General features: G+C 73.4%; 52 protein-coding genes (1 of these 52 running past the window's edge). 30 read left to right on the forward strand and 22 right to left on the reverse strand.

The genetic code is table 11. The features are described from left to right. Positions 1–160 precede the first annotated feature (160 nt). The 3 genes from L6E12_RS00795 (at position 161) to L6E12_RS00805 (ending at position 5043) form a co-directional block, all read left to right on the forward strand. On the forward strand, positions 161–1942 hold the full coding sequence (locus tag L6E12_RS00795) for an IniB N-terminal domain-containing protein (protein WP_236225911.1): 1782 nt from the start codon (positions 161–163) through the stop codon (positions 1940–1942). A 222-nt stretch (positions 1943–2164) separates the two neighbouring features. After that, complete coding sequence (locus tag L6E12_RS00800; protein WP_240012172.1) at positions 2165–3892, forward strand: dynamin family protein; 1728 nt, start codon at positions 2165–2167, stop codon at positions 3890–3892. Then, entirely contained in the window at positions 3889–5043 is a 1155-nt protein-coding gene (locus tag L6E12_RS00805; RefSeq protein ID WP_236225913.1) for a hypothetical protein, read from the forward strand. Before L6E12_RS00800 ends, L6E12_RS00805 begins: the two co-directional genes overlap by 4 nt. An 8-nt stretch (positions 5044–5051) precedes the next feature. Here the strand turns inward: L6E12_RS00805 and cutA are convergent, their stop codons facing one another. After that, positions 5052–5369, reverse strand: a complete 318-nt coding sequence (gene cutA, locus L6E12_RS00810; RefSeq protein ID WP_236225914.1) for a divalent-cation tolerance protein CutA — start codon at positions 5367–5369, stop codon at positions 5052–5054. A 120-nt stretch (positions 5370–5489) separates the two neighbouring features. On the opposite strand from cutA, the gene L6E12_RS00815 reads away from it, so the two are divergent. Both L6E12_RS00815 and L6E12_RS34980 read left to right on the forward strand, forming a co-directional pair. Then, positions 5490–5867, forward strand: coding sequence for a hypothetical protein (locus L6E12_RS00815; protein ID WP_236225915.1), 378 nt, complete (start codon positions 5490–5492; stop codon positions 5865–5867). Beyond that, on the forward strand, positions 5864–7267 hold the full coding sequence (locus tag L6E12_RS34980) for a DUF2867 domain-containing protein (protein ID WP_304523839.1): 1404 nt from the start codon (positions 5864–5866) through the stop codon (positions 7265–7267). The genes L6E12_RS00815 and L6E12_RS34980 overlap by 4 nt, the downstream gene beginning before the upstream one ends. 12 nt (positions 7268–7279) lie before the next feature. Here the strand turns inward: L6E12_RS34980 and L6E12_RS00835 are convergent, their stop codons facing one another. From L6E12_RS00835 to L6E12_RS00845, 3 genes are read right to left on the reverse strand one after another with little or no spacing between them, the layout of a single operon-like run. Next, complete coding sequence (locus L6E12_RS00835) at positions 7280–8149, reverse strand: sucrase ferredoxin (RefSeq protein ID WP_236225916.1); 870 nt, start codon at positions 8147–8149, stop codon at positions 7280–7282. Continuing rightward, positions 8146–9390: a cupin domain-containing protein gene (locus L6E12_RS00840; RefSeq protein ID WP_236225917.1), complete on the reverse strand. Its 1245-nt coding sequence runs from the start codon at positions 9388–9390 to the stop codon at positions 8146–8148. Before L6E12_RS00840 ends, L6E12_RS00835 begins: the two co-directional genes overlap by 4 nt. 3 nt (positions 9391–9393) lie before the next feature. Beyond that, a complete protein-coding gene (locus L6E12_RS00845) occupies positions 9394–9885 on the reverse strand; it encodes a hypothetical protein (protein ID WP_236225918.1) in 492 nt (163 codons plus the stop codon). Between the two features lie 180 nt (positions 9886–10065). Here L6E12_RS00845 and L6E12_RS00850 point away from each other — a divergent pair, with 180 nt between their 5' ends. The 4 genes from L6E12_RS00850 to treZ all read left to right on the forward strand — a co-directional run bounded on the left by L6E12_RS00850 (position 10066) and on the right by treZ (position 17559). Continuing rightward, entirely contained in the window at positions 10066–11286 is a 1221-nt protein-coding gene (locus L6E12_RS00850; RefSeq protein WP_236225919.1) for a serine/threonine-protein kinase, read from the forward strand. Between the two features lie 175 nt (positions 11287–11461). Beyond that, a complete protein-coding gene (glgX, locus tag L6E12_RS00855) occupies positions 11462–13582 on the forward strand; it encodes a glycogen debranching protein GlgX (RefSeq protein WP_236225920.1) in 2121 nt (706 codons plus the stop codon). A gap of 3 nt (positions 13583–13585) precedes the next feature. Continuing rightward, positions 13586–15838 carry a malto-oligosyltrehalose synthase gene (gene treY / locus L6E12_RS00860; protein ID WP_308073933.1) on the forward strand — a complete coding sequence of 751 codons (2253 nt, stop codon included), beginning with the start codon at positions 13586–13588 and terminating at the stop codon, positions 15836–15838. Next, the gene (gene treZ, locus L6E12_RS00865) at positions 15835–17559 is read left to right on the forward strand and encodes a malto-oligosyltrehalose trehalohydrolase (RefSeq protein WP_236225921.1); all 1725 of its coding nucleotides are present in this window, start codon (positions 15835–15837) and stop codon (positions 17557–17559) included. Before treY ends, treZ begins: the two co-directional genes overlap by 4 nt. Before the next feature lie 55 nt (positions 17560–17614). Here treZ and L6E12_RS00870 read toward each other — a convergent pair whose 3' ends face one another. Further along, entirely contained in the window at positions 17615–18094 is a 480-nt protein-coding gene (locus L6E12_RS00870) for a hypothetical protein (RefSeq protein WP_236225922.1), read from the reverse strand. Between the two features lie 160 nt (positions 18095–18254). Between L6E12_RS00870 and L6E12_RS00875 the strand changes: the two genes are divergently transcribed. Both L6E12_RS00875 and L6E12_RS00880 read left to right on the forward strand, forming a co-directional pair. Continuing rightward, entirely contained in the window at positions 18255–19085 is an 831-nt protein-coding gene (locus L6E12_RS00875; protein WP_236225923.1) for a helix-turn-helix transcriptional regulator, read from the forward strand. Between the two features lie 2 nt (positions 19086–19087). Further along, on the forward strand, positions 19088–19249 hold the full coding sequence (locus L6E12_RS00880) for a DUF397 domain-containing protein (RefSeq protein WP_236225959.1): 162 nt from the start codon (positions 19088–19090) through the stop codon (positions 19247–19249). A gap of 49 nt (positions 19250–19298) precedes the next feature. Here L6E12_RS00880 and L6E12_RS00885 read toward each other — a convergent pair whose 3' ends face one another. After that, positions 19299–19646: a hypothetical protein gene (locus L6E12_RS00885; RefSeq protein WP_236225924.1), complete on the reverse strand. Its 348-nt coding sequence runs from the start codon at positions 19644–19646 to the stop codon at positions 19299–19301. Positions 19647–19838: 192 nt separating this feature from the next. On the opposite strand from L6E12_RS00885, the gene L6E12_RS00890 reads away from it, so the two are divergent. Next, on the forward strand, positions 19839–20003 hold the full coding sequence (locus L6E12_RS00890; protein ID WP_236225960.1) for a DUF397 domain-containing protein: 165 nt from the start codon (positions 19839–19841) through the stop codon (positions 20001–20003). A 48-nt stretch (positions 20004–20051) separates the two neighbouring features. On the opposite strand, the gene L6E12_RS00895 is transcribed toward L6E12_RS00890, so the two are convergent. After that, positions 20052–21050 carry a GlxA family transcriptional regulator gene (locus L6E12_RS00895; protein WP_236225925.1) on the reverse strand — a complete coding sequence of 333 codons (999 nt, stop codon included), beginning with the start codon at positions 21048–21050 and terminating at the stop codon, positions 20052–20054. A gap of 70 nt (positions 21051–21120) precedes the next feature. On the opposite strand from L6E12_RS00895, the gene L6E12_RS00900 reads away from it, so the two are divergent. Both L6E12_RS00900 and L6E12_RS00905 read left to right on the forward strand, forming a co-directional pair. Further along, positions 21121–21762: an HD domain-containing protein gene (locus tag L6E12_RS00900; protein WP_236225926.1), complete on the forward strand. Its 642-nt coding sequence runs from the start codon at positions 21121–21123 to the stop codon at positions 21760–21762. A gap of 16 nt (positions 21763–21778) precedes the next feature. Further along, a complete protein-coding gene (locus L6E12_RS00905; protein WP_236225927.1) occupies positions 21779–22177 on the forward strand; it encodes a VOC family protein in 399 nt (132 codons plus the stop codon). A 325-nt stretch (positions 22178–22502) separates the two neighbouring features. On the opposite strand, the gene L6E12_RS00910 is transcribed toward L6E12_RS00905, so the two are convergent. Continuing rightward, positions 22503–23639 carry a Dyp-type peroxidase gene (locus L6E12_RS00910; RefSeq protein ID WP_236225928.1) on the reverse strand — a complete coding sequence of 379 codons (1137 nt, stop codon included), beginning with the start codon at positions 23637–23639 and terminating at the stop codon, positions 22503–22505. Between the two features lie 62 nt (positions 23640–23701). Between L6E12_RS00910 and L6E12_RS00915 the strand changes: the two genes are divergently transcribed. Next, positions 23702–25033: a nitrous oxide reductase family maturation protein NosD gene (locus tag L6E12_RS00915; RefSeq protein ID WP_236225929.1), complete on the forward strand. Its 1332-nt coding sequence runs from the start codon at positions 23702–23704 to the stop codon at positions 25031–25033. A gap of 243 nt (positions 25034–25276) precedes the next feature. Here L6E12_RS00915 and L6E12_RS00920 read toward each other — a convergent pair whose 3' ends face one another. After that, positions 25277–26041 (reverse strand): hypothetical protein, encoded by a 765-nt coding sequence (locus L6E12_RS00920; RefSeq protein ID WP_236225930.1) that lies wholly within the window; start codon positions 26039–26041, stop codon positions 25277–25279. 252 nt (positions 26042–26293) lie between these two features. Between L6E12_RS00920 and L6E12_RS00925 the strand changes: the two genes are divergently transcribed. Continuing rightward, positions 26294–28786 carry an SdrD B-like domain-containing protein gene (locus L6E12_RS00925; protein ID WP_236225931.1) on the forward strand — a complete coding sequence of 831 codons (2493 nt, stop codon included), beginning with the start codon at positions 26294–26296 and terminating at the stop codon, positions 28784–28786. 64 nt (positions 28787–28850) lie between these two features. On the opposite strand, the gene L6E12_RS00930 is transcribed toward L6E12_RS00925, so the two are convergent. The 3 genes from L6E12_RS00930 to L6E12_RS00940 form a co-directional block, all read right to left on the reverse strand. Then, positions 28851–29291 (reverse strand): SRPBCC family protein, encoded by a 441-nt coding sequence (locus L6E12_RS00930; protein ID WP_236225932.1) that lies wholly within the window; start codon positions 29289–29291, stop codon positions 28851–28853. Between the two features lie 43 nt (positions 29292–29334). Then, entirely contained in the window at positions 29335–29745 is a 411-nt protein-coding gene (locus tag L6E12_RS00935; protein ID WP_236225933.1) for a DUF1707 domain-containing protein, read from the reverse strand. A 105-nt stretch (positions 29746–29850) separates the two neighbouring features. Then, positions 29851–30795 (reverse strand): hypothetical protein, encoded by a 945-nt coding sequence (locus L6E12_RS00940; protein WP_236225934.1) that lies wholly within the window; start codon positions 30793–30795, stop codon positions 29851–29853. A gap of 153 nt (positions 30796–30948) precedes the next feature. Here L6E12_RS00940 and L6E12_RS00945 point away from each other — a divergent pair, with 153 nt between their 5' ends. After that, on the forward strand, positions 30949–32139 hold the full coding sequence (locus L6E12_RS00945; RefSeq protein ID WP_236225935.1) for a cysteine desulfurase-like protein: 1191 nt from the start codon (positions 30949–30951) through the stop codon (positions 32137–32139). A gap of 58 nt (positions 32140–32197) precedes the next feature. Here the strand turns inward: L6E12_RS00945 and L6E12_RS00950 are convergent, their stop codons facing one another. Then, positions 32198–33313: a S1 family peptidase gene (locus L6E12_RS00950; protein ID WP_236225936.1), complete on the reverse strand. Its 1116-nt coding sequence runs from the start codon at positions 33311–33313 to the stop codon at positions 32198–32200. A gap of 306 nt (positions 33314–33619) precedes the next feature. On the opposite strand from L6E12_RS00950, the gene L6E12_RS00955 reads away from it, so the two are divergent. The 6 genes from L6E12_RS00955 (at position 33620) to L6E12_RS00980 (ending at position 40522) form a co-directional block, all read left to right on the forward strand. After that, positions 33620–33841 carry a hypothetical protein gene (locus L6E12_RS00955; protein WP_236225937.1) on the forward strand — a complete coding sequence of 74 codons (222 nt, stop codon included), beginning with the start codon at positions 33620–33622 and terminating at the stop codon, positions 33839–33841. 34 nt (positions 33842–33875) lie between these two features. Further along, positions 33876–34802: an alpha/beta hydrolase gene (locus L6E12_RS00960; protein ID WP_236225938.1), complete on the forward strand. Its 927-nt coding sequence runs from the start codon at positions 33876–33878 to the stop codon at positions 34800–34802. Beyond that, positions 34799–36439: an ABC-F family ATP-binding cassette domain-containing protein gene (locus tag L6E12_RS00965; RefSeq protein ID WP_236225939.1), complete on the forward strand. Its 1641-nt coding sequence runs from the start codon at positions 34799–34801 to the stop codon at positions 36437–36439. Before L6E12_RS00960 ends, L6E12_RS00965 begins: the two co-directional genes overlap by 4 nt. 305 nt (positions 36440–36744) lie before the next feature. Beyond that, the gene (locus L6E12_RS00970) at positions 36745–37554 is read left to right on the forward strand and encodes an ATP-grasp ribosomal peptide maturase (protein WP_236225940.1); all 810 of its coding nucleotides are present in this window, start codon (positions 36745–36747) and stop codon (positions 37552–37554) included. Next, positions 37551–38753 (forward strand): methyltransferase domain-containing protein, encoded by a 1203-nt coding sequence (locus L6E12_RS00975; RefSeq protein WP_236225941.1) that lies wholly within the window; start codon positions 37551–37553, stop codon positions 38751–38753. Before L6E12_RS00970 ends, L6E12_RS00975 begins: the two co-directional genes overlap by 4 nt. A gap of 305 nt (positions 38754–39058) precedes the next feature. Next, a complete protein-coding gene (locus L6E12_RS00980; RefSeq protein WP_236225961.1) occupies positions 39059–40522 on the forward strand; it encodes an AlkA N-terminal domain-containing protein in 1464 nt (487 codons plus the stop codon). A gap of 126 nt (positions 40523–40648) precedes the next feature. Here the strand turns inward: L6E12_RS00980 and L6E12_RS00985 are convergent, their stop codons facing one another. After that, positions 40649–41878 (reverse strand): nucleotide sugar dehydrogenase, encoded by a 1230-nt coding sequence (locus tag L6E12_RS00985; RefSeq protein ID WP_236225942.1) that lies wholly within the window; start codon positions 41876–41878, stop codon positions 40649–40651. Positions 41879–41914: 36 nt separating this feature from the next. Continuing rightward, on the reverse strand, positions 41915–42244 hold the full coding sequence (locus tag L6E12_RS00990; protein ID WP_236225943.1) for a hypothetical protein: 330 nt from the start codon (positions 42242–42244) through the stop codon (positions 41915–41917). Positions 42245–42548: 304 nt separating this feature from the next. On the opposite strand from L6E12_RS00990, the gene L6E12_RS00995 reads away from it, so the two are divergent. Then, positions 42549–43085: an EF-hand domain-containing protein gene (locus L6E12_RS00995; protein WP_236225944.1), complete on the forward strand. Its 537-nt coding sequence runs from the start codon at positions 42549–42551 to the stop codon at positions 43083–43085. Positions 43086–43236: 151 nt separating this feature from the next. Here the strand turns inward: L6E12_RS00995 and L6E12_RS01000 are convergent, their stop codons facing one another. From L6E12_RS01000 to L6E12_RS01015, 4 genes are all read right to left on the reverse strand, one after another. Then, positions 43237–44550 (reverse strand): NAD(P)/FAD-dependent oxidoreductase, encoded by a 1314-nt coding sequence (locus L6E12_RS01000; protein WP_236225945.1) that lies wholly within the window; start codon positions 44548–44550, stop codon positions 43237–43239. A gap of 178 nt (positions 44551–44728) precedes the next feature. Continuing rightward, positions 44729–45766, reverse strand: coding sequence for an Ldh family oxidoreductase (locus L6E12_RS01005; RefSeq protein WP_236225946.1), 1038 nt, complete (start codon positions 45764–45766; stop codon positions 44729–44731). Further along, positions 45763–46440, reverse strand: coding sequence for a sugar phosphate isomerase/epimerase (locus L6E12_RS01010; protein WP_236225947.1), 678 nt, complete (start codon positions 46438–46440; stop codon positions 45763–45765). Before L6E12_RS01010 ends, L6E12_RS01005 begins: the two co-directional genes overlap by 4 nt. Then, complete coding sequence (locus tag L6E12_RS01015) at positions 46437–47438, reverse strand: oxidoreductase (protein WP_236225948.1); 1002 nt, start codon at positions 47436–47438, stop codon at positions 46437–46439. The genes L6E12_RS01010 and L6E12_RS01015 overlap by 4 nt, the downstream gene beginning before the upstream one ends. Positions 47439–47657: 219 nt before the next feature. On the opposite strand from L6E12_RS01015, the gene L6E12_RS01020 reads away from it, so the two are divergent. The 6 genes from L6E12_RS01020 to L6E12_RS01045 are packed head-to-tail and all read left to right on the forward strand — an operon-like array spanning position 47658 to position 54516. Next, entirely contained in the window at positions 47658–48887 is a 1230-nt protein-coding gene (locus L6E12_RS01020) for a DegT/DnrJ/EryC1/StrS family aminotransferase (RefSeq protein WP_308073948.1), read from the forward strand. Continuing rightward, positions 48884–50008 carry a DegT/DnrJ/EryC1/StrS aminotransferase family protein gene (locus tag L6E12_RS01025; RefSeq protein ID WP_236225949.1) on the forward strand — a complete coding sequence of 375 codons (1125 nt, stop codon included), beginning with the start codon at positions 48884–48886 and terminating at the stop codon, positions 50006–50008. Before L6E12_RS01020 ends, L6E12_RS01025 begins: the two co-directional genes overlap by 4 nt. Beyond that, positions 50005–50910 carry a UbiA family prenyltransferase gene (locus tag L6E12_RS01030; protein ID WP_236225950.1) on the forward strand — a complete coding sequence of 302 codons (906 nt, stop codon included), beginning with the start codon at positions 50005–50007 and terminating at the stop codon, positions 50908–50910. The genes L6E12_RS01025 and L6E12_RS01030 overlap by 4 nt, the downstream gene beginning before the upstream one ends. Continuing rightward, a complete protein-coding gene (locus L6E12_RS01035) occupies positions 50907–52181 on the forward strand; it encodes an NAD(P)/FAD-dependent oxidoreductase (protein WP_236225951.1) in 1275 nt (424 codons plus the stop codon). The genes L6E12_RS01030 and L6E12_RS01035 overlap by 4 nt, the downstream gene beginning before the upstream one ends. Further along, complete coding sequence (locus tag L6E12_RS01040; protein ID WP_236225952.1) at positions 52178–52933, forward strand: methyltransferase domain-containing protein; 756 nt, start codon at positions 52178–52180, stop codon at positions 52931–52933. The genes L6E12_RS01035 and L6E12_RS01040 overlap by 4 nt, the downstream gene beginning before the upstream one ends. Further along, a complete protein-coding gene (locus L6E12_RS01045; RefSeq protein WP_236225953.1) occupies positions 52930–54516 on the forward strand; it encodes a class I adenylate-forming enzyme family protein in 1587 nt (528 codons plus the stop codon). The genes L6E12_RS01040 and L6E12_RS01045 overlap by 4 nt, the downstream gene beginning before the upstream one ends. 68 nt (positions 54517–54584) lie before the next feature. On the opposite strand, the gene L6E12_RS01050 is transcribed toward L6E12_RS01045, so the two are convergent. The 3 genes from L6E12_RS01050 to L6E12_RS01060 form a co-directional block, all read right to left on the reverse strand. Next, positions 54585–54770 (reverse strand): hypothetical protein, encoded by a 186-nt coding sequence (locus L6E12_RS01050; RefSeq protein WP_236225954.1) that lies wholly within the window; start codon positions 54768–54770, stop codon positions 54585–54587. A gap of 662 nt (positions 54771–55432) precedes the next feature. After that, positions 55433–56473, reverse strand: a complete 1041-nt coding sequence (locus L6E12_RS01055) for a family 2 encapsulin nanocompartment cargo protein polyprenyl transferase (RefSeq protein ID WP_236225955.1) — start codon at positions 56471–56473, stop codon at positions 55433–55435. A 20-nt stretch (positions 56474–56493) separates the two neighbouring features. After that, positions 56494–57671, reverse strand: partial view of a family 2B encapsulin nanocompartment shell protein gene (locus L6E12_RS01060; RefSeq protein WP_236225956.1) — the 3' portion only. Its footprint extends 217 nt past the window's final position; only the last 1178 of its 1395 coding nucleotides appear in the window; its start codon lies beyond the right edge, outside the window; it ends in the stop codon at positions 56494–56496.

The following is a 57671-nucleotide window of genomic DNA, read 5'->3' on the forward strand; positions in this document are numbered from 1 at the left end:
AGGTGAAATGTTGTCGCTCTTTCGGGTAGGGGGCGCAACAGGGTGTGTTCCCCGATGGCAGGGGACCCCCCGATCCCTAGCGTTGTTGTCGTCAGCCCGGGGTCGATGCCCCCGACCTCGGGCACACCAAGCTTTCTTTGCGTATAGAGGAGATCGTTTCTTGTCTGCCCAGGACCAGACCCTGCACGACTTCGTGCTGAACCTGCTGACCGACGACGCCGCTCGGTCCGCGTTCGCCGCGAACCCGGCCGCCGCGCTGGGCGACGCGGGCCTCGGCGACGTGACCGCGCAGGACGTGCAGGACGTCATCCCGCTGGTCGTCGACTACGCGCCGGTCGGCGACGGCCAGGGCATCGAGCTCGCCATCCCGACCGACGGCGACGACGCCATCGCCCAGCTCCAGGCCGTGGCCGAGGTGGGCGGGGCCGCGTTCGCGGGCCAGGTCGACACCGACGTCGCCACCGCCACCGCGACCGGCGTCCACTCCGACGAGGGCTTCGACGGCAAGTTCGACGTCGACACCGAGCAGGGCGGGGCCACCACCTGGCTGGCCGCGGGCTCCGACGGTGCCGCGCTCGACACCGTGTTCGAGTCCGAGTACGCGCAGGGCCAGGCGGGCGTCGCCGCGGGCACCGACGGCACCGCCGCCGGGTACGTCGACGTGACCACCGAGCAGGCCACCGCGCACGGTGCCTTCGCCGCCTCGACCGAGGGCGCCAGGGGCCACCTCGCGGTCGAGTCCGACCACCTCGCCAGCGGCAGCGCGTTCGCCGCGGGCTTCGAGGGCGTCCAGGCGGGCACCCACGGCGAGACCGACCTCGCCGCCTACGAGACCAAGCTGGACACCACCGACGGTGTGGCCGCGGGTGCGGTGCTCGACACCGACGAGCTGGAGGCGGGCGTCGCCCTGGACGCCCTCACCGAGGACGGCACGCAGGCGGTCGCGGGCGTGGAGACCGACGTGCTGACGGCCGGTGCCGCGCTCGACGCCTCCACCGAGGGCGTGCACGCCACGGCGGGCGCGGAGACCGACGCGCTGTCCGCGGGTGCCTCGCTCGACGCGAGCCGCGACGGCGTCTACACCAGCGCGGGCGTGGAGACCGACGACCTGTCCGCGGGTGCGGCGCTGGGTCTGGACCACGGCGGCCTCCAGGCCGACGCGGGCCTGGAGACCGAGGCCGTCTGGGCGGGCGTGCAGACCGGTGGCGACGCCCTCGCGGCGGGCACCGACCTGGACGCGGGTGTGCTGGGGGTCGAGGGCGGCCTCGACTACGCCGCCGGTGACCTGGCCCTCGGCGCCGAGCTGGACACCCCGCTGGGCGAGGTGGACCTGTCCGACCTGAGCGTCGGCGTGCACGGGGTGTCCACCCCGGAGCCGGCCGACCTGGTGGACCCGGGCAACCTGCTCGACGCGGAGACCCTGCGCGGCGGCGACCTGTCCGCGGGCACCGTGGCCGACTTCGTCTCCGCGGGCGGCAGGCTCGTCGGCGAGACCGTCGACCTGGCCTCCGGCGCGGCCCCGGCGGGCCTCGGCGGCTTCCTCACCGGCGCCACCGCCCCGGTCTCGGACGCGCTGTCCACCGGCACCGCCCCGCTGACCGACGGCCTGGACGCCCTGGACGGCCTGGGCACCCTCCCGGCCCTGCCGGAGCTGTCGGACCTGCCCGCCGGGCTGCCCGCCGTCCCGGCGCTGCCGGAGCTGTCGGACCTGCCGACCGAGCTGCCGACGGACCTGTCGCACCTGCCGGTCGACCTGCCCACCGACCTCCCCGTCGACGTGCCGGACCTGCCGGTCGTCAACCCGCTGCCGGACCTGGCGCACCTGCCGGAGACCCTGGGCGGCGTCGTGGACGCCAGCCCGCTGGGCGACCTGGTGCACGGTGTCGAGGACGCGCTGCCCGAGGTGGGCGGCCTGACCGACGGTCTGCACCTGGGTCACTGATCCGGCGCTCCCGGGCAACCGGGAGCCGGGAACGTGAATGAATTACTGAACTGGGCGGGGTCCATCCGAGTGGTGGACCCCGCCCTGTTTCTGTCACAGATAAGTTACGGCACACTCTTATAGGTGACAGTTCCACCGTGGCTCGCGCTTCTTGACGACACTGTCCGTGCGTGCGCGGCGGGTCGACGCCCTGATCTGGTGAATCGGTTGCTGGACCGTCGAATGCGACTGTTGGATCCGGGCCGCCGGGTCGCCGTCGTGGGCACCCCGGGGCAGGGCAAGAGCCAGCTCGTCAACGCCCTCCTCAACGCCCCGGTCTGCGCGGTCGGCGACGACCGGACCACCGCCGTGCCCGCCGTCGTGCGGCACGCCGAGCGGCCCACCGCCACCGTGGTGACCGACGAGCGCCCGGCCATCGGCGGCGCCGCCGACCCGGCCGACGCGGGCCCGGTGGAGACCGCCACCGCCCGGGCCAACAAGCTCGCCCTGGTCCGCGACGACGTGCTGCGCGCCGAGATCGGCCTGCCGCGCACCCTGCTGGGCCAGGGCTTGGTGCTGGTCGACTCGCCCGGCATCGGCGACCCGGGCTGCCCGCGCACCGCGCGCGCGATGGCGGTGCTGGCCGAGGCGGACGCGGTGCTGCTGGTCTCCGACGCCACCGGCGAGCTGTCCGCGCTGGAGATCGACCTGCTCGCCCAGGTGAGCAGGCTGTGCCCGACCGTGCTGGTGGCCCTGACGAAGATCGACATCGTGCCCGCCTGGCGGCGGGTGGCCGAGGTCGACCGCAGGCTGCTGGCCGAGGCGGGCATCGCCGCGCCGCTGCTGCCGGTGTCGTCGGTGCTGCGGCTGGCCGCGGCCAAGGCCGGGGACAAGCGGCTCAACGCCGAGTCCGGCTTCGCCGAGCTGATCGACTGCCTGCGCCGGGAGATCCTGGCCGACCCGAGCCGGGTGGCCGCGGCCGCCGCGGCGGCGACCAGCGGCCTGGCGCTGGACCAGTTGATCGTGCCGCTGCGCGCGGAGTTCGACGCCGGTCAGCCCGGTGCCGACCCGGCCGCCACCGCCGCCTGGCACGCCGCGGGCCGCCGGGTGGAGGAGCTGGCGCGCGAGGCCGCCCGCTGGCAGACCCGGCTCGCCGACGACGTGGCCGACCTGATGGCCGACATGGACTACGACCTGCGCGACCGCACCCGGCGCATCCTGCGCGAGGTCGACGACTACTTCGAGGTCGCCGACCCGGCGAAGGTGTGGCCGGAGTTCGAGGAGTGGATGCGGGAGAACCTGACCGCGGTCGCCGAGGTGCACTCCGACTGGCTGCTGGAGCGGTTCGAGTGGACCGCCGCCCGCATCGCCAGGCACAGCCGGGTGGGTGGCGCCGCGTCCGGGTCCGCGTGGTCTTCCGACCTGCTGCGCGAGGTCTCGGAGAACCACGTGGGCGCCTTGCGGACGCCGAACATCGAGAAGTTCAGCACCCCGCAGAAGCTGTTCGTCGGCCTGCGCGGGTCCTACAGCGGCCTGCTGATGTCCGGCCTGGCGACCTCGCTGGCCGGGCTGCCGCTGATCAACCCGTTCTCCGTCGGCGCCGGGGTGGCCTTCGGCGCGCGCAGCGTCTTCGAGGAGCGCGGGGCCCGGCTCAAGCGCAGGCAGGCCATCGCCAAGACCACCGCCCAGCGCCACGTGGACGACTTCTTCCTCTCCTACGGCAAGGAGACCAAGGACGCCACCCGGGTGATCCACCGCGCCCTGCGCGACCGGTTCGCCGCCGTCGCCCAGCAGTTGCGCGGCGAGGCCACCCAGTCGGCCAGGGCGATCAAGCTCGACCTGGACACCGAGGCCGCCCGCCGCGCCTCCCGCGCGGCGGAGGTGCGGCGCGGGCTGGAGCAGCTCCTGGCCCTGCGCAGGCGGGTCGAGGAGATCCGCGCCCAGCGGCCCGCCCCGGCGCTGAGCGCGTGAACCTCGCCGAGGCGGCGTGGTCGCTGCTGGAACGGGCGCTGCCGCACTACCGCGACAGCCCGCGCGCGGAGGCATTCCTGGGCACCGCGATGGCCCGGCTCACCGGACCGCTGCGGGTCACCATCACCGGCCCCCCGCGCTCGGGCCGCACGACCCTGCTCAACGCCGTGGTCGGCGAACCCGTCCCCCCGGGCACCGACCGCCTCACCGTGGACTGGCCCGGCGACGTGGAGCTGGTGGACGCCCCCGAACCCGACACCGACGCGGTCGTGCACCTGCTGCCGCACCCGGCCGCCGACACCCGCCCCCTGCGCCCCGCCGCCGCCGTGTCGACGCTGGTCGTCCTCTCCCGCGCGGACGAACTGGGTGGTGGCCGGGTCGACGCCCTGGTGTCCGCCCGGCAGGTGGCGCGGCGCCGGGCGCGCTCGGCCGAACTGGGCGGCCTGTGCCAGGACGTGTTGGCCGTGGCGGGGTCGTTGGCCCTGGGCGCGTCCCTGCTGACCCCGACCGAGGCGTCCGCGCTGGCGGCGCTGGGCCGGGTGCCCAGGGCGGAACTGGACCCGGTGCTGCTGTCGGCGGACCGGTTCGCCGCCGCCTTCCCCGCGGAGGGTCCCGCCCTGCTGGCCCGCCTCGGCCTCTTCGGCGTCCGCCTCGCCGCCACCCAGGCGCGGCGCGGCCTGACCGGCGCCGCACTGGCGGCGGAACTGGTGCGCGCCAGCGGGATCGCCGAACTGCGCACCGCCATCGGCACCCGCTTCGCCGAGCGCTCCCCGGTGCTGCGCGCCCGCACCGCCCTGCTCGGCCTGGAGGCGGTGCTGCGCCGGGAACCCCGCGCCCCCGCCCTGGCCGCCGAGGTGGAACGCGTCCTCGTCGGCGCACACGAGTTGCGCGAACTGCGCCTCCTCGCCGACCTCGACACCGGCCGCGTCTCCCTGGGCGAGGAGGTCGCCGAAGCCCGCTACCTCCTCGGCGCCCAGGGCACCACCCCCGCCGCCCGCCTCGCCGTCTCCGACGACGCCCACACCGCCGTCCTGCGCTGGCGGGCCCACGCCGAGGACCCTCGCCGGGACTCCCGGGCCCGCCGGGCGGCACTGGTGGTCGTCCGCAGCTGCGAGGAACTGGTGAACCGCGGCGTCACCACCGCCCCCTGAGCCCGGGGTCAGCCGGTCTCGGCCGTCACCCAGTCGAGGTAGGCGCGGTGGCCACCGGTGATGGGAACGGCTATGACTTCCGGCACGTCGTACCCGTGCTGGGCGACGATGTGCTCGGTCACCTCCGCGACCCGCTCCCCGGTGGTCTTGACGTGGAGCTGCCACTCGGTGGACGAGGTCACCGCCCCCTCCCACCGGTAAACACTGCGCACGGGCCCCACCACCTGCGCGCACGCGGCGAGGCGCGCTCCCACCAACGATTCCGCGAGCCGGGTCGCCGCCTCGACGTCGTCCCAGGTGGTGATCATCAGCACGTGTCCGCTCATCGGTCCACGGTAGCGATCAGCGCCCGGGAGACCGGTCGGGCGGCGGCCCCGTCGAGTGGTGGGCGCCCGGTCCCGGGACTACCGTCGGGGGTCCTGATCCGACCGTTTGGGGGAACCTGCATGGCGACCTTCGGGCCGCACGTGGCGGGCGTCGTGTGGGGCGAGCAGCACGACCGGTTGTTGAACTTCGTGTTCCGCGCCTTCGACTGCTGCGTCCGCGACCGCGAACTGGCCTGCGCCATGACGGTCGACCTGTTCGGCCGCAACCCGCACCTGGTCGATTCCCCCGACCTCGACGACGACGCGATCCGCGCGGAGCTGGTGCCGCTGATGGCCGCCGCGCTGCGCGAGCGCTCCAGCCACACCGCGATCAGGGTGGCGGTGGGGCACGCGGCCTGGCAGGACCGGTTGGCCCGGTCCCGGGGCGCGGGCACGGCCGGGTGGCACTCCGCGTTCGGGTCCGTGCGCACCTTCACCCGGCACCTGCGGCTGACATGACGATCGCGGTCGCGGGGGCGAGCGGGTACGTCGGGCAGCGGTTGGTCGCCGCGCTCGACGCCGCGGGGGAGTCGGTGCTGGCGCTGGGCAGGCACCTGGACTCGCTGCCCAACGGCGGCAGCGTGCGGTCCTCGGCGGTGGACGTGGCCGACACCGCCGCGCTGACCGGTGTCCTCGACGGGGTGCGGACCGCCTACTACCTGGTGCACGCGATGGCCGGTGGCGCCGACTTCGCCGACCGGGACCGGGCGATGGCCCGTTCCTTCGCCGACGCCGCCGCGGCGGCCGGGGTGCGGCGGATCGTCTACCTCGGCGGCCTGGGCGACGAGGGGCTGTCCGAGCACCTGGAGTCGCGGCAGGAGGTCGGGCAACTGCTGGCCGAGACCGGGGTTCCGGTGGTGGAGCTGCGGGCGGCCGTGGTCATCGGGTCGGGCAGCATCTCCTTCGAGCTGTTGCGCTACCTGACCGAGCGGTTGCCGTTCATGGTGTGCCCGCGCTGGGTGCGGACCCGGGTGCAGCCGATCGCCGAGTCCGACCTGCTGGCCTGCCTGCGCCAGGCGGCCGACGAGGACCGGGTGCCGCCGGGGGTGCACGAGGTCGGCGGGCCGGACGTGCTGACCTACGAGGACCTGATGCAGCTCTACGCCAGGGTGCGCGGCCTGCGGCGGCGGCGGATCGTGCGCGTGCCGCTGCTGTCGCCCCGGCTGTCGTCGTACTGGGTGCACGCGGTGACCCCGGTGGACCGGGCGGTCAGCGGTTCGCTGATCGACAGCCTGCGCAACGACGTGGTGGTCACCCAGGCCGACAGCCCCTTCGACGTCGAGCGGGTGCCGATGGCCGAGGCGATCACCCGCGCACTGGACGACCAGCGCGACCGGGTGGCGCACGAGGTGTTCGACTTCGACAACGGGGTCGTCGACGGCGTGTTCAACCTCAGCACCAGCGTGGACATGGACCGGGGTGAGGTCAGGGGCGCCCGGCTCGACCTGTCGCGCTGCGGCGGCGACCTGCACTGGTACGGCTGGGCGTGGGCCTGGGTGCTGCGCATCTGGCTGGGCAAGGTCTTCGGCGAGGAGTTGACCCTGCACCGCCCGGACACCGTGGAGGTCGGCGCGACCGTCGACTGGTGGACCGTCGCCGACTGCGGCGACCACCACATCGTGCTCTACACCGACAAGTGGTTCTGCGGCGAGGCGTGGCTGGGCTACCGGATCGAGGGCGGCGCCGAGCCCCGGCTGTGGCAGGTGGGCGCGCTGCGGTCGAAGGGGCTGCTCGGCTGGGCGTACTGGCGTGCGGTGTACCCGATCCACCTGGTGGTGTTCCGGGTCATGGCCCGCAAGCAGACCCGGCGCGCGCACGCCCTGGCCCGCAAGCTCGCCGACCGGGCCGACGCCGCCTGACCCCGGGCGTGCTCAGTCCTCGGTGTCTTCGGTGTCCTCGGTGTCTTCGATGAAGCTGCGCATCCGCGAGTTCGCCGTGGCGGAGCAGGTGAGCGGGCTGTCCGACGTCGTGAAGGTGGCGCGCAGCCGGATCGGCTCCGGTAAGCCGTCCAGGGCGACCGACCAGCGGTCGCGCCCGAGCGGGGTCACCGACACCGGGGCGTAGGCGTGCACGGCGTCCTCACCGGTGCGCTCCCTGGCGATCCGCTGGGCCGCCTGCACCGGGGCGGTGACCGTGCTGCGCCCGCGCAGCAGCGGCACGGTGAGCCTGCCCGCCTCGAACCGGTCCGCCAGCCCGGTCACCGCGTCCACACCCACCTGCCCGAAGTAGAAGCCGTGCGGCAGCGCGACCAGGTTCGCGGCGAAGCGGTCGCCGCCGACGTGCGAGCACTCCCAGGTGGCCTCGGGCCGGGTGGCGGCCAGCGCGGCGGCGACCGGGCGACCGCGCAGGGCGCAGCAGGTGTCGTGGCGGCCGTGCGCGCAGACCAGGTACGCCGGTTCGGCCGTGGGCGTGCCGCTGGGCCAGGGCGCGGTGAGCAGGTCGTGCGGGTCGGTGAAGGTCGACCACCAGGTCAGCTCGCGCACCGAGTCGACGTAGGCCCAGCGCAGCGGGGCGTCGGTGTGCCTGCCGGGTTTGCGGATCAGCAGCACCCGGGCGCCCACCGCCGCCGCCCGCTCCGCCAGCCCGGCGATCACCGGGGCGGGCAGGTCGCAGTCGCGCCACGGGTCCGGGCCCCACGCCTTGGGCTGCTCGACCAGCAGCCAGCGCAGCACCGGGGGAGCGGTCGCGGTCATCGGGTCGCCCCGGCGCACGCAGGCGGCGGCGCAGCGCTCCGCCGTCACGCGGGGACCAGGACGCCCTCGCGGAGCAGCCTCCGCACGAGCGTGGTCTGGTCGGCGACGTCCAGTCCGGGCAGGTCGCCCACCGCCACCGAGGCGCCGGTGAGCAGGGCCTGCAGGGCCGGGGCGGTGTAGGCGGGCAGCGACAGCCGGTCACCCGGCACGTCGAGCAGCACGCGGTCCCCGGCCGGGGTGAGCCGGGAGCGCAGGCCCGCGCGGAGCACCACGCGACTGCCCTCGGCCACCGACTGGGCCGCCGCGACCTGGGCGAGCGGGGCCAGCGGCGCCGGGCGGTTGCCCGACCACGCGCGGTCGCGCAGCAGCTCGGCCACGTCACCCGGTGTGCTGGACCGCACCACCCTGGCGAGTGCTTCGACGGTCTCCGCCAGGTGCGGGGCCAGCGCGTCCGGGTCGGCCGCGTCGATCCCCAGTGGCAGCGACCCGCGCAGGTCCCCGTCCCGGCCCGCCAGCTTGAGCAGGGCCTCGACCAGGGCGAACCGGGTCAGCACGTGGATGCCCACGGTCAGGTGCGCGGACACGCCGCCCAGGGCGCGCGCCGAGTGCAGGTAGCCGCGCGGCAGGTAGAGGGCGTCGCCGGGGCGCAGCACCTCGTCGATCAGCGGTTCCTCCTGGGCGCGGGCGGCGACGGCGGCCGAGTGCTGGTCCCAGGGCTGGTCGCGCAGCGGGTCGACGTGCACCGGTTCGTGCACCAGCCAGCGCTTCTCGCCCGCCACCTGGAGCACGAACACGTCGTGCACGTCGTAGTGCGCGGAGAAGCCCTGCGAGGACGCCGGGGTGATGTAGGCGTTCACCTGGACCGGGTGGCCGAGGTCGACCCCGAGCTGGGCGGCGAAGTCGATCACCGGCGGCCAGAGCCGGTGCAGGCCCTGCAACACCAGGGTGGCGCCCTGGTCGAACACGCGCGCCACCTTGTCGTCGGACACCTGGTCGCCGATCTCGGCCCCGACCCCACCGGGCGCGGTGAACTGCGCCGACGACAGCACCGAACCGTTCTTGGCGACCCGCAGGAACGGTGTGCGCAGGCCGCGCCGGGACAGCAGCTCGTCGACGTCGCCGAGGGTCAACAGGTCCTCGAACGCCTTGGGCAGCGTGCCCGCCGGGCTCAGCAGCGGGGCGCGGCCCCAGTGCTCGGCGGCGAACGCGTCCGGCTCGGCGGCCACGCACCGGCGCAGGGCCGGTCGGTCCGCCGTCGCCGCCCGCGCGGCGGTGGGGATCGGGGTCATCGTCTACAGGCCCGCGCCGCCGTCGGCACCGCCGTCCGCGCCACCATCGGCTCCACCGTCAGCGCCGCCGTCGTGGCCGCCCGGGGTGCCGGACGCGCCGTGGTCGGCCGTGCCCGCGCCGCCATCGGCCGGGCCGTGGCCCGCTCCGCCGTCGGCTCCACCGTCAGCGCCGCCGTCGTGACCACCCGGAGCACCGGAGGCGCCGTGGTCGGCCTGCCCGGCCGCTCCGCTGTCAGCACCACCGTCCGCGCCACCATCGGCCCCGCCGTCCGCGCCGCCGTCGTGGCCGCCCGGGGTGCCCGAGGCGCCGTGGTCGGCCGTACCGGCTCCGCTGTCCGCGCCACCGTCGGCTCCGCCGTCAGCACCGCCGTCGGCGCCGCCGTCGTGACCGCCCGGGGTACCGGAGGCACCGTGGTCGGCCGTGCCCGCACCGCTGTCGGCGGGACCGTGCTCACCGATGTGTCCACTGCGGATGTCGTCGTCTTCCAGGGACATAACGCCTCCTCGCGTTTCGTCGAACCGGGGTTCCGGCGACCGCAACCCCCGTTGTACGCCCTGGTACCCCCGGAAGGTGTGATCCATGCGTCCGATCGGGCACGGCTCGCCGGGGCCGCCTGCGGTTTGCCCGCGGGGGTTGCCGGGTATCTTCGGAGTCGGCGGCGAGGTGGAGGTGGGATGGGCACGACGGGGACACCGCTCGACGGCCGGTACCGCCTCGGCGACCTGCTGGGCACGGGGGGCATGGCCGACGTCTACCGGGCGGTCGACCTGCGGCTCAGCCGCCCGGTGGCGGTGAAGTTGTTCCACCCCAAGGCCGACGGCGCCACCATCGCCCGGCTGGAGACCGAGGCCAGGCTGCTCGCGGGCCTGTCGCACCCCGGCTTGGTCCGCCTCTACGACATCGGCGCCGACGACTCCCGCCCCTACCTGGTCATGCAGCTCGTGGACGGGTCCACCCTGCGCGGGCACCTGGACCGGGGCGTGCTCCCCGCCGACTCGGTGGCCCGGTTCGGGATGCGGCTGGCCGACACCCTGGCCTACGTGCACTCGCGCGACATCGTCCACCGCGACCTCAAGCCGTCGAACATCCTCATCGACCACGACGGCACCTGCTTCCTGGCCGACTTCGGCATCGCCAGGGCCATGGGCACCGAGCGGCTGACCTCGGCCGGGCACTGCGTGGGCACCGCCGCCTACCTCGCCCCCGAGCAGGTGCGCGGCGCCGAGACCGGCCCGGCGGGCGACGTGTACTCCCTGGGCCTGGTGCTGCTGGAGTGCCTGACCGGGGAGCCGGAGTTCACCGGGTCCGACATCGAGGCCGCCATCGCCCGGCTGTCGCGCTCGCCGCGCATCCCGAAGTGGCTGCCCCGGGTGTGGGCGGACACGCTGGCGGCGATGACGCTGCGCGAGCCCGCCGACCGCCCGGACATGGCCGAGGTGGCGCGCAGGCTGGCGCACTGCGCGCTGCGCGGCCCGCTGGCCCGCCGCCCCGCGGTCGCCCCGACCCGGCAGGTGCCTGCGCCCCGGGCCACCACCGTGCGGATTCCCCTGGTCGCGGCGGACAAGCGCCCGACGACCGTGCTGCGCGCCGCCCTGTTCACCGGGGCGCTGCTGTTCGGCGGGCTGGCCGCGGTGACCGCGACCCTGCCCGGCGCCCCGCGCCAGCAGGCCCGCTCGCAGGAGGCCCCGGTCGCCGTCGCGCCGGTGCCGTTCGGTCCGTCGCCGACCACGGCGACGCGCACCGGGGGCGCCACCGCGGTCGTGCGGCCCCCCACCCCGGCGCGCGGCCGGGGATCGTCGACCACCCCCGCGTCCGCCGTGCAGGAGCGCCCCAGGGGCGCGACCAAGGTGGACCACCCGGTCGAGGTGAGCGGGAGCGGCCGGGGCCACGACTGATCCGACGACTGACCGACGCCTGTGACGATCGACGACTGACCGACGACTGTTCCGACGACCATCACTCCCCGCCGACCCCGCCACGCCATCCGGCGGGGAGGCTTCCCCGCCCCATATGGTGATGACGACAGCCCTCTCGGCCGGAGTCCGGCCTGGGCATGACCGAGGAGACTGTGTGCGCCCCTGGCCTGGAACCCCTTACCCGCTCGGCGCCACCTACGACGGCGCGGGCACGAACTTCGCCCTCTTCTCGGAGGTGGCGACCCGCGTCGACCTGTGCCTGTTCGACTACGACGGCACCGAGCACCGGGTGCGGCTGCCCGAGGTCGACGGCTTCGTCTGGCACGCCTACCTGCCCGGTGTGCTGCCGGGGCAGAAGTACGGCTACCGGGTCACCGGACCGCACGACCCGGAGCGCGGCCTGCGCTGCAACCCGAACAAGCTGCTGATCGACCCGTACGCCAAGGCCGTCGACGGCGAGGTCGACTGGGACCAGTCGGTCTTCGGCTACCAGTTCGGCGACCCCGAGCAGCGCAACGACGAGGACTCGGCCAAGCACACCGCCAAGTCGGTGGTGATCAACCCGTTCTTCGACTGGGCCAACGACCGCCCGCCGAAGACCCCGTACAACGAGAGCGTCATCTACGAGGCGCACGTGCGCGGCCTGACCATGCGCCACCCGGACGTGCCCGAGGAGATGCGCGGCACCTACGCGGGCTTGGCGCACCCGGCGGTGATCGAGCACCTGAAGAAGCTCGGCGTGACCGCCATCGAGCTGATGCCCGTGCACGAGTTCCTGCACGACCACGGCCTCCAGGAGAAGGGGCTGCGCAACTACTGGGGCTACAACACGATCGGCTTCTTCGCCCCGCACTCCGGTTACGCGACCTCGACCGAGCAGGGCGCGCACGTGGCCGAGTTCAAGTCGATGGTGCGCACCCTGCACGACGCGAACATCGAGGTCATCCTCGACGTGGTCTACAACCACACCGCCGAGGGCAACCACCTGGGTCCGACGCTGTCCATGCGCGGCATCGACAACGACGCCTACTACCGCCTGGTCGAGGACGACCAGCGGTACTACATGGACTACACCGGCACCGGCAACTCGCTGAACGTGCGCAACCCGCACACCCTCCAGTTGATCATGGACTCGCTGCGGTACTGGATCACCGAGATGCACGTCGACGGGTTCCGGTTCGACCTCGCCGCGACCCTGGCCAGGGAGTTCTACGACGTCGACCGGCTCTCGGCGTTCTTCGACATCGTGCAGCAGGACCCGGTGATCTCCCAGGTGAAGCTGATCGCCGAGCCGTGGGACGTCGGCCCCGGCGGGTACCAGGTGGGCAACTTCCCGCCGCTGTGGACGGAGTGGAACGGCAAGTACCGCGACACCGCCCGCGACTTCTGGCGCGGTGAGCCCGCGACCCTGGGCGAGTTCGCCTCGCGCATCACCGGCTCCTCGGACCTCTACCAGGAGGACGGCCGCAAGCCGTTCGCCTCGATCAACTTCGTCACCGCGCACGACGGCTTCACCCTCAACGACCTGGTCTCCTACAACGAGAAGCACAACGAGGCCAACGGCGAGGACGGCCGCGACGGCGCCGACGACAACCGCTCCTGGAACTGCGGCGTCGAGGGCCCGACCGACGACCCCGAGGTCAACGACCTGCGGGCCAGGCAGCGGCGCAACCTCATCGCCACCCTGTTCCTGTCCCAGGGCGTGCCGATGCTGCTGCACGGTGACGAGATGGCCCGCACCCAGCAGGGCAACAACAACGGCTACTGCCAGGACAGCGAACTGTCCTGGGTGGACTGGTCGCTGGCGGAGACCAACGCCGACCTGGTCGACTTCACCGCCGGGGTGATCGCCCTGCGCGCCAAGCACCCGGTGTTCCGGCGCAGGCGCTTCTTCGCGGGCAGGCCGATCCGGCGCGGCGACGAGCTGCGCGATATCGCCTGGTTCACCCCCACCGGCGACGAGATGTCCGACGAGGACTGGGGTTCGGGCTTCGGCCGCTGCATCGTCACCTTCCTCAACGGCGACGGCATCCCCGACCTGGACCAGCGCGGCGAGCGGGTCACCGACGACTCGTTCCTGATGTGCTTCAACGCCCACCACGAGGACATCGACGTCACCGTGCCCGACGGCGACTACGGCGCCGAGTGGGAGGTGGTGCTCGACACCGCCACCGGCGAGGTGTCCGCGCCGGAGCCGAGGGTGATCACCAAGGACACCAAGCTCTCCCTGACGTCCCGCTCGCTGATCGTGCTGCGCCGCACCGGAACGGAGTAGAAGGTGGCCCCGAGGTCGACCTACCGCGTCCAGATGCGCCCGGCGTTCGGTTTCCCCGACGCCGCCGCCATCGCCGACTACCTGGCCGACCTCGGGGTCGGCGCGCTGTACTCCTCGCCGATCCTGACCCCCACCGCCGGGTCGACGCACGGCTACGACGTCGTCGACCCGACCAGGGCCAACCCGGAGCTGGGCGGCGAGGACGGCCGCCGCGCGCTGGTCGCCCGGCTGCGCGAGCTGGGCCTGGACCTGGTGGTCGACATCGTGCCCAACCACATGGCCGTGGAGGTGCCGTCGCAGAACGCCTGGTGGTGGGACGTGCTGGAGCACGGCCCGGACTCGGCGTACGCGGGGTACTTCGACATCGAGTCGTTCCCGGTGCTGCTGCCGGTCCTCGGCTCCGATGACGACATCACCGAGCTGGCGGTCGAGGACGGCAAGCTCACCTACTACGAGCACGAGTTCCCGATCGCCCCCGGCACCGAGGGGGACGACGCCCGCGAGGTGCACGAGCGGCAGCACTACCGCCTGGTGGACTGGCGCCGGGCTGGGGCGGAGCTGAACTACCGCCGGTTCTTCGACGTCACCACCCTGGCCGGGGTGCGCGTGGAGAAGCCGGAGGTGTTCGACGCCACGCACGCCGAGGTGCTGCGCTGGGTCGCCGAGGGCGACGTGCAGGGCCTGCGGGTGGACCACCCGGACGGCCTCGCCGACCCCGGCGGGTACGCCAAGCGGCTGGCCGAGCGGGCGGGCTGCTGGATCGTGCTGGAGAAGATCCTGGAGCCGGGCGAGAAGCTGTCGGACTCGTGGCCGGTCGCGGGCACCACCGGCTACGACGCGCTGCGCGAGGTGTGCGGGGTGTTCGTCGACCCGGCCGCCGAGGCGCCGTTCACCGAGCTGGCCCGCTCCCTGGGCGTGCCGACCGACTTCGAGCTGCTGCGCGAGGAGTGCAGGCAGCTCATCACCACCACGTCGCTGGCCGCCGAGGTGCGCCGCATCGCCGACCTGGTGACCGGGGTCGACCCGATGGACGCCCGGCGCGCGGTGGCCGAGCTGATGGTGGCCTTCCCGGTGTACCGCTCGTACCTGCCGGAGGGCGAGGCGAACTGGGCCGCCGCGGTCGAGCGGGTGCGCACGGCGTGGCCGGAGCTGGCCGAGGCGGTGGCCGCCCTGGACACCCAGGTGCGCGCCGACCCGACCGGCGAGCTGGCCACCCGGGTGCAGCAGACCTCCGGCATGGTGGTGGCCAAGGGCACCGAGGACACCGCGTTCTACCGCTACTCCCGGTTCGTCGGCCTCAACGAGGTCGGCGGCAGCCCGGACCACTTCGGCGTGCCGGTCGCGGAGTTCCACGCCGCGCAGGCCGAGCGCGAGGCGCGGTGGCCGGAGGCGATGACCGCCCTGTCCACCCACGACACCAAGCGGTCGGAGGACGTGCGCGCCCGCCTGGCCGTGCTGGCCGAGCTGCCCGAGGAGTTCGCCGCCGCCGTGCGCCGCTGGACGGGGAAGCTGGGCATCGACGAGCCCACGCTGAACCTGCTCGCCTGGCAGACCCTGCTCGGCGCGTGGCCGATCGGCCCGGAGCGGCTCTCGGCGTACCTGGACAAGGCCGCCAAGGAGGCCAAGGTCCGCACCACCTGGGTCGACCACGACGAGGAGTTCGAGGCGGCCGTGCAGGCTTGGTCCGCCGCCGTGCTCGCCGACCCGGAGCTGTCCGCTGAGGTGCGCGCCTTCGCCGAGAAGATCACCCCGCACGGCTGGTCGAACGCGCTGGGCCAGAAGCTCTTGCAGCTCGCCGGGCCGGGCATCCCGGACGTCTACCAGGGCACCGAGCTGTGGGACCTGTCCCTGGTCGACCCGGACAACCGCCGCGACGTGGACTTCGCCGAGCGGCGCGCGCTGCTGGCCCGCCTCGACGGCGGCTGGCTCCCGCCGGTCGACGACACCGGCGCGGCCAAGCTGCACCTGGTGCGCACCGTGCTGCGGCTGCGCCGCGACCGCCCCGAGCTGTTCACCGGCTACCGCCCGGTGACCGCCACGGGCACCGCCGCCGAGCACGTCGTCGCCTTCGAGCGCACCGGCCTGATCGCCGTCGCCACCCGCCTGCCCGTCCACGCCCCGGCGTGGGGTGAGACCCGGCTCGACCTGCCGGACGGCGGGTGGACCGACGCGCTGACCGGTCGCCGCAGCGACGGCGGGCTCGCCGACCTGCTGTCGGACTACCCCGTGGCCCTGCTGGTGGGAGGACAGGCGTGAACCCCGAGCACTTCTCCGTCTGGGCCCCCGAGCGCGACCGGGTCCGCCTCGCCACCGGCGCCCAGCTCCACGAGATGACCAGGGACGACGCGGGCTGGTGGCACGTCGAGGTCCCCGGCACCGGGGCGGGCACCGACTACGCGTTCCTGCTCGACGACCAGGAGCAGAGCTACCCGGACCCGCGTTCGCTGTGGCAGCCCGAGGGCGTGCACGGCCCGTCGCGGCGCTACGAGCACCGCACGTTCGACTGGACCGACGCGGGCTGGACCGGCCGCGCGCTGGCCGGGTCGGTGCTCTACGAGTTGCACATCGGCACCTTCACCGAGGAGGGCACCTTCAACGCCGCCATCGAGCGGCTGGACCACCTGGTGGAGCTGGGCGTCGACCTGGTGGAGGTGCTGCCGGTCAACGCCTTCGACGGCACCGAGGGCTGGGGCTACGACGGTGTGCTGTGGGGCGCGGTCCACCAGCCTTACGGCGGCCCGACGGCGTTCAAGCAGTTCGTCGACGCCTGCCACCGGCGCGGGCTGGGCGTGGTGCTGGACGTGGTCTACAACCACCTGGGCCCGTCGGGGGCGTACCTGGACAAGTTCGCCCCGTACTTCGCGGGCAGCACGATCTGGGGCCCCACGCTCAACCTCGACGGCCCGGACTCCGACGAGGTCCGCCGCTACGTCATCGACAACGCCCTGGGCTGGTTCCGCGACTTCCACGTCGACGGCCTGCGCCTCGACGCCGTGCACGCCCTGCGCGACACCAGGGCCACGCACCTGCTGGAACAGCTCTCGTCCGAAGTGGACGCCCTGTCCGCCGCCCTGGGCAGGCCGCTGTCGCTCATCGCCGAGTCCGACCTCAACGACCCCCGCCACACCACCCCGCGCGAGTCGGGCGGCTACGGCCTGACCGCCCAGTGGTGCGACGACCTGCACCACGTCCTGCACGTCGCCCTGACCGGCGAGACGGGCGGCTACTACACCGATTTCGGCACCCCGGGCGCGTTGGCGACGACGCTGCGCCGGGCGTTCTACCACGTCGACACGTGGTCGTCGTTCCGCAAGCGCTCGCACGGCAGGCCGCTGGACACCCGCACCGCCTCCGGCCACCGCTTCCTGGCCTACCTGCAGAACCACGACCAGATCGGCAACCGCGCCACCGGCGACCGCCTCACCGCCACGGTGTCGCCGGAGCGGGTGCTGTGCGGGGCGGCGATCCTGTTCTGCTCGCCGTACACGCCGATGCTGTTCATGGGCGAGGAGTGGGCGGCGACCACCCCGTGGCGCTTCTTCGCCTCGTTCCCGGACGAGGAACTGGCCGAGGCGGTCCGCACCGGCCGCCGCCGCGAGTTCGCCGAGCACGGCTGGGGCGAGTCGGAGGTCCCGGACCCGATGGACCCCGACACGGTCCGCGCCTCCACCCTCAACTGGGCGGAACTGGCCGACCCGGCCCACCGGGGCGTGTACGAGACCTACCGGGCGCTCATCGCCCTGCGCAAGGCCCGCCCGGAGCTGAGCGACCCCCGCCTGGACCGTTTCGTGGTCGAGGCCGGGGACGGCTGGCTGCTGCTGCACCGGGGCGGCCTGCGGGTGGCGGTGAACCTGTCCGGGGCGGAGGTGTCGCTGCCGGTGGCGGCGGTGTCGACCCTGCTGGCCGCCGAGGGCGTGCAGGTCGGGGTGGACACGGTGGTCCTGCCCGCCGACACGTTCGCCGTCCTGGAGGTCTGACGAGACGGACCGGCCGCCCGAGTGCTCGGGCGGCCGGTCCGTGGTCGTTCGGGGCTTATTCGACGCTGCGGCGGTAGCGGACCTCGCGCTGCGGCCCCGGCGAGGCGAACCGGCGGATCAGGAAGTTGATCGCCGCACCGATCAGCAGCCACACGATCGCGGCCAGCCCGTAGTCGAGCAGGGTGGCCAGCTTCGCCGAGCCCGGCGTGAACAGCCCGTCGAACCCGAGCGAGACGGCCCCGGAGAAGTCGCTGATGAACCCGGCGAACCCGTTGGAGGGGTTGGCTTCGGCGAGCGTCAGGATGATCTGCGCGACCAGCACCACCGCGAACAACCCGGTGATGAAGGTGACCGCCGAGGTGATCATCCGAATCGTGCGCCACCGCTGGGCGTGGGTATCCCTCACCCGCTCGTGCACGACCTCCTCGTCCGGCGGCCCGTACTGGCCGGGAGGCGGCTGCTGCCGGGGTGCGACGTACTGCTCCTGCGGCGGGAAGGCCCTGGTCCGCTCGGGATCGCTCTCCGGGTAGCTCATATACACGATGGTGACACCGGTGGCCCCACTCCGCTGGACAGCGGGGCAAGTGGCCTAACCCGTGGCGGTGGGAGTGTCGCGCCGCTGGCGGGCACGCAGAGTGAGGTAGATTCCACTTTCAGGAAGGTATCCGTCCTTCCAGGGGTGGAAAGGCAACACCATGTCGGGCAAGCGACAACCCCCGAGGCCCAGAGACCGCATCATCGGCGCCCGCCTGCGCGCGATCCGCAAGGAGCGCACGGACTTGAGCCTCGAAGCCGCCGCCAAGCTCCTGGGCTGGGGCCTGGCGACCATGTCGAGGATCGAGAACGGCAAGCGCGTCATCGACACCGAGGAGGTGGCGATGATGCTCACCGTCTACGGCATCCCCGCCGATGAGCGCAGGGACATCATCGCCGAAGCCAGAGCCGAGAACGCCTCCGGGTGGTGGGACCGCCCCCTGCCCGGCGTCCCCGCCGAAGTCGGCACGCTGGCCAGCTACGCCGTCGATGCCGACAGCCTCACCGACTGGGCGGTGACGCTGGTGCCGGGCCTGCTCCAGATCGAGGACTACGCCATGGCGCTGATCCTTTCTTTGGGCTGGTCACGGGAAGTCGCGGAGTTGCGGTGGCTGGCCAGACGCAGGCGACAGCAGATCCTCGGCACGGTGGAGTACGGCGCCTACATCAGCGAGACGGCGCTGCGGACACCGTTCGGGGGTGCTGTAACCCACCGAAGGCAACTCAGCCACCTCTTGGACGCCCGCGACCGGGGAATCTCCGTCCGGGTTGTGCCGGAACACCTGCCGCTCGGCTTGATCAGCCACTCGTGGCTCTACATGACGTTCCCCACCACCACGCCCGTGGTGAACATCGAGGTGGCCGAGGGTGGGGTCTACCTGCACGACGACCAGGCAGAGCCCTATGCCAAAGTGCTGATCAAGCTGGAGCAGAGCGCCCTTTCCACTGCCGAAAGTCAGACTATGCTTCGATCGATCCTGAAGGAGGCGTGACCATGGAGTGGCGCAAATCGAGTTTCAGTGCCGATGGCAACTGCGTGCAGGTGCGGCAGGACTTGGCCGCTGTCCGGGACAGCAAGAATCCGGTCGGCCCCGTGCTCGCCGTCGACCTGTCCCGTCTGTCGGCCGTCGTCAAGTCCGGCAAGCTGGACCGCTGACCAACCCCCGCTCGGCTCCCGCACGCCCCCGCGTCGGGAGCCGAGCCGGTCACCGGCTCAGATGTTCATCCACGCCCCGTCCGGCATGTCCGGGTCGGCGTACTCGGGAAGGTGGACGACGACGTGCCGGGTGCGGTAACCGTGAGTGCACCGAGGTGCAGCACCCCTCGAAGATGACGGTGTCGCCCACTCCTGGCTCACCGTCGCGGATGTCAACGGTGATGAAGTCCGACCGATCACCCAAACCGACGTAGACCATGCTCGCCGACGCGGCGGCACCGCGAGCGATCTCGTCATCCGTCCACTCCGGCCAGGCATCCGGATCCGAGGCGTGGTCCCCGATGGCCACCTGTGCGTGACCCGGCAACACCGGCACCCGTGCGATGAGCATGTCCACCCCCTGTGCGCTTCCGTCGCGATCTTGTCCCGGTTTCGCGGATCGAGCGTGATGTGAACCCGAACGGCCCAGCGCAGAAGGATGCGGGTTGGAGTAGCCATGGAAGTGCGGTCTAGGCCATGCCGGACCGCAGCACCTTCCCACTGGCGAAGGTCGAACCGAGCTCCGATCGATCCTGGAGGAGGCGTGACCATGCAGTGGCGCAAGTCGAGCTTCAGCGGGTCCGGCGGCAACTGTGTTCAGGTGCGGCAGGATCTGGCCGCCGTTCGGGACAGCAAGAATCCGGTCGGCCCCGTGCTCGCCGTCGACCTGTCCCGCCTGTCGGCCCTCGTCAAGTCCGGCAAGCTGGACCGCTGATCGACCCCGCTCGGCTCCCGCACGCCCCCGCGTCGGGAGCCGAGCCGGTCACCCGAGCGGGATCGGTTCGCCGTGGTCGGAACCCGGGTCCGAGGTCTGCTGGTCCTGGGCCGGTTCGCGGGCGTACACGTTCCGGTAGGCGGACGGGGTCAGCCCGCAGTGCTGGGCGAAGTGGGTGCGGAGGTTCTGGGCCGTGCCGAAGCCGCTCCTGCGGGCCACCTCGTCGATGGTGGCGCCGTTGTGTTCGAGCAACTGCTTGGCGTGGTCGATCCGGGCCAGTTGGAGCCACTTCATCGGCGGCAGGCCGGTTTCCGCGACGAAGCGGCGGATGAACGTGCGCTGGGACAGGTGCGCGTGGGCGGCGAGTTCGCGGAGCAGGAGCGGCTCACCGAGGTGTTCCAGCGCCCAGGCGCGGGTCGCGGCGAGGGACGTGCCCGCCGCCGCGGGGAGGTGGTGCTCGATGAACTGCGCCTGGCCGCCTTCGCGGTGGGGTGCGGCGACCACGTTGCGCGCGGCCTGGTTGGCGACGGTCGCCCCGTGGTCCTTGCGGATCAGGTGCAGGCAGAGGTCGATGCCCGCGGCCGTGCCCGCCGCGGTCAGCACTGTCTCTTCATCGACGTAGAGCACCCCGCGGTCCACGGTGACGTCCGGGTGCTCCCGCGCGAGTCGGTCCGCCTGGCTCCAGTGGGTGGTCGCCCTCCGCCCTGCGAGGAGACCGGACTGCGCGAGTGCGAACGCGCCGACGCAGAGCGACACCACGCGGGCCGAGCGGTCGTGGCAGGCGCGGAGGGCCTCGGCGACGCTTTCCGGGATGCCGCGGTCGAACGCGTAGCCGGGGACGATGACGGTGTCCGCCGCCGCCAGTTCGGTCAGCGCGCCCGCGGCGGAGAGCCGCAGGCCGCTGTCGGTGGTGACGCCCTGCCGCGTCGGTGTCACCACCGACAGCGCGTAGCGGTCGCCGAGGGTGCCCATGGTCATGAACGGCATGCCCAGCTCGAACGAGAGCACCCCGTCGAGGGCGAGAACCGAGACGCGATGACCGACCATGGCAATAATGTATCCCAAATTGGCATTCTTGCCAGTGGTTGGCCGTGCCCGCGGCGGCCATGGTTGGTGCATGACCACTTCCGCGCCCGGGTTGTCACAACCCGACCTGCTCTCCTCGCCGCTGCGCCAGGCGGCCGTCGACTACGTGCTCGCCGCCGAGGAGCGGTCCGTCGCACACCACAGCCTGCGCAGCTACTTCTTCGCCACCAAGCACGCTGACCTGCGCGGGCTGCGCCGTGGCGTCGACTACGACGACGACACGCTGTTCTACGCGACCGTGCTGCACGACCTCGGGCTCTCCGAGGAGGGCGAGGCCCGACCGGACCGCTTCGAGGTCGCGGGTGCCGACCTGGCCGCGGAATTCCTGACCGGGCACGGGATCGCCGCCGAGGTGGTCGACACCGTGTGGGACGCGATCGCCCTGCACACCAGCCCCGGCATCGTCACCCGCCGCGGCGTCGTCTGCGACCTCACCCACGTCGGCACCGGACTCGACTTCGGCCACAACGCCGACCACATCACCGACGAGGAAGCCGCGGTGATCAACGACGCGTTCCCCCGGCTGGACATCAACACGTCCATCGGCGAGCAGATCCTGCGACAGGCCGAACGCAACCGCGGCAAGGCACCGCACCTGTCCGCCGCCGACTACTTCTACCACGCGGCCCACGGGTTCGACAGGGACTTCGTGTCCCGCTGGGGCGCGGCCTGACCTTCCGGGAGGAACAGTGGAACACCGCTTCTTCACCATCCTGCGGGTCGCGGACCTCAACCGCGCCAAGGACTTCTTCACCGCGATCGGGCTCGACTTCGACCCCGCCTTCACCAACGACAACTTCGCCACGATGCTCATCGGTGATGCCCAGGTGCTCCTGCACATCCCGTCCTCGTTCGAGGTCGTCACCAAGAAGCACGCCGTCGACACCGCAACCGACACCGAAGCCGTGTTCGGCATCTTCGTCGACACCCGCGACGAGGTCGAACGCATGGTGGACCGCGCCGTCGAGGCGGGTGGCCGGGAGTACTCCGCACCGTGGGACGCGGACTTCTTCTACCAGCGCGTCTTCGAGGACCCCGACGGCCACCAGTGGGAGGTCTGCTGGGTCAAGAACGCCTCGGCGGGCTGAGGAACACACCGGGCTGACAGCCCCCGACCCGGCCCGCTCCCGCCGCGGCACGCGATCCGCCCGTGCGGCTTGGCTGTGCGCTTCGGTCGAGCCGTGAACCCGGGTGGTCCAGCGGAGGAGGCCGCGGGTCGGGGCAGCAAGAACCGGTCGGCCCCGTGCTCGCCGTCGACCTGCCCCGCCTGTCGGCGATCGTCAAGTCCGGCAAGCCGGCCCGCTGACCGGGCCAGGCTCGGCTCCCACACCACCGTGTCGGGAGCCGAGTTCCACCCCGGCACGGGATGTGCACAGGTCTTGTGCCCGCTGCACGGACTCCCCAGCGCCCGGTTCAGCCGCCGGGGAACAGGGTGGAGCCGAGTGGTCGCTGCCGGTCGAACCCCGGGAGCACCAGGAAGGTCGCGCTCGCCGTGGTCGTGGTGAACGGGAGGAGCGCGTCGGAGTGCTCCATGTGGGTGAGGGTGGTGGTGAAGGTCCGCAGGTCGTTCTGGAAGCTGATGAACAGCAGGCCGGGGGCGGGGTCGTCGGTGCTGTAGGAGCGGCGGAGCATGAGGCCGACGCCGATCGCCCCGGCGTGCGCGCGGCGCGCGTGGGCGTCGGCGGGGACCAGGTACCTGCCGTCGGGGGTCTTGGCCGCGAGGTCCGGCCCGGCGGTGGCAGGACCGCCCGACAGCGGGACACCCGTGTCCCGGTGGCGGCCGATGACGGCTTCCTGGTCCGGAGTGGACAGACCGGCGAACCGCGGCAGGTCGAGTTCCATGCGCCGGAGCACGGCGATGGTGCCACCGGCCACCGGCGGCGGTGCGGCCAGCCACAGGTCCCGTTGCCGTTCGGCGGGTGTGTGCGGTCCGACGATGCCGTCGACGAACCCCAGTTGGTTCCGGGGCGCGGTGCGCCCCTCGGCCAGGGCGATGCCCGGGCCGCGCCTGCCGGACTGCCGCCAGCGTTCGCGGACCCCCGCCCGGTCCAGCAGCGCCGCCGCCGCGACCGACAGCAGCGGGGCTTCGCTCGCGCACACCTGCACCAGCAGGTCACCGCCGCGTTCCCGGTCGGCGACCTGCTCCCGGGCGAACGGCGGCAGGTCCGCCGCGCCGGGCAGCGCCGGGTCGGCCAGTCGGACGACCCGGGGGCCGATCCCGACCGTCACGGTGAGGTCGCCCGGCGCGAGGCCGAGCAGCCGCGGGTCGGTGCCCGCGGTGAGGGCGAGGACGGTCCGGCCGAGCTCGGCCAGCAGCGGCCCCACCGCCGTGGTGTCGTCGATGTCGGCCACGACCGCGAGCAGGTTGGGTTGGGCGTCCCGGGGTTCGGCGATCCCCGCCTGGTGCTCACCCGTCGCGGGAGTCCGCGCCGCGGGCGTGGGGTGGCCGGGCGGTCCGCCGGAACGGCTTTCGCACCCGGCGGCGAGACCGGCGGTCACCGCGGCACCCGCGGCGCCGAGGAACGTCCGACGTGACGGGCGGCGGTTCACGGGTCGCAGCGTGCCACACGCGCCCGGCGCGGAGAAGTTCCGCGCCGTGCCAGACTCGGCCCATGCCTCGTGTGGATCTGCGTGGGTGGGTCGCGGTGTTGGCCGCCTCGGCGGTGTCGCTCTCCGGGTGTTCCGGTGGGGACGACAGCGCACGTCAGGGTGATCGCCCGGCCGGTGAGCGCGTCACGATCCGGGTTCCGGCCGACGCGCCGACGATCTCGGCCGCGGTGTCCCTCGCGCAGCCGGGGGACCTGGTGCTGGTCGCCCCGGGGGTCTACCACGATCGAGTGAAAATCACGACGCCGGATATCACTCTTCGGGGTGAATCGCGCAATGACGTGATCCTCGACGGGCGGCTGCGGCAGTCGAACGGCGTTGTCGTCGCGGCGTCCGGGGTGGCGGTGGAGAACCTGACCGTCAAGGGGAACACCCAGAACGGGGTCCTGGTCACGGGTTCGGCCAAGGCGATCGACGGCGCACCGGGCGAGGGTGGCTACGACACCGGGGACGAGGAGGTCCACTTCGTGGAGTCGTTCCTGGTCTCGCACGTGACCGCCACCGGCAACGGCCTGTACGGCATCTACGCGTTCTCCGCGCGCAACGGCGTGATCGAGGGTTCGTACGCCTCCGGGAGCGCCGACTCCGGGATCTACCTCGGGCAGTGCAAGCCGTGCCGCGTCGTGGTGCGCGACAACGTCGCCGAGCTGAACGCGATCGGTTTCGAGGGGACCAACGCCAGCGGTGACGTGTACGTGGTCGGCAACCGCTTCTCCGGCAACCGGGTCGGCCTCACCATCAGCTCCGACCACCAGGAGAAGTTGCTCCCGCAACAGGGTTCCGTCATCGCGGGCAACCTGATCGCGGCCAACCAGCAGGCCGCCACCCCCGAGCAGGCGGACGGCGGGTGGGGAACCGGTGTGGGCATCGACGGCGGGAGCGACAACCGGGTGATCCGCAACCGCATCACCGACAACGCAGGCGCGGGCCTGGTGATCACCGCGACCCAGAACCTCCCGGCGAACGGCAACCAGGTCGTGGACAACGTCTTCACCGCCAACGGGGTCGACGTGGCCTGGACGTTCCCCACGGCGACCAAGGGGTACGGCAACTGCGTCGGCGGTGCGGACCTGCGGACCGTGCCCGCCGGGCTCGCAGCGGTCGCCCCCTGCCCGGCGACCGCGGGGTCGCCCTCCCCGTCCGGGGTGCTGACCGGTCCGCGCCCACCCCGGGGCATCCCGTTCACCGACGTGGCGGCACCACCCGCGCAGCCCCGACTCCCGAACACCACCGGGGCGACCGCGGTGCCCGCCGTCCCCGCGCTGCCCGACCTCGCAGGCGTCCTGGCGCCGACGGCGTCCCTGCTGGCCGACCGCGCGCTGGTGCGGGTGTCCTAGGGCCTGTCCTCAAAGCCGACCGCCTGAAAACCGTAGGCCCGGCTACGCCCCTGCCCGGGTGGGTGGATGTGTTTGGCCGGGGGTGGCGATCATGTGCAAGCCTGCTTGGGCTGTGGGGCATCTCTTCAGCCCCACTCGGTCACACTGGGCGCATGATCGCCGTAGGGGCCCCGGCCAAGCACATTCACCCAGCCGGGCATACCAGCAAATCCCGGGCTTTGAGGACATGTCCTAGGGCGGTCGTCACCGCGGCGGGGCGACCCCGGGGACCGGGGGCACCGCGGCCCGGCTGTGCGTGTCGAAGTCGACGACGACCGGTTCCGGCTCGGAGGCCACCGCGGCCCGGACCCGGTGCATGGTGCCGTCCTGCCCGAGCCAGTAGCGCACCGAGCCCGCCGCGTCCGCCCGGCCCCGGGCACCGGGACCGAGCACGACGTCGACCCGGTGACCGTTCACCTGGTCCTGCCCGATCCAGGCGGCGCCGTTCTGCGGGAGCAACTGGGCGTTGTCCGGCCGGTCGCTGCCGAGCCCGAGCGCGATGGCCAGGGCGGTGTCCAGTGTGCTGCCGGATGTCAGGAGTGGACGGTGGTGCCACCCCGTCGTGGGTGGCATGGTTGGCGCCTGCGTGGGTGTTTCCCCCATCGGGTGAACGAACACGGTGGTCTCCGACCACTCGATCAGCCCATCGCCGGAGGTGTTGCGCCCGGTTCCGCGCACCACGCCATATCCGAGCTGAGTCCGGTAGTCCACCGATCCGGTGATGACCAGACCACCCGCCGGGTCCGGCACGGTGATCGTCACCGCGCGCCCGCCCGCCTCGAAGTTGCGGAACCGCGCGATCGCCAACCGGTCGGCCTCGTCCGCGGTCAGCGCGCGCGGTTCCGCCACATCCGTTGTCCCGCAATCGGTGAAGGCCGCGACCACCGCGACGACCACCGCGGCGGCGAGCCCGATGAGGGCCGCGACCCGCCGCCGCGACCGCTGGGCGGTTTCCTTGGGGATCGGCATGACCGTCGAGGCTAACAGCGGTTCAGATTCACCCGAAAGTTCACCCACTTCCCCGTAGCGGGCAGGTGCGTGCTCTGGTTTCCTGGTTCGGCTCGGTTGCACGCGCGACCCGCTGCGTGCCTTCAACCCGAACCGGATGTGGTGCCCGGTAACGGGAAACCACCCACGGCAAGGGGGACAACTGTGGCTGTGCGCGGAGCCGATACGACAAGAGACCACAGAACGCGGACCGGCGCTCGTCGACTGGCCCGGGTGGGGTTGTCCGGTCTGCTGCTGTTCGGGTGCGCCTCGGGCACGGTGGTGGCGGGCGGCGCCACGGCCGCCGCGTCGACCACGGACGGCACCCTGACGGTCCAGGTGCTGCGGGACTTCTTCGGCACCGGGGTCATCAACACGACGATGGACACGCCGCAGCAGGGCATGACCGTCGAGGTGACCGACGTGGCGGGCCACAGCATCCGGGCGTCGACGGACGCGACCGGCAAGGTCGTCGTACCGCCGTCGGCGGAACTCGTCGGCGGCCAGTACCGCGTGGACGTGTCGATCCCCGCCCAGTACGGCGACCACCTGCGGGCGGCGCCCGCCTCGACGAAGCCCGACCACTTCGACAGCTTCACCTCCTTCGCCGACGTCCGCGACGGCGAGGACCGGTCGGTGATCACCGGGGTGTGGAACCCGGCCGACCACACGCTGCCCGACAGCCGCTACTACGTCCCCGTGCAGAGCCCGGCCGTGAACCGCGACGGCAGCCCGGCCGACCCGGGCGGCCGGGCGCTGGTGGCGTTCGACCAGAAGGCGCGCGGCACCTGCCCCGACCAGGTGGCGTGCCCGACGGTCGTCAACACCCAGGCCCAGGTCGGCACCACCTGGGGCCTGGCCTACGACAAGGACCGCGGGCGCGTCTTCCAGTCCGCCTTCGCCAAGCGCTTCACCCGGTACGGCCCCGGTGGTGGCGGCGCTATCTACGCGACGCCTGCCGACGGCTCGGCGCCACCGGTGCTGTTCGCCACGGTGCCCGGTGCCGCGACGACCGAGCACGGCACCGCCGACATGCGCAAGGACCCGGCTTTCGTGGACGTGCCGGGCAAGGAGAGCCTCGGCGGCCTCACCGTGACCGAGGACGGCAAGACCCTCCACGCGGTGAACCTGCTGACGCGCGAGCTGGTGAGCTTCGACGCCACCGCGGCGACCGCGCCGGGCGTGGCGAAGACCGTGCCCATCCCCGACCCGGGGTGCGCGGCGGCGACCGACTGGCGGCCGTTCGCCCTCACCGCCCACGACGCGAAGCTCTACGTCGGCGGCGTGTGCTCCGCCGAGAGCACCCAGGACCGGGCCGACCTCAAGGTCTTCGTCCACGCCTACGACGGTTCGACGTTCACCGAGGTGCTGTCCCACGGGCTGGCGCACCCGCGCGGCTACGTGATCCCCTCGCGCACCCACCCCGACACCAACCACTGGAACCCGTGGAACACCGACCCGGCGAGCTGGGACGAGCGCAACCGGGAGGGCGTCTTCATCGATCCGCAGCCCGAACTGGCCACCATGGCCTTCACCAGGGACGGCTCGCTGATCCTGGGGTTCCGCGACCGGTTCACCGACGTCCTCGGCGCGGGCGGCTTCGACCCGCGCCAGGGCAACGACACCCCGCAGTCGGCCATGTCCGGTGGTGACATCACCATGGCCTGCGCCAAGCCCGGTGGCGGGTTCGACTGGGAGGGCACCGGCGAGTGCCCCAACCACGGCACGTCGGCCAACAACGGCAGGCAGCCCGATGGCGTCGTCGAGTACTTCCACGGCGACTTCTTCGACCCGGGCCGGTCGGGCAGCGGCACCCACCAGGAGACGTCGCAGGGGTCGGTGGCCTACATCCCGCAGCAGCAGTGGGTCGTCAGCACCGAACTGGACCCGGCCAGGGACGTGAACTCCAACGGGGCGGGCTTCTACGACGTGGACACCGGTGTCGGCCCCGGCCACGAGAACCCCACCCACGGCTACCAGTTCGTCGGGCCCCGCGACAACGGCTTCGCCAAGGCGGGCGGTCTCGGCGACATCGCCTACCAGACCGCGAACGCGCCGGTCCAGATCGGCAACGTGGTCTGGTTCGACGGCGACCACAACGGGATCCAGGACCCGTACCACGAGGACGAGGTGCCGCTCGAAGGCGCGACCGTGCACCTGCTGGACGCCGGGGGCAAGCAGCTCGCCACCACCCGGACCGACGCCGCGGGCGAGTACTACTTCGGCGGGGTCGGCGCCACCCCCGAGTTGACGAGGGGAGCGCAGTACACGGTGCGGTTCGACGTGTGCACCGCGGCGACCGACAACGTCCCCGGTACCCCACCGGCAGAGGACCTGCGCTTCACGCTCCCGACCGCCGGTGACGACCGGACCCGCGACTCCAACGTCACCCCACCCACCACCGGGAAGCTCTGCGACGGGTCCACCCCCGTCACCGCACCCGCCGAGGCGGGCGGCGTCGACCACACGATCGACGCCGGGGTGCACATCCCGAAGCCCGACCCGCCCACGACGCCGCCCACCAGCGGGGCGACCCCGATCCCCACGAGCGAGGTGGTCTCACCCGTCGAGCCGGGGGCACCCAAGCCGCCGTCGAGCAGGGCGGACGAGGATTCCCTGGCGCACACCGGCTTCTCCGCGCTGCCCGAGCTGATCTTCCTCAGCTCCCTGGCCGTCGTCGCGGGCGTGGCGCTGCGCGTCGTCAGCCGCCGACGCCGCACCGGCTGACACCGACCTGCCGCGCCGTGCGCGAGATCGAGCCGGTGATCTCGCGCACGGTGCTTCGGGGTCGCTAGGCGGACCCGGGGAACATCTCCTCCAGCCGGTCCAGCGTGGCCCGGATGCCCTTGAGGTTCTTGGCCGGGAACTTGGCCAGTTCGATGACGAAGGGCGCCTTGGCGGTCGACCAGTCGAAGGTCTCGGTGACCCTGGTGGTGCCGTCGCCGAGGTCTTCGAGCTGCCAGCGCCAGCGGTGGCCCATGAAGTGGCGCCAGGCGATGCGGCTTCCCTCCTCGTACTCCACCACCGTGTTCTGGATCTTGTACGGCAGGCCCATCTTCATGTCCATGCCGAACTTCGACCCCAGCGCCAGCCGCTGCGACCCTGGCCGGGCGCCGGTGACCGTGCCGGAGCCGTCGATCACCGGGTGCTGGGCGGGGTCGGCGAGGAGGGCGAAGATCACCTCGGGGGTGGTTGTGATGACCCGGGTGTCGGAGACCTGCTTGGCTGCCATGACCGGAGCCTAGCCACGATCCGGGGCGGACCGGGATCGAGACCTAGCTGGCCAGCAGGAACAGGAACCCGATGATCAGGATGGGGGCCAGCGCCCACCAGGTGGAGGTGACCGCCGCGACCGCGACCACCCCGACGACGCCCACGCCCAGGAAGGCCAGCACGATCTTGCGGGTCCGCTCCGGGTCCGCGCGTTCCAGCAGCGGGTTGTGCTCGGGCTCGACCACGGCCACGTCGGACCGCGCCGGGTTGTCGAAGACCGGGTGCGGGGCGGGCAGGTCGTCGAACAGGTCCAGCAGGTCGGCGCGGGTCCTGGCGCCCGCGGCGGCCCCGCAGCGGGTCGAGTACTCGCCGACCTCCAGGCGTCCCTCGGCGAGGTGCACGCCCAACGCCTCCACCGCGCGCTCGCGGTCCGTGGTGCCGACTCGGAGTCGAGCCTCACGCCCTGTCCCCATGGTGCTCACTCTACGCAGGCCGCCCCGGTTGTGGAGAGTACCTGTCCTGCGGTGGTCGGACCGCCGCCGGGACACCGGAGGCGCCGTCAGCGGCGAAGCGGTCGATCATCCGGCGTCCGGTTGCGGGAGACCGCACGACCGGTCCTCTTCTGCTCCGGCGGGCCGCGCTCGGGATTCCAGGCGTTCCGCGGTGTCGGTGAGCAGGGCGAGGAGCCGGCGCCAGGTGTCCGGGTCGGTGGTGGAAAGCGGCTCGGGGGAGAAGAAGTACAGGCGGTTCTCGACGATTTCGACGTGGACCGGGCGTTCGGCGTACCGGGCCAGGAGGTCGGGGGAGAAGAGGGTGCGGTCCAGCAGGGCCTGGATTTCCCGGGCTCTGCCGTACGGCCCGGAGACGCTGAAGGCTTCGGCGCCGGGACCGCGCAGGTCGGGTTGCCCGAGGGGGTCCTTGCCGGACTCGTTCACCCTGCCCATGCGTTTCGCCCGCGAGTTCAGCAGCAGGTGGGGGAGGTCGGCGTCGAGAGGGGTGGTTGCGTAGCCCCACCGGAACGGCTCCGCGTTGTGGTGGCCTGCCAGGTAGGTGTGCTGGCCGATTTCCACCGGCCGCGGGCCCTCGATGTTGACGACGTCGACGGCGCAGCGGCTGGTGCCGATGTGGAAGACCCCGGCGGGCTGCTGCGGGTCCTTGACCTTCATCCGGTAGCCCATGCCGTTCCGGGTGGCGAACTGCATGATGCGGTAGTGGTCGATCCGCTGCTGCCTGCCGCTCCTGCTGACCAGGAAGGCGACCAGGACGACCAGTCCGAGACCGATCAGCAGCGGCAGCAGCCCGAGGAGCCGGACGCCCACGCCGCCGTCCGGATGGGCGTCGGTGAGGTACATGCTGAGCGGGATGCTCAAGAAACCGGAGAAGGTGGCGGTGATCAGGGCGAACAGGAACGCGCAGCAAGCCACGTCGCGGGCCGGGCGGTCGCCGTTCGCCTTCGCGTGCGCCACTGCCGCGGCCGGGTCGACCGGGGCGGTGAGCGGGGAGTGGTCGAGGTCGTCGGGCACGGCTCACGCTATCTCGCCGAGTGGGCGGGATGTTCCCGGTCGGGCGACTTGCCCGGACGGGTCGAGGCGGAGCCCGCGTCCGGTACGGCCCGCTCGCGGGGCGAAGAGACCAGGGGATTGCGCACGGTCGGAATACCTGTTCTTCTCCAGGTGGTGAGCACCTACGACGTGGCCCGCGTGCGGTCCCGGTTCCCCGCCCTGGCCGGTGGCACGGCCCACTTCGACGGCCCCGGCGGTTCCCAGGTCCCGCTGGAGGTGGCCGACGCGGTGCACGCGGCCATGGTCGCCGGGCTGACCAACCGGGGTTCGGTGACCGCCGCCGAGCTGCGCGTGGAGGCCGTCGTGGGCGCCGCCCGCCAGGCCGTGGCCGACCTGCTCGCGGTCGACCCGGCGGGGGTCGTGTTCGGCCGCAGCATGACCCAGCTCACCTACGACCTGTCCCGCGCGCTGGCGAAGTCCTGGGGACCGGGGGACGAGGTGGTGGTGACCAGGCTCGACCACGACTCCGACATCCGCCCGTGGGTGCAGGCGGCGGACGCGGTCGGCGCGACCGTGCGCTGGGCCGACTTCGACCCGGCGACCGGCGAACTGCCCACCTCCGCCGTCGAGGCGGTCCTCTCCCCGCGCACCCGGCTGGTGGCGGTGACGGCGGCGTCGAACCTGCTGGGCACGCGACCCGACGTCCCCGCGATCGCCGGGGCCGCGCACGCCGTCGGGGCGCTGCTGTTCGTCGACGGGGTGCACCACACGCCGCACGCCCTGGTGGACGTCCGCGCGCTGGGCGCGGACTTCTACGCGTGCTCGCCGTACAAGTTCCTCGGCCCGCACCTGGGGGTGCTGGCCGCCGCGCCCGCGCTGCTGGAGACGCTGCGGCCGGACAAGCTGCTGCCGTCGTCGGACGCGGTGCCGGAGCGGTTCGAGCTGGGGACGCTGCCGTACGAGGCGCTGGCGGGCACCACCGCCGCGGTGGACTTCCTGGCCGGTCTGGTGCCGGGCGCGGGGACCCGCCGGGAGCGGCTGGCGGTCTCGATGGCGGCCGTGCACGCGCACGAGACCGCCCTGCGCGACCGGCTGGAGGCCGGCCTGCGCGCCCTGCCCGGGATCACGCTGCACGGCACCGCCGCGCAGCGCACGCCCACGGTCCTGTTCAGCGTCGCGGGGAAGGCGCCGCGCGAGGTGAGCGAGCTGCTGGCCGCGGCCGGGGTGAACGCGCCCGCGGGCAACTTCTACGCGCTGGAGTGCGCGCGGCACCTCGGGCTCGGGGACGCGGGCGCCGTCCGCGCGGGCATCGCCCCGTACACCGACGAGTCCGATGTGGACCGACTGCTGGCCGCCCTGGCATAGCACCCGGGCCCGTCCGGGACGTGTGTCCCGGACGGGCCCGGGTGTGACCCGCTCCCGGTCAGCCGGTGGTCAGCGAGAGCCCGTAGGCGTTCAGGATCTCGTTGACGGGTTGGAAGTACGTGGTGCCCCCGTAGGTGCAGTCACCGGAACCACCCGAGGTGACGCCCTGGGCCTGGCTGCCGCTGACCCACGAGCCGCCCGAGTCGCCCGGCTCGGCGCAGGCGTTGGTCCGGGTGAGGCCGCTGACGCTGCCCTCGGCGTAGTTCACCGTCTGGTTGGTGGCCTGGATGGTGCCGCAGTGCCAGCCGGTGGTGGAACCCGAGCGGCACACGCTCTCGCCCACGCCCGCCACCGACGAGCCGGTCACGGTGACGTTGCCGTTGCCGTAGCCGTTCACCGTCGAGGACTGGCTCCACGAGGAGTTCGTGCGCACCCAGGAGTAGTCGCTGCCCGGGAACGACGAGCCCTGGAAGGTGCCCATCGCCGAGTCGTCGTCGCCGGTGACGCTGTCGCCGGGGGATCCGCAGTGCCCCGCCGAGACGAAGCCGCCGGACACCGAGAAGCCGACCGAGCAGCGCCCGGCGCCGTTGATGTAGTAGGCGTTCCCGCCGGTCACCGGGCCGCCGAGGGTGCGCGGCGCCGCGGTGGTCTCCTCGACGCGCACCGGGCCCGCGGCCTTGGCGCTGTCGACGAACGAGGTGACCTCGGCGCCCGACGCGCCCTTGATCACCGTGAGGACCACGGAGTTCGTGGTGGGGTCGACGAACCAGCCGGTGACGGCCTTCGGCGCCCCGGTGGCGGTGGCCTTCTCGTCGATCGCGGCCTTGGTGGCGTCGAGCGACTGCGCGGTGTGCGCCACGACGGTGGTGCGGGCGCCGGTCGACTCGACCGCCCTGGACAGGGCGGGGTCGGTCAGCGCCACCACGAGCGAACCCCGGTCGAACCAGGAACCGCCGAACGCGGCACCGGCGGCGGTCCGCGCGGCCGGGAGCAGGCCGCGGGCGGTGCTCTCCAGGGTGAGCCGCTGCTCGACCTGATCGGCGTCGAGGCCGAGGTCGCGTTGCAGGGCCGGGACCAGTGCCTCGGGCGCCGCGCCTGCGGGCTGCCCGCCGGTGACCACGGCCGTGGCCGCCAATCCGATGAGACCCGCAACGCCGGCAAGACTTCTGCGCATGGGGACTTCCTCCTTGCTCGCAGGGACCGGGGCATGCCCCGGGAAGCCGAATGGCGGTCCCCCGTTCAGCGGAGCCCTCGCTGGGAGTCACCATCCGTTGGGGGGAACGCTAGATCGCGCTTGACCAGGTGGGGCACCCTACGAAAGTCGGTTCAGTAATTTTCTCACCGGATGATCAGCAAACGAGTTGGCAACTCCACTGGCTGTCCATCGCTCGAACGGGCTCTTCGACTGGTCTGTTCAGGTGAAGGCTGCTGGTCGTGATGCCACTCCCGGTGACGAGCACGGGGAGGTCGGGGGATGGGCATGGACGTCGTCGGGGGGTGGCCGCCGCCGGGCTGGATCATCACCTTCCGCACCTGGGACCTGCACCGCGGCCGGGCCCGGTTCATCGGCATCGGCATGGTCGCGGGCCCGCCCCGGCGCGGACTGGGCCTGCCGCTGCGCCCGCTGGGCCCGGATGACGGGCCTGTCCCCGAGTGGGTGTCGCTGTCGGACATCATGGACGCGGTGCCGCCGCCGGACTGACCGCGGCGGCCGGAGCGAAGCGGAGGTGGGGCGGGTGCCCCTGCACCCCCAGGTCCAGACCGTCTTGGCCGCCGCGCCGCCGCGCGAGGCCGTCACCGACGAGTCCCTGCCCAGGCTGCGCGCGCTGCTGCGGGCGCAGGCGGCGGCGGTGTCCGGCCCGGGCACCGAGGTGGCCACCGTGACCGACGTGGACGCGGGCGGCGTGCCGGTGCGGCTGTACCTGCCCGGCGAGTCCGGCGAGGCGGGCGCCCCGGTCGTGGTCTACCTGCACGGCGGCGGCTGGGTCAACGGCGACCTCGACACCTACGACGCCGTGTGCCGCTACCTGGCCGCGCTGTCCGGCGCCGCCGTGGCCGCCGTCGGCTACCGGCTGGCCCCCGAGCACCCGTACCCGGCCGCGTTCGAGGACATCGACAACGCCGTGCTGTGGCTGCGCGGCAAGGGCGCCACCGAGCACGGCCTCGACCCGCACCGCATCGCCGTGGTCGGCGACTCCGCGGGCGGGCACCTCGCCGCCGTCACCGCCCGCCGCTGGCGCGACGTCGGCGCGGGCTTCACCAGCCAGGTCCTGGTCTACCCGGTGATCGACCCCACCGCCGACCGGTCCGCCGCCGCCGTCCCCGGCCTGCCCGAGGAGCTGCGCGCGGTGCAGGTCGCCGACGGCCGCTTCTGCTGGGACAGCTTCGCCCCCGAGGGCTTCGACCGCGGCCACCCCGACCTGTCCCCGCTGGCCGCCGACCTGGCGGGCCTGCCGCCCGCGCTGGTCATCACCGCCGAGTACGACCTGCTGCGCCCGGAGGGCGAGGCGTACGCGCACGCCCTGGCCGAGGCGGGCGTGCCCACGGTGTCGGTCTGCTACCAGGGCCAGGCCCACGACTTCTTCCGCGGCCTGGTCCTGTTCGACGCCGCCCGCGCCGCCATCGCCCAGGTCGCGGCCACCCTCCGGGCGGAGCTGGCATGAGCGCCACCCTGGTGGCCAAGGGCCTCGCCGCCGGCCACGGCGACCGCGTGCTGTTCACCGGCTTGGACCTCGTCGTCGCCCCCGGCGACGTGATCGGCCTGGTCGGGGTCAACGGCGCGGGCAAGTCGACGCTGCTGCGCACCCTCGCCGGGCTGCTGCCCGCCGAGGAGGGCGAGGTGCGGCTGAGCCCGCAGGACGCCACCGTCGGCTACCTGCCGCAGGAACCCGACCGCCGCCCCGGCGAGACCGTGGCCGCGTTCCTGGCCCGCCGCACCGGCGTCGCCGAGGCCCAGCGGGTCATGGACGCCGCCGCCGAGGCCCTCGGCGCGGGCACCCCCGGCGCCGACGACGAGTACGCGGTGGCCCTGGAGCGCTGGCTGGCCCTCGGCGGCGCCGACCTCGACGAGCGCGCCGAGGACGCCGCCACCGAGGTCGGCCTCGGGGTGCGCCTCGACCAGCAGATGGTCGCCCTCTCCGGCGGCCAGGCGGCGCGGGCGGGCATGTTGTCGCTGCTGCTGAGCCGCTACGACGTGTTCCTCCTCGACGAGCCCACCAACGACCTCGACCTCGACGGCCTGGCCCGCCTGGAGGCGTTCGTGTCGGGCCTGCGCGCGGGCGCGGTGGTCGTCAGCCACGACCGCGAGTTCCTCGCCCGCACCGTCACCGGTGTCCTGGAGCTGGATCTCGTCCAGCAGCAGATCCGCGAGTTCGGCGGCGGCTACCAGGCTTACCTCGACGAGCGCGAGGTGGCCCGCAGGCACGCCCGCGAGCGGTACGAGGAGTACGCGGGCACGGTGGCCAACCTGGAGGCGCGCGCCCGCACCCAGCGCAACTGGATGGAGAAGGGCGTCCGCAACGCCCGGCGCAAGGCCCCCGACAACGACAAGATCGGCAAGCGCCTGCGCTCGGAGTCCAGCGAGAAGCAGGCCGCCAAGGCCCGCCAGACCGACCGCATGATCGAACGCCTGGAGGTCGTCGAGGAGCCGCGCAAGGAGTGGGAGCTGCGGATGGAGATCGCCGCCGCCCCCCGCACCGGCGCGGTCGTCGCCGCCCTCCGCGCCGCCGTCGTCCGCCGGGGGACTTTCACCCTGGGCCCGGTCAACCTGGAGATCGGCTGGGCGGACCGGGTCGCGATCACGGGTGCCAACGGGGCGGGCAAGTCCACCCTCCTCGCCGCCCTGCTCGGCCGCGCGGACCTGGCGGAGGGCGAGTCCTACCAGGGCCCCGGCGTCAAGGTGGGCGAGGTCGACCAGGCCAGGGCCCTCTTCCTCGGCGAAGAACCCCTCCTCGACGCCTTCGGCCGCCACGTCCCGGACTGGGAAACCGCCGACCTGCGCACCCTCCTGGCCAAGTTCGGCCTCCGCGCCGACCACGTCCTGCGCCCCGCCGCCACCCTCTCCCCGGGCGAGCGCACCAGGGCGGCACTGGCCCTGCTGCAATCACGCGGGGTCAACCTGCTGGTCCTCGACGAACCCACCAACCACCTGGACCTCCCCGCCATCGAACAACTGGAGAGCGCCCTGTCCACCTACCCCGGCACCCTCCTGCTGGTGACCCACGACCGCCGAATGCTCGACGCGGTCTCGGTCAACCGCAGGGTCGAGGTCGCGGGCGGAACCGTCCGCGAACGGGACTGACCCACCGCTGACCCCGCAGCTCGGCGACGTCACCGGAAAGAGGGATCGCCACCGACCCGCGAGACCTCCCACCCTGGAGCCGCACTTCCAGCCGAGGTCATGAGGCCACGATCATCAACAACGACGGCACGACCAGCACGGTCGCCAAGAGCGTGCAGCGCGAAGTCGAAGACCGGCGGTGCCGGTCCTCATCGTCACTGCCCCCGAGGACACAACCGCTGATCGGGTGTGCGCGGCGCCGGACGGGCGCGTCCGCTTCGACCTCGTGGACTTCCCGGTGCGAGCGTTGTCCACCGTGTCGACCGGTGGGGGTTCACCGTGGGTCGGCCCTCGACGGGCGCGCGGTCGACGTCGCCGACATCACGGCCGTCTACTACCGGAAACCGGGAGCGTTCAGGTTCCCCGACGGCTTGTCTGACCAGGCGCGGCGATTCGCCCGGCGGGAAGCCCGGCACGGCCTCGGCGGGTTCCTGCTGTCGCTCCCCGTGCGGTGGATCAGCCACCCGTCGCTCATCGCTGATGCGGAGAACAAGCCCGCGCAACTCCGGGTGGCCGACACCGTCGGACTCAGCATCCCCGAGACCCTCATCACCAATGACGCGGGCAGCGCCCGCGAGTTCGCCGCACGGGTCGGGAGAGTCGTCTACAAGCCGTTGTCGGCACCCTTCGTCCGCGCGGGCGACACGGTGAAACTGGTGTACACGAACCTCGTCAGCGCCGACATGGTGGACGACACCCGGATCGGTCTCACAGCGGCGCAATTCCAGGAGTGGGTGCCGAAGAAGTTCGAGGTCCGCGCCACGGCGGTGGGTGATCGGGTGTTCGCCGCGGCGATCCACGCCGGTTCCGACGCCGCGTACGTCGACTGGCGTTCGGACTACGCCTGCCTGCGGTACGAGGTGGTGGAGGTGCCGGACGAGGTCACCAGGGCCGTGGTCGGGTACCTCGACCGGTTCGGCCTGGCCTTCGGCGCCTTCGACTTCGTCGTCGACCTCGATGGTCGGTGGTGGTTCCTGGAGTGCAACCCCAACGGCCAGTGGGGTTGGATCGAGGAGGAGACGGGGTTGCCGATAGCGGCGGCCATCGCCGACGCGCTCACGGGGGCGGTGGCATGACGGCCCCGGACCCCGACTGGACCCCGTTGGCGCGCGACCTGGTCCACGCGCTGGTGCGCGGGGGACACCTGAGTACCCGGGAGTGGGTGGAGGCGTTCGCTGCTGTGCCGCGGCACGTGTTCACCCCGGTCGTCATCGAGTCGACCGGCGGCGGGTACCGGACCTTGGCCGACACCCCGGGGGAGCGGGCCGACTGGCTGCGCGCGGTCTACTCCGACACGTCCCTGGTGACCAGGCAGCGACCCCACCGCGCCGGGTACACCTTCCCGGGTGGGACCCCGGTCCAGGTGTCGACCAGTTCGAGCACCATGCCCTCGCTCATGGCGCGCATGGTCGAGGCGCTCGACCTGCGACCCGGGCACCGCGTGCTGGAGATCGGCACCGGCACCGGCTACAACGCGGCGATCCTCTCGCACCGGCTCGGCGCCGACCACGTCGTCAGCGTCGACATCGATCCCGACCTCGTCGCCGAGGCCGCTCGTGCCCTGGACGACCTCGGGTACCGGCCCACGCTGGTCGCCGGGGACGGCACCGTCGGGGTGCCCGAGCACGGGCCGTACGACCGGATCCTGGCGACCGCGGCCGTGCCGGACATCCCGTTCGCGTGGGTCGAGCAACTCGCGCCCGGTGGCAGGGTGCTGGCCAACGTCCGGGGTGACATCGCAGGTGGCTCCCTGTGCCTGCTCGACAAGCACGGCACCGCCGACGAGGTGATCGGCTCCTTCCTGCCCCTGGGCGGGCACTTCATGTGGGTGCGCCCCGAGGTGGACAACCCGCACCGACCGCACGAGGAGACCGCGAACCCGGTCCGGGTGGTCGCTGCGCGGACGACCACGCGGTCGTCCGACCTGCTGGACCTGGTCGACGACGAGTCGTTCCGGTTCCTCCTGCAACTGCAATGCCCCGGCCTGCGCACCTTCATCAGGAACACCGCTCCCGGCAGCGGGCCCGCGGTCGTCGCCACCGCGTCGGACGGGGCGCGCGCCGAGGTCTTCGCCGAGGCGGGCGACTCCGTGCTGCGCGTCAGCCAAGGCGGGCCACGCAGGCTCTGGGACACCGTCGAGGCGACCGGGCGGCTCTGGCGGGAGCTGGGGCGACCCGCGGCCGACCGGTTCGGCGTCGTCGTGAACGCGTCTGTCCGGTTCGTGTGGTTCGACGACGACAGCGGGTGGTACCGCTGGCCGCTGCCCCTGGTCTGACTCCCGTCAGGACCCACCCCGTTAGACCGTACGGGCGTTCACCGAATGCGGGGCGGACATCGTGGACGGGACTGTCCACGAAAGCAACCGGCTCGGCCTTCCCGCTCGCCACCCGGAAGAAAAGGAATCCTCGACACCGCAGGGGAACCTGCGCGAGCATCCGATCGGGACAGTCCGGGATCGCGCCGGGGTGAGGGATCGGGCACGCACGGTGGCCGGCGGGAAAGCGACCCTACTCGAAAGTAGGAACTCTGCGTCGTTTTACCGCTAGCGGTGGATCAACCGTGCCCATCATCCTCTACCGGGTGCATGAGGATTTTGATCGCTGCGTGCGTGCCGTTCGTTCCAAGGACGCGCGTTTCGACGGCTGGTTCTTCACCGCGGTGCGGACGACCCGGATCTACTGTCGGCCCAGCTGCCCCAGTATGCCGCCCAAGGCGGAGAACATGACGTTCTTCCCCAGCGCCGCCGCGGCGCAGAGCGCGGGTTTCCGCGCCTGCAAGCGGTGTCGGCCGGACGCCAGCCCCGGTTCGCCGGAGTGGAACGAGCGCGCCGACCTCGCCGCCCGGGCCATGCGGTTGATCGCCGACGGGGTGGTGGACCGGGCGGGGGTGCCGGGGTTGGCCGCCCGGCTGGGCTACAGCGTGCGTCAGGTGGAGCGGCAGCTACTGGCCGAGTTCGGCGCCGGTCCGCTGGCACTGGCCCGCGCCCAGCGCGCGCAGACCGCCCGGCTGCTGATCGAGACCACCGCGCTGCCGATGAGCGAGGTGGCCGCCGCGGCCGGGTTCGGCAGCATCCGCACCTTCAACGACACCGTGCGCGAGGTGTTCGCGCTGCCGCCCACCGAGCTGCGGCTGCGCGCGGGCAGGCAGGTCGCCAGCCCGGGGGTGATCTCGCTGCGGCTGCCGTTCCGCGAACCGCTGTGCCCGGACAACCTGTTCGGCCACCTCGCCGCCACCGCCGTGCCCGGGGTGGAGGAGTTCCGCGACGGCGCCTACCGGCGGACGCTGCGGCTGCCGCACGGCAGCGGGGTGGCCACCCTGCGCCCCACCGCCGACCACATCGCCTGCCAGTTGGCGCTGACCGACCTGCGCGACCTGTCCCGGGCGATCAGCCGGTGCCGCAGGCTGCTCGACCTCGACGCCGACCCGGTGGCCGTGGACGACCTGCTCGCCGCCGACCCGGTGCTGGCCCCGCACGTGCGCCGCGAACCCGGCAGGCGGGTGCCGCGCACCGTCGACGGCGCCGAGCTCGCCGTGCGCACGGTGGTCGGGCAGCAGATGTCCACCGCCGCCGCGCGCACGCACATCGCCAGGCTGGTCGCCGAGCACGGCGACCCGGTGGCCGACGCCGGTGGCGGGCTGACCCACCTGTTCCCGCTCCCGGCGACCCTGGCCGCGCTGGACCCGGACCGCTTCGGGCTGCCCCGCGGGCGCCGGGAGTCGCTGGTCGCGCTGGTCTCCGCGCTGGCGGGCGGGGCGATCGACCTGGGGGTGGGCGCCGACCGGGAACGCGCCAGGGCCCGGCTGGCGGTGCTGCCCGGTTTCGGCCGGTGGACCGTGGAGACCATCGCCATGCGCGCCCTGGGCGACCCGGACGCGTTCCTCGCCTGCGACATCGGGGTCCGCGCCGCCGCCCGCACCCTCGGGCTGCCGTTCACCCCGGCCACCCTGGCCGCGCACGCCGCCGCCTGGCGGCCGTGGCGGGCCTACGCCGTGCAATACCTGTGGTCCGTCAACGAACTCCAGGTGAACAACCAGCCCGCCTGAGCCCGCGTTCCCGGGCAGGTCCGACCGACAGGGCAGTCTGGTTCGGACAGTCATCCGATGGTCCCACCACCCCCGTGATCCCGGCAGGACAACCCATCGCCGGATGTTTCCCGGTGCGGCGCCCGATCAGAGCCTGCGGACCAGGTCCCCCTCCAGCACGCCCCGGGTGTCGAGCACCGGTTGCCGGGTCAGCACGGCCAGGTCGAGGCAGCGGTGGTCCTGCAACAGCACTACCAGGTCGACCGGCGCGTCCAGCGCGGGTTCGACGGGCACCGGTTCGCCGTCCACGGCGAAGACCGGCGCGTGCGGGTCGTGGTAGGTCACCGAGGCGCCCAGCGCGCGCAGCGCCCGCACCACCCCGACGGCGGGTGACTGGCGCAGGTCCGGCACGTCCGGTTTGTAGGTCACCCCCACCAGCAGCACGCGCGCCCCGGGCAGCGGCACCCCCGCCGCCGCCAGCATGTCCTTCGCCCGGCGGGCCACGTACCCCGGCATCCCCGCGTTGACCTCCTGCGCGGTGCTCACCATCGAGCACGGCAGCCCCTCGGCCCGCGCCCGCGCGGCCAGGTAGCGCGGGTCGACCGGGATGCAGTGCCCGCCCACCCCCGGACCGGGCCGGAACGGCTCGAAGCCGAACGGTTTGGTCTCCGCGCAGCGCAGCACGTCCCACACATCGATGCCCAGCCGCTCGCAGAACACCGCGAGTTCGTTGACCAGCGCGATGTTGACCAGCCGGTAGCTGTTCTCCAACAGCTTCGCCGTCTCCGCCTCGCGCATCCCGGCGGCGGTGACCACGGTGTCCACAAGCTGTTCGTAGAACGTCGCGCACCGCTTGGCGCACAACGGGGTCAGGCCGCTGACCACTTTCGGGGTGTTGCGCAGCCCGAACCGCCCGTTGCCCGGGTCGGCCCGCTCGGGGGAGTAGGCCAGGTTGAAGTCGACCCCGGGCACCAGGCCGCGCGCCGCGAGCAGCGGTTGCAGGACCTCCTCCGTGGTGCCCGGGTAGCTGGTGGACTCCAGCACCACCAGCGTGTCCGGGCGCAGGTGCTCGCCGACCGAGCGACCCGCGCCGATGACCGCGCGCAGGTCCGGCTCGCCGTCGACCAGGCCGGTCGGCACGCAGATGACGACCGTGTCGGCGGCGGCGACGGCGGAGAACCCGGTGGTCGCGGTGAAGCGCTCCGGGGCCAGGTCGGCCGGGTCGACGCCGGGCACCGGGCACCGCCCGACCCGCAACGCCTCCACCACCGCCGCGTCGGTGTCGACGCCCACGACGGTCAACCCCGCCGCGCAGGCGCGCGCCGCCAACGGCAGCCCCACGTACCCCAATCCGACGACCACCAGGTCAACGGCCACCTTCGGTGCTTCCCTCCGCTCGTCCGGGAACCGGTGTCAGGCGCTGAAGCTGCCGACTGCGCTGACGTGCGTGCCGTACCCCGGCTTGATCTTGCTGACCGGCTCGATCGGCAGCAGGCACAGCGGGTCGCTGTAGATGGTGATCTCGTGGTCGGTCTGGTTGGAGATCACGTGCGAGCCGGTGGGCAGCCGCTCGCACCCCTTCGGGTCCTCGAACACGGTCAGCTCGGTGAACTCGTGCTGGAACACCACCACCTGGTTCGTGGAGTCCTCGGCCGGTGGCTCGGCGGACGGGCTCGCGACCGCGGGAGCGGCGAGCAGGCAGGTGGCGGCGGCGCTCAACACGAGTGCGCGGAGGTGCGGCATGGACTTCCTTCCCCGACGGAAATACCTGGTGCGGCCATTCTCGTCCTCATTCTCCGAACGCCGCAGTCGCTGACCCGGGTAGGACCCATCACACCATTGGTAGAGTTCCGATCACCCTCCGCGCATGCAGGAATTGCATCCTTTCCCGCATGTGTCGTCGCAGATCAGGGCATGTATTGCTGGATCGCAAGTGCACCCGAAAAGGGGGTGTGAGACGTGCGCGGAATGTCGGAGACGTTGCTAGTGTCGATTTCCGGGGCGCGGGTCGCCCCGGATTTTCCACTGACTGCGAAGGAGCACGGTCGTGACCGCAAGTGTCCAGGACAGCAGGTTGAAGCGTCGTTTCCAGCTCTGGGACGCCAACGGCGACGGGACCATCGACCGGACCGACTACGAGACCGAGGCGCGACGCCTCCTGCAGAACTTCGGTGAGCAGGAGAGCTCGCCGAAGGGGCGCAAGCTGTTCTCCGCGTACCTGTCCATGTGGGACAGGCTGGCCGAGATGACCGGCGTCGGCCCGTACGGCGCGGTCACCGAGGAGCAGTTCATGCAGGCCGCCGACTCCGAGGTGGTCCGCGGCGGTGACGCGGGCTTCGACCGGAGCCTGCGCCCGACCATCGAGGCCATCGTCGACCTGTGCGACACCGACGGCGACGGCGAGGTCAGCCCGGAGGAGTTCCAGCGCTGGCTCAAGGCGGTGGGTGTCGACGCCAAGCAGGCCGACACCGCCTTCGCGCGCATCGACAACGACGGCAGCGGCCGCCTGTCGGTGGAGGAGCTGGTCGACGCGGTCCGCGACTACCACCAGGGCAAGAACGACACCCCGCTGCTCGGCCGCTGACCGCGGCCCGAGAAGACCCCGCGCTCCGAGGGTTCCCGGGTTCGTCGCACCACGGGTGACCGACCGGTTCGGGGTCGTCGCGGCGAGGCGCTCGGCTGGGATGTTCCAGCCGAGCGTTTTGCGCTTCCGGTGTCTGGTGTGGACAGGGAGGTCAGCGCGCGAACCGGGAGCGGGCCTCGGCGAGCACGGCCCGGCCGAGGATGCCGGGGCGGCTCAGCGCCGAGGGGTGCGACCGCATGTTGACCACCTCGGTGAACTCCCGCGCCACCACGTCGTCGGTCCGCGCGGCCCGACTGACCAGGCCGCTCACCGCGTGCAGGGCGCGCAGCCCGCGCGGCCGGTCCCCGGTCACGTGCGGCAGCCGGGTGTCCTCGATCGCCGCCACCTGCCACACCGCGTCGGCCAGCACGCGCAACCGGGCGAAGAAGTCCGCGCTGTCGAGGTCCCCGCCCGACCCGGACCGCAGCCAGGCGTGCAGCGCGCCCGCGTGCAGCGCCGCCGACGGCACGCCCTGCCCGTAGACCGGGTTGCACGACACCACGGTGTCGCCCACCGCGACCAGCCCCGCCGGGAAGTCCCCGGTCAGGTGGAAGTCGCGCCGCAGGGCGTGCGGGAACCGGTGCACCGCAACGGGTCCGGCGGGCGCGCAGCGGCGCACCAGCTCGGCGAACGCGGGCGCGGGCTCGCGCAGGCACCGCTGCCGGAACTCCGCCGGGTCCACGGTCGGCCGGTCGGCGCCGTACCCGGAGATCCCGCAGACCCACCGGTCGGGCGCCACCGGCGCCAGCACGCCGACCCCCGGCGGGGTCCAGTCCACCGACCGGATCGAGTGGACCATGCTCAGGTCGTCCAGGCGCTGGTCGGGGGAGCGGTGGAACAGCGCGGTGGCGTACCCGAGGTCGAGGTTCAGCCGCCGCTTCGGCGGCGGCCGGTGCCCGATCCCGCGCAGCCACTCGCCGATCCGAGTGGCCCGCCCGCTGGCGTCCACCACCAGGTCCACCCGGGCGACCTCGCGCCCGCTGGCCAACCGCACCCCGTGCACCCGGCCCGCGTCCGCGAGCAGCCCCACCACCCGCTCCCGGAACAACCGCACCCCCTGCCGGGGCAGCACCTCCCGGCGCAGGTGCGACTCCAGCAGCCACCGCCGCACCGGCAGCGGCACCAGACCGGGCGCGGCGGGCCGGACCACGCCGTCGGCCAGCATCCGCGCCTCCTCTGCGCCGCAGCGCACCGCGCCGTCGGCGGCCACCCGGTCGACGATGCCGGGGAACCACCCGTCCAGCAGCTCCTGGGCCATGGTGAGCAGCACGTGCAACTGGTCGCCGTGGGCGATCCCGGCCCGCGGCCCGGCCCCGGCGGGCAACTCGTCCGCCTCGACCAGGTCGACCTCGTCGAACCACTCGCCCAGCACCCGCGCCGCCAGCAACCCGGCGACGCTCCCGCCCACCACCAGCGCCCGGCTCACGCGCACACCCCGGCAGACGGCGCGGTGCAGGACGGCGTGATGCAGGACAGCGTGATGCGGGACGGCACGGTGTAGGACAGTGCTGCGCAGGAGGAAGGGCCCTCGGGCGGTGCGGGGCGGTGCGGATCGGGCATCGCGGTGGTCCTCTCCGGTCCTCCGGGGGCGGAGTCGGGCCGGGTCACCCGAGCACCTCCGGCGGGGTCAGGCCGAGCCCGGCCGCGACCCGCTCCAGTTCCGCGTACAGCCCCTCGGCCAGGGGCACCCCCTCGGCCCGGGCCCGGGCGCTGTGCGCCGACTCGGGCAGGCCGGGGTAGGTGGCCCCGGCGTCGAGGACCGCGCCGAACACGCTGCCCGCGTCGGCGGCGAAACCGGTGCGCAGGGCGTCCGGGGCCAGCGCCAGCGCCAGGAAGCCGATGTCGTCGTCGGGACCGGTGCCCGCGGGCGGGCCCAGCCCGGCACCGGGCAGCAGCGCGGCCAGCACCTCCACCGCCAGGCCCAGGCCGAAGCCCTTGTACTCCGCCGGGCCGGGGGCGCCCAGCCAGGTCAGCCGCGCGGTGCCCGCGTCGAGCGCTGCCGGGTCGGTCACCGGGCCGTCCGCGTCCGCCAGCCAGCCCGGGGGCGCGGGCTTCCCCGCGCGGGCCGCCGCGCGGACCTTGCCGGTGGGGGCGGTGGTGGTGCTCATGTCCAGCAGGAACGGGGGGTGCTCCCCGGCGGGGGCGGCCACCGCCAGCGGGTTCGTGCCCAGCAGCCGCGGCCCGCCGGTGGGCGCCGGGACGAGTTGCTGGTGGCCGCAGTTGGCCATGACCACGCCGATCATCCCCTGCTCGACCGCGCGCAGCGCGTGGTGCCCGGCGCAGCCGAAGTGCGTGCCGTTGCGCACCGACACCACCCCGACGCCGTAGTCGGCGGCGCGGATCGCGGCCAGCTCCACCGCCGCGCCCGCCAGCCACAGCCCCAGCCCGCGGTCGCCGTCGACCAGCACGGTGGCGCCGCGGTCGACCAGCCGCTCCGGTTTGGCGTCGGCCTTGGCCCGGCCGGACTCCAGCAGCGGCAGGTAGATCCGGGTCAGGTTGGCCACCCCGTGCGAGGCCATCCCGGTCAGGTCGCCGTGGCACAGCGCCTCGGCCGAGGCCCGCGCGTCCCCGGCGGGCAGGCCGTGCGCGGCGAACACGTCGGTGGTGAACGCCAGCAGCGCCTCGGCGTCGACCAGGGTCACGGCTCCGCCCACCCGGAGGCCAGCGCCTGCAACGCGCGGTCCGCGCCCGCGGCGCCGTCGGCCAGCGTCAGCGCGCCCCGGTAGCCGTGCGCGGCGAGCAGCGCCAGGTCCGCCGCCAGCCGCGCGGACCCGACGTCGGCGACCCGCACGTGCGCGGTCCGCTCGGCGACGAAGGCGGTCAGCGGGCCCGTGCCGGTGGTGTGCAGCAGGCGCAGCGCGGGGGTGCCCGCCTCGGTGAGCAGGTACCCGAGCCGGTCCTCGGCGCCGTCCGGCCAGCCCCCGGTGCTCGGGTGCAGCAGGACCAGGTCGGCCTGCTCGGCGCGCAGCGCCAGCTCGCGGAGCCTGCGCAGCACCCGGTACTCCCAGTCGTCGGCGTGCAGGCCCGCGTTGGCGGGCGAGCCGACGCGGACCTGCCGGGTGCCCAGGGCCGGGCAGCGCTCGGCCAGCACGCGCAGTTCCTCCAGGTCGGTGCCGAAGTCGTCGGTGATGGTTCCCGCGCCGATGGTCGAGTCGACGCACACGGTGACCAGGTCGCGCCGCTCGACGACCGCGGCCAGCTCGATGAACTCCCCCTCCGGCAGCGCCGCCACCGGGAAGCCCAGGTCGACCCCGCCCCAGCCGGGCTGGGCCGGGGGCGGTTCGGGGTCGGTCGCCAGGCGGGCGAGCAGGGTCACCGGGCGGCCCCGACCGGGACGCGGCCCGTCGCCAGCCGCTTGGCCCCGGCGAGCAGGGTGACGACCGCGGCGCCGGTGGCGGGCTCGTCGACCATCGGGTTGGTGCCCGCGAAGTGCTGGTGCGCCCTGGCGATGAACGCGGTGAGCGAGTCGTCGCGGAACACCGAGTGCGACTGGGTGCCCCGGGTGCGCACCACGAGCTGCGAGTACTCGTCCGCCGCGCTCACCGGGTAGTGCCCGACCAGGGTGCCGTGCTCCAGCTCGACGGTGATCCGCCGCTCGCGCACCGGGGCGGTCAGGTCCGTGCGGATCTCCGTGTGCACCCCGGAGTCGTGCCGCAGCCGCAGCCACGCCCCGCCCAGTCGTGAGAACACCGCGTCGCCGAGCAGCATGTCGGTCAGGCCCGCGGCGGTCACCGAGGCCGGTCCGGCCAGCCGCAGCGCGACGGCGAGCGAGTGCGGCACCTCCACGTCGAACGCGCTGGGGTGCTCGTCGCCGGAGACGGTCCGGCCGAAGCGCGGCTTGCTCTGGGTGAACACGATCGAGCGCGGGGCGCCCAGCTCGCCGCCGCGCAGCACGGTGCGGATGCGCCGGGTCAGCTCGCTGCACCGCCACTGCGCCACCGGGATCAGGTCCAGGTCGGCCGCGGCGCGCAGCCGCAGGATCGCGGCCAGTTCCACCTCGTCGACCGCCAGCGGCTTCTCCACCACGATCCGCCGGAAGCCCAGGTCGGCCAGCTCGGTCAGCGGCCGCAGGCGCGCGTTCGGCGGGGTGCACAGGTGCACGGCGGTGCGCTCCGGGTCGACCAGCGCCGCCGCGTGCGCCAGGTTGGTGGCGACCAGCAGGTCCGGGGCCACCGGGACGACGACGCCGGGGTCCACCACGACGATCGGGGGCCTGCCGAGGGCGCGGCCGCTGCCGTGGCCGAGCCTGCGCAGCACCGGCAGGTGCAGGCCGCCTCCCGCCCGACCGAGTCCGACCACGAGCGTGCCCAGCATCGGTGCGTGCCTCCAGCGGGGGTGTCGGGTTGCGCTTGGAAGGCTTGTCCCGCCGGGCAGGCGTGTCAACGCGAGCCACTCGATCGTGTGGGTGAAATCCCTGATCGACGGAGCGGTGGACCGGGAGGATGTCAAAACGAACGGCGTTACACCACACGTCCGAGTGTTCTTTTGTTTCCGTTGCCGCGCAACGGATCAGCCGGGCCTACCTTGGGGGCCGTGCTGGTGCCCAGTCCGGAGAGGACAGCGATGGAGCAGGCCGCCACGGTCTCCGGTTTCCTGCCACCCCAGGGCGCGCGGGTGCCCTTCTTCAGCCAGGCCGCGGGCTTCGCCGCCCTGTGGCCCCGGGTCGAGCCGCTGCTGACCGAGGTCCTGGAGCGCGGCAAGTACTCGCACGGGCCGCTGGTCGGGGCGTTCGAGGAGGCGCTCGCGCGGTGGACCGGGGCCCGGCACGTCGTCGGCGTCAACTCCGGCACCGACGCGCTGGTGCTGCTGCTGCGCGCCGCCGGGCTCACCCCGGGCGCGGAGGTGGTGGTGCCCGCGTTCAGCTTCGTGGCCTCGGCGTCCTCGGTGGTGCTCGCGGGCGGTCGGCCGGTGTTCGCCGACGTCGACCCGCTGACCTACGCGATGGACCCGGACGCCACCGCCGCCGCGGTCACCCGCCGCACCCGGGTGCTGATGCCCGCGCACCTGTTCTGCCAGACCGCCGACCTCGGCGCGCTGACCGAGGTGGCCGAGCGGTACGCGCTGACCCTGCTGGAGGACAGCGCCGAGGCCATCGGGATGCGCTGGGACGGCGTGCACGCCGGTCTGGTCGGCTCGGGCGGGGTGCTGTCCTTCTTCCCCACCAAGACCCTGGGGGCACTCGGCGACGCGGGCGCGGTGATCACCGACGACGACCGGATCGCCGAGACCGCGGCGGCGCTGCGCCACCACGGCCGCTTCGGGCGCACCGTCGACGACTTCCCGGCGATCAACACCGAGAGCACCGTCCCCGGCCTCAACAGCAAGATGGACGACTTCCAGGCCGCGATCCTGCTGGCCAAGCTGGGCACCCTGGACGCCGACATCGCCCGGCGCGCGGAGCTGGCGCTGCGCTACACCGAGCGGCTCGCGGGCTGCGCCGGGGTGCGCAGGCTGCCCACGGTGGTCCGCCGCGACGTGCCGAGCACCCCGGTGTTCTACGTCTACCTCGTCGAGGTCGACCACCGCGACGAGCTGGTGCGCCACCTGGCCGCGCACGGCGTCGAGACCGAGGTCTACTACCCGACCCCGCTGCCGCTGCAACCCTGCTTCGCCGACCTCGGGCACCGCCGCGGCGAGTTCCCCCGGGCCGAGCACGCCTGCGCGCACGCGGTGGCGCTGCCGCTCTACCCCGACCTCGCCGACGACGACCTCGACCGGGTGTGCGACCTGGTCCGCGCCTTCTACGGCGGGGGTGGCGCGTGAAGCTGCCGTTCTTCCCCCCGGACCTGTTCGCCGACGAGCACGCCGAGCTGCTCGACACCGTGCGCCGCGTCGGCACCGACCCGGCGCAGCGGTTCATCCTCGGCGAGCGCACCGCCGCGTTCGAGGCCGCGCTGCGCGAGCACACCGGCGCCGCCGACGTGGTCGCCTGCTCCAGCGGCACCAGCGGCCTGATCCTGGTGCTGCGCGCGATGGACGTCGGCCCCGGCGACGAGGTGGTGGTGCCCGCATTCGGGTGCGCGCCGCTGGCCGCCTCGGTGATCGCCGTCGGCGCCACCCCGGTCTTCGCCGACGTGCACCCGTGGACCATGACCGTCGAGCCGTACGAGGTCGAGCAGGCCGTCTCCGGGCGCACCGCGGCGCTGATGCCCGCGCACATGTTCTCGGTGATGGCCGACATGCCCGCGATGCGCGAGCTGGCCAACCGGCACGACGTCCGGCTCGTCGAGGACTCCGCGGTGGCCCAGGGCGGGGTGCTCGACGGCATCCCGGCCGGTCGCTGGGGCGAGGCGGGCGTGTTCTCGTTCGTGCAGGTCAAGACGTTCGGCACGGTCGGCGAGGGCGGCGCGGTCATCACCGACGACCCGGAGCTGGGCAGGCTGGCGCGGATACTGCGCAACCACGGGCAGCCCCCTGGCCGCCGCTTCGAGCACCACCTGGTCGGCTACAACAGCCGCTTCGACGAGATCACCGCCGACGTGCAGTTGCGCAGGCTGCCCGGCCTGGCCGCCAGGCTGGCCCGCCGCGCCGACATCGCCGACTACTACACCGCCCGGTTCCAGGAGGTGGTCGAGCGCGGCGTGCAGCCCCCGCCGCCGGGCCGCGAGGGCCGCTGCCACTACGTGTACTCGCTGCTGGCCGAGCGCCGCGACGACCTGCGCGCGCACCTGGCCCGGCACGGCATCGGCAGCCACGTGTACTACCCGACCCCGCTGCCCGCGCAGCAGGCGTTCGCCCCGTACGCCAGGGCGGGCAGGCACTGGCCGCACGCCGAACTGGCCTGCGCCCGCACCCTCGCCCTGCCGATCTACCCGCACCTGACCGACGCCGAGGTCGAGGCCGTCGCCGACGCGGTCTGCTCCTTCCCCGGGGGTGTCCGGTGACCACCGCGCTGACCCGCGCCGACTTCGGCGCCTACGCCCGCCTGGCCAAGCTCGACGTCTGGGACTACTACCTGGCGCTGCCGCTGGCCTGGACGCTGGTCGGCGGGCGGGGCACCGGCACCCTGCTGCTCTTCGGCGTCGGCACCGTCCTGGTCGTCGCCGCCTCGGTGGCCCTCGACGACGTCACCGGCCACCGCGACGGCAGCGACGCGGCCAACTACGGCCCGGACGCCCCCGCCCGCAGGCTGGCCCGCAAACCCCTGCTGACCGGGGAGCTGACCGACGCCCAGGCGATCCGCTTCGCCTGCGGCTGCGCCCTCGCCGGTGGCGCGGTGTGGCTGCTGCTGGGCCTGGGTGCTCCACTGTGGACGCTCGTGCTGCTGCTGGTGTGCCTGCTGTCGTCGGTGCAGTACTCCTGGGGGCTGCGGATCAGCTACCGCGGCGGGCAGGAGGTGTTCCTGGCCGGGTTCGGCATCGGGCTCGTCCTGTGCGGGGTGGGCCTGGTGACCGGGGAGCTGACACCGCTGGTGGTGGTCGAGGCGGTGCTGTTCGGCCTGGGACCGCTGCTGTTCGGCGTGTACTCCAACACCGCCGACGCCGCCGGGGACGCGGCCGTCGGGCGGCGCACGGTGGCCGTCCTCGCCAGTCCGGCCGGGAACCGGGCGTTCATCACCGGGCTCTCGCTCGCCGAGGTCGCGCTGGTCGTGTTCGCGGCCGGGCTCGGCGTGGGGCCGTGGTGGTTCGCCCTGGCGCTGCTGCCCGCCATGGCGGTGCGGGTGGCCCAACTGCGGCGCGGGGTCGGGCTGGGCGACGTGCTGCGCGCGCGGAAGCTGGGCCTGCTGGCGCACCGGGTGACCGTGGTGTCCCTGATCGCGGTCAACCTCCTGGGCGGTGCGGCATGAGCGCCGACCTCGACGTGGCGGTGGTGGGGGCGGGGATCGCCGGGCTGGCGGTCGCCCGCAGGCTCGCCGACGCGGGCCGGTCGGTGCACGTCTTCGAATCCGCCGACGTGGTCGGCGGGCGGATGGCCTGCGTGCGGCGCGACGGGTGCGTGTTCGACGCTGGCGCGGAGATGCTCGGCACCGGCGGCTACCCGGCCACCTGGCGGCTGCTGCGCGAACTCGGCATGACCACCGACGACGCCCCGGTGATCGGCCGCGACATCGCGGTGTGGCGCCGCGGGCGGGCGCGGGCGCACCTGGGCGAACTGCGCGGCAGCGGGCTGAGCCTGTTCGGCCGGGCCGCCATGGTGGCCGCCCTGGGCGGGCGCAGGCTCGACACCGACGCGCCCGAGAGCACCCCCGGGCACCTCCTCGCCGACGTCGGCACCCGGGAGCTGCACGACTACCTCGTCCAGCCGCTCGCGGGCGGCTTCTTCGGCTGGGACACCCGGCTGGCCTGCGCCGGGCCGATGCTGGCGCACCTGCGCGCCGTCGGCGCCCCCAGCACCTACCGCACCTACCGCGGCGGCATGGACACCCCGGCGCGCAGGCTCGCCGCGGACCTCGCCGTCAGCACCGGCGTGCCGGTCCGCGCGGTCACCACCACCCGCACCGGCGCGCGGCTGGTCACCGACGCCGCGACGCTGACCGCCCGGCAGATCGTCCTCGCCGTGCCCGCCCCGGTCGCCGCCGCGCTGCACCCGGCCGCCCCGGAGTACGTGCACGCCTGCGAGTTCCGGCCGATGGTGAAGGTCGGGTACCTGCTCGACCGGCCGCTGGGACCGCCCACCGACTCGTTCGCCCTGGCCGTGCCCGCCGTCGAGGACACCCGCGTCGCGGGCCTGTCCTTCGAGCACCGCAAGCACCCCGACCGCGTCCCGCCCGGGCGCGGCCTGGTCAGCGTCGTGGCCACCCGGCCCACCGACTGGCTCGACGCCGACGACCGGGAGACCGCCGCGGCGCTGCTGGCCGGGGCCGAGCGGTACGTGCCCGGGATGACCGCCGCCACCCTGGACTCGGTGGTGTCGCGGTTCCGGCACGGGCTGCCGATGCCCACCCCGACCGCGCTCGCGCTGCGGTCGGACTTCACCGCCCGTCCATCCTCCACTGTGGACTACGTCGGCGACTGGTACACCGCCCGGCCGTGCGCGGAGGGGGCGGTCCGGTCGGCCGAACTGGTCGCCGACCGGGTGCTCGACCGCAGGACCGCACCCGTGGGGAGTTCGACGTGACCGCGACGTACGTGTTCGACACCGGTTTCGCCAAGGAGGACGAGCGACTGGTCCTCGGCGAACGGCTGTGGGACCCGGGGACGCAGGTCCGGCTGGCCGCCCTCGGCGTCGGACCGGGCTGGCGGTGCCTGGAGGTGGGCGCCGGGCGCGGGTCCGTCGCCGGGTGGATGGCCGCCCGCGGCGCCTCGGTCACCGCCGTCGACCTCGACACCGACCGCTGCCGGGTGCCCGGGGTGCGGGTGCACCGCGGCGACATCACCCGCGAGGACCCGCCCGGCGGCGACTACGACCTGGTCCACGCCCGGCTCGTGGTGCAGCACCTGGACCGGCGGCGGGTGGCGGTGCGCCGGATGGCCGACGCGCTCGCCCCCGGCGGCTGGCTGGTGCTGGAGGACACCGACACCGCGTCGCTGTTCAGCCACGCCGACGGCCCGTTCCACCCCGAGGTCAAGGCCGCCGCCTACGCGGTGATGGCCGAGTCCGGCTACCACCCGCGCTGTGGCCTGCTCGACGTCGACCTGGCCGAGGACGCGGGCCTGACCGTGCACGCCGAGGGGCGCGCGGAGGTCGTGCGCGGCGGCACCCCCGCGGCCCGCTGGTACGCGCTGTGGCTGGAGCACCTGCGGCCCCGGCTCCTCGGCCGGGTCTCCGAGGCGGCCGTCGACGCCGCCGTGCGCGACTTCGCCGACCCCGCGCACACCTGGCTCTCGCAGGTGATGGTGACCGTCCTGGGCAGGAAGGAACTCCCGTGAAAGTGCGTTCGCTGGGCACCCTGTTCGACGACGTGGTCGCCCGAGGCATCCGCACGGTCGTGCACCTGGACCGGCCGCTGGACCTGGCCCCGCTGCGCGGCACCCGGTTCGACCTGCCCGCCGTGGCCGCCCTCGTCCGCGAGACGGCGGGCGCGCTGCACGCCGCCGGGGTCGGACCGGGCGACTCGGTGGCGGTGGTCAAGGAGAACCACTGGGACTACGTGCTCATCGCCGCCGCGGCGGCCCGGCTGGGCGCGGTGCCCGCGCTGCTGTCGGACCACCTCACGCCGGAGTCGTTGCAGGTCCTGCTCAAGCGGCTGGAGCCCACCGCGCTGGTGACCTCCAGGGCGGTCCTCGACGACGGCCACGAGCACGGCATCGACCTCACCAGCCTGGTCGGCTGCACGGTCTGCCTCGACGGCGAGCAGCCCGGCGCGGTCAGCCTCGCCTCGCTGCGCGGCAACCCGCCCCCGCCGCCGGTCGAGCGCGCCCCCGACGCGCCGCTGGTGGTCAACCACACCTCCGGCACCACCGGGCTGCCGAAGCTGGTCGTGCACACCACCCGCACCCTGCTGCACGGCATCGCCGCCGCCGAGGCCACCCGGCTGCCGGTGGTGTCGACCCGCGCGTCGGACACGGCCTGCTCCGCCATCGCCTTCAGCCACGGCCGCGCCGTGCCGTGGACGGCCTCGGTGCTGTCGCTGGGCCCGCGCGAGCTGGTCGTGGTCTCCGACGCCGAGAAAGCCGAACCGGTGCTGCGTGAACACCCGCCGACCACGGTGGAGGCGCTGCCGTCGACCTACGTCCGGTGGATGCCGATGACCGGACCCGACGGCCCGTTCCGCGGGGTGCGGCTCTACGTCAGCACCTTCGACGCCATGCACCCGCCGACCGTCCGCGCCTACCTCGGCGCCACCGCCCGCCGCGGACCGCTGTGGTTGCAGGTGTGGGGGCAGACCGAGACCGGCCCGCTGACCTTCCGGGTGCTGACCCGGCGCGCGCTGGCCGCCGCCGAGCGCCGCCACCCCACCACCCGCGACCTCGGCCGCCCGGTGCCCGGCCGCACCCGGCTCAAGGTGGTCGACCCGCGCACGTTCGCCGAACTGCCCCCGGGCACCCCCGGCCTGGTGCTGGTGCGCACCCCGGTGGTCTGCGTCGGCTACGTCGGCGAGCACGACCGCTGGCACGCCAAGTGGAACGACGGCTGGTGGAACACCGGTGACGTCGGCGTGCGCACCCCGCTGGGCGCCTTCCGGCTGCTGGACCGGGAGGTCGACCTGATCCCCGGGCACAGCGGGGTGGAGCTGGAGGACGTGATCGAGGACCGGGTACCCGGCGTCGTCGAGTGCGTGGTGCTCGGCACCCCCGGCACGACACCGGTCCCGGTGCTGGTCACCCGGGACGGCACGCTGGACGTGTGGGCCTGGCGGGCCGCGCAGTACGACCTGCCCCCGCTGGCCGAACCGGTGGTCCTCACCTGGGAGCAGGTCCCGCGCACCGGCACCGGCAAGGTCCGCCGGATGGAGCTGCGCCAGGTCGTCCACCGCGGCCAGGACACCTACGGCACCGGCCTGTGGACGTAGTCGCGCGCACCGCGTGACAACTCCGCCCGGGTGCAGGCAGGCGCGGGGTTCGCGGGCGGCACTGTCCACTACCCGGCCGACACCAGAGAGGGCACCTCCGGCGGCCCGCTGACCGCCAACCACGCGCCCAGCGCCGCTCGTGCTGCCAGGTACCCGGTGTCGTCCTGGGAGAACACGCCCAAACCGGTGGCGCCCGCGCCCAGCGTGACCCAGGTGCCGCCGGGCACTTCGGTGTCCAGTGGGCGTGATTCCACGGTCTTGGTGGTGCCAGGGTGGATCCGCGTGGCCATGGTTCAAGCCCGGTCGTTTGTCGCTGGTGCCTCGGGTGGGTCCGCTTCGCCGGGATCGTTTCGTGTGGCTTTGGCTCAAGGGCCGGTCGTTTGGTGTGGGTGCCCGGGTGGGTGGATCTGCTCGGGCGGGGCCCCTACAGCGATCATGTGCCCAGTGTGACCGAGTGGGGCTGAAGGGATGCCCCACAGCCCGGGCAGGCTTGCACATGATCGCTTCCCCCACCCAAGCAGATCCACCCACCCGGGCCTCTGCGTAGCCGGGCCTGCGGTTGCGGGGGCGGCTGGCTTTCGCTGCGCACGGTGGGGTTGCGGGTGGCAGGCGTCGGGCCGACGGTTGGTGGGGCGGTCGCCTGCTGCGCATGGTGGGTTTCGGGTGGTCGCCCGCCCGGCTGGGGGTTGGCGGGTGGTCGCTGGCTGCGCCTCGGTGGGGTTTGGGTGGCTGGTTGTTGCTGCGCCGAGTGGGGTGGCTGGTGGCCGGGCCTGTGGGGTGGGTTGCTTCGCCGATCCCCTTGCCCCGAGCGGGTTCGCGGGCCCGTTGCCGGGCCGGTGGCGGGGCGGGCGGCCTCGTCACCGGCCTGGCGGAGCCGCTCATCCAGGCCGCCGCGCAGTCCCGGTTCGGGGCGGTTCTAGTGGTCCCGGCGGGCGGCCAGGTGGGCCAGGCTCGCCAGTTCCGCCGCGGGGCGGGCCAGGGGGCCTGCCGCGGCCAGCCGGTCGAGGGCCTGCGCCAGCATGTCGTCGGCGTGGTTCCTGGCCCAGGCGCGGCCGCCCGCGGTGTCGATCAGGCTCGCGGTGTGGGCCAGTTCGTCCGGGGACAGCGCGGTGGTGCTGTGGTAGATCGCGCTCAGCTCCACCGCCGCCGGGGAGACCTCGGCGAGGGCGGCGACGACCGGCAGGGACTTCTTGCGGTTGGCCAGGTCCGAGTGGACCGGTTTGCCCGTGGTCTCCGGATCACCCCAGATGCCGAGGAGGTCGTCGGCCAGTTGGAAGGACAGGCCCATCCGCTCGCCGAAGACGCGCAGGTGGTTGACCTGGTCGGCGTCGCCGCCGCCGAACAGGGCGCCCAGGGCCGTGGAGCAGCCCAGGAGGGCGCCGGTCTTGCCCTCGGCCATCCGCAGGCACTCCTCGACACCCACGTCGAGGCGCTTCTCGAACGACAGGTCGGCGGCCTGGCCGTCCTGCACCGCCAGCACCGAGGCCGACATGACCCGCGCGGCCTCCTGCGCCTTGGGGTGCCCGCTCGCGGCGAGCACGTCGTAGGCCAGGGTGAGCAGCGCGTCGCCCGCCAGGATCGCCTGGCCGAGGCCGAAGACGGTCCACGCGGTGGGGCGGTGGCGCCGGGTGCGGTCGCCGTCCATCACGTCGTCGTGCAGCAGGGTGAAGTTGTGGACCAGCTCCACGGCCACCGCGGCGGGCAGGGCGGTGAGCGGGTCGCCGCCCACCGCCTCGGCGGCGAGGAACACCAGGGCCGGGCGCACCGCCTTGCCCGCGTCCGCGGAGGCGGTGCGCCCGTGCTCGTCCCACCACCCGAAGTGGTACCCGGCGATGCCGCGCATCGACTCTGGCAGACCGTCGACCGCGGCGCGCAGCGCCGGGTCGAGCAGGGTGCGGCTGTGCGCGAGCACCTCGCGCGCGGAGCGGTGTCCGGGGCGCGCGTCGACAGTGGGCATGGTGTCCCTTCTCCAGGACTCTAGAGTCCGATTTGGACGTTCTCCAGGACGCCCAGCGCGTCCGGTACCAGCACCGCGGCGCTGTAGTAGGTGCTGACCAGGTAGGACAGCAGGGCCTTGTCGTCCACGCCCATGAACCGCACCGACAGGCCCGGCTGGTACTCGTCCGGGATGCCGGTCTGGTGCAGGCCGATGACGCCCTGGCTGGACTCACCGGTGCGCATGGCGATGATCGAGGTCGTGTTGTTCTCGCTGATCGGGATCTTGTCGCTGGGCAGCATCGGCACCCCGCGCCAGGACACCGCCTGCCTGCCGTGCACCTCGACCGTCGGCGGGTACAGGCCGCGCCTGGTGCACTCGCGGCCGAACGCCGCGATGGCCTTCGGGTGCGCCAGGAAGAAGTCCGACCGGCGCCGCCGCGACAGCAGCTCGTCGAGGTCGTCCGGGGACGGGGCGCCCTCGCGGGTGTGGATGCGCTGCTTGAGGTCGGCGTTGTTGAGGAACCCGAAGTCCGGGTTGTTGATCAGCTCGTGCTCCTGGCGCTCGCGCAGCGCCTCGATGGTCAGCCGGAGCTGCTGCTCGACCTGGTTCATCGGGTCGTTGTAGAGGTCGGCCACCCGGGTGTGCACCCGCAGCACGGTCTGCGCGACGCTCAGCTCGTACTCGCGCGGGGCCATGTCGTAGTCGACGAAGGTGCCCGGCAGCGGGACCTCGCCCTGGTGCCCGGAGGCCAGGGCGATCTCCGCCTCGCCCCACCGGTTCTGCGCGCCCGTGGACAGCGCCCGGTACGCCTCGATGTGCAGGCCGAGCGCCTCCGACTGCTCCTGCACGGCGAGGAAGTCGCTGCGCGAGAGGAACATCAGGATGCACGGCGTGTTCGCCTTGACCGTGTGCTCCCAGGTGGCGTCGCTGCTCAGCAGCGCCTTCTCGCCGAAGAACTGGCCGTCGGCGAGGATGTCGACCGCCGCGTCGTCGCCGTAGGCGCCCTCGGTGTAGCGGGTGACCTTGCCGTGCGCGATCAGGTGGATGCCGTCGGCGGCCTGGCCGCCGGTGGTGATCACCTCACCGGCCCCCACGGTCCGCTGCTGGAAGCGGCCCGCCAGCACGCCGAGCACCTCGTCGTCGGCGAAGGTGCGCAGCATGCCGATCTCGCGCAGCTCCGGCGGCACCACCGCCACGTCCGCGCCGGTGTTGGTGA

Origin of the sequence: Actinokineospora sp. PR83, from assembly GCF_021056305.1 — a bacterium.
GTDB lineage: Bacteria > Actinomycetota > Actinomycetes > Mycobacteriales > Pseudonocardiaceae > Actinokineospora > Actinokineospora spheciospongiae.

Bases quoted from the DNA above. Each gene is read 5' to 3' on its own strand.
- L6E12_RS00800 (WP_240012172.1), top strand. From the start codon at position 2,165: ATGCGACTGTTGGATCCGGGCCGCCGGGTCGCCGTCGTGGGCACCCCG.
- cutA (WP_236225914.1), bottom strand. From the start codon at position 5,369: ATGAGCGGACACGTGCTGATGATCACCACCTGGGACGACGTCGAGGCG.
- L6E12_RS00815 (WP_236225915.1), top strand. From the start codon at position 5,490: ATGGCGACCTTCGGGCCGCACGTGGCGGGCGTCGTGTGGGGCGAGCAG.
- L6E12_RS34980 (WP_304523839.1), top strand. From the start codon at position 5,864: ATGACGATCGCGGTCGCGGGGGCGAGCGGGTACGTCGGGCAGCGGTTG.
- L6E12_RS00840 (WP_236225917.1), bottom strand. From the start codon at position 9,390: ATGACCCCGATCCCCACCGCCGCGCGGGCGGCGACGGCGGACCGACCG.
- L6E12_RS00845 (WP_236225918.1), bottom strand. From the start codon at position 9,885: ATGTCCCTGGAAGACGACGACATCCGCAGTGGACACATCGGTGAGCAC.
- L6E12_RS00850 (WP_236225919.1), top strand. From the start codon at position 10,066: ATGGGCACGACGGGGACACCGCTCGACGGCCGGTACCGCCTCGGCGAC.
- L6E12_RS00870 (WP_236225922.1), bottom strand. From the start codon at position 18,094: ATGAGCTACCCGGAGAGCGATCCCGAGCGGACCAGGGCCTTCCCGCCG.
- L6E12_RS00875 (WP_236225923.1), top strand. From the start codon at position 18,255: ATGTCGGGCAAGCGACAACCCCCGAGGCCCAGAGACCGCATCATCGGC.
- L6E12_RS00880 (WP_236225959.1), top strand. From the start codon at position 19,088: ATGGAGTGGCGCAAATCGAGTTTCAGTGCCGATGGCAACTGCGTGCAG.
- L6E12_RS00890 (WP_236225960.1), top strand. From the start codon at position 19,839: ATGCAGTGGCGCAAGTCGAGCTTCAGCGGGTCCGGCGGCAACTGTGTT.
- L6E12_RS00895 (WP_236225925.1), bottom strand. From the start codon at position 21,050: ATGGTCGGTCATCGCGTCTCGGTTCTCGCCCTCGACGGGGTGCTCTCG.
- L6E12_RS00900 (WP_236225926.1), top strand. From the start codon at position 21,121: ATGACCACTTCCGCGCCCGGGTTGTCACAACCCGACCTGCTCTCCTCG.
- L6E12_RS00915 (WP_236225929.1), top strand. From the start codon at position 23,702: ATGCCTCGTGTGGATCTGCGTGGGTGGGTCGCGGTGTTGGCCGCCTCG.
- L6E12_RS00920 (WP_236225930.1), bottom strand. From the start codon at position 26,041: ATGCCGATCCCCAAGGAAACCGCCCAGCGGTCGCGGCGGCGGGTCGCG.
- L6E12_RS00930 (WP_236225932.1), bottom strand. From the start codon at position 29,291: ATGGCAGCCAAGCAGGTCTCCGACACCCGGGTCATCACAACCACCCCC.
- L6E12_RS00935 (WP_236225933.1), bottom strand. From the start codon at position 29,745: ATGGGGACAGGGCGTGAGGCTCGACTCCGAGTCGGCACCACGGACCGC.
- L6E12_RS00950 (WP_236225936.1), bottom strand. From the start codon at position 33,313: ATGCGCAGAAGTCTTGCCGGCGTTGCGGGTCTCATCGGATTGGCGGCC.
- L6E12_RS00955 (WP_236225937.1), top strand. From the start codon at position 33,620: ATGGACGTCGTCGGGGGGTGGCCGCCGCCGGGCTGGATCATCACCTTC.
- L6E12_RS00965 (WP_236225939.1), top strand. From the start codon at position 34,799: ATGAGCGCCACCCTGGTGGCCAAGGGCCTCGCCGCCGGCCACGGCGAC.
- L6E12_RS00975 (WP_236225941.1), top strand. From the start codon at position 37,551: ATGACGGCCCCGGACCCCGACTGGACCCCGTTGGCGCGCGACCTGGTC.
- L6E12_RS00990 (WP_236225943.1), bottom strand. From the start codon at position 42,244: ATGCCGCACCTCCGCGCACTCGTGTTGAGCGCCGCCGCCACCTGCCTG.
- L6E12_RS01015 (WP_236225948.1), bottom strand. From the start codon at position 47,438: ATGCTGGGCACGCTCGTGGTCGGACTCGGTCGGGCGGGAGGCGGCCTG.
- L6E12_RS01035 (WP_236225951.1), top strand. From the start codon at position 50,907: ATGAGCGCCGACCTCGACGTGGCGGTGGTGGGGGCGGGGATCGCCGGG.
- L6E12_RS01055 (WP_236225955.1), bottom strand. From the start codon at position 56,473: ATGCCCACTGTCGACGCGCGCCCCGGACACCGCTCCGCGCGCGAGGTG.